Genomic DNA, 44,461 nt, shown 5'->3' on the forward strand with positions numbered 1-44,461 from the left:
GAGGCCGCAGGAAGGCAGCCAGCTCGGCGACCTGCGCGGGTTCCAGGAGCCGGGAGTGGAAATGCTCCGACGTGATGACGAACAGGTCCGCCGTGCAGCCGGCGACCTCGGCAGCGAAGGCCTCGAGGAAGTCCCGCCGCCAGCGGGCGCGCGCTTCGGTATCGTCCAGCCCATGAAGCCGCGTATAGTCATCGCTCTCGTCCGGGGCCATGAAGGCCGCAGCAAGGGCCCGGTTGTTGCCTCTCCCCGCGCTGGCGCAGCAGTGCACCCCCGACGCGGCCAGTTCCCGGGCCCCGCGCGACAGGTAGGCCTGCAGGGAGCTGGAACCGGTCTTCTCGGTGCCGATGTGGATGACGGCGCGCACGGCTCAGGCTCCCGGGCCACCGGGGAGCCCGGTTTCAGGCAAAGGTTTCACGGGCGTAGTATCCCTTGTCGAACACCCACCGGTACTTGCGGTAGACGAGGGGCTCGAGTTCGGGCGTAAAGTAGTCGCGGTAGTCGTGACGCTGCGTGGTGTTGACCGCCTCGGCGCGGAAGGGTGCTGAAAAGCAGTCCGCGCAGCCAAGCGCGATGGCGCTGCCCAGCGCTTCCTGGCGGGCGACCAGGAGGTTATCCGGGACGAAGCCGTCGACCGTGTAGTAGTCCCGGAAATCGAACCACCACCGCGATTCCGCCACGAAGGCCGGGAAGTCGCCAGCGAGCGCGAGCTCCTGGGCGCGGCCACGGTCCCAGGGGTGCCCGTTGCGCAGGTAGTGGTAGCGGGAGACCTCCATGGCGTAGGGGTTGCGCACCATGACCAGCACCCGGCGGAAGCGGTCGACCCGGTGCGGCAGGCCCTGCCCGGCGAACCAGGCGTCCACCGTAGCGAGGTTCTGGTGCCGGCGCCCGGTGACCACGCGGACGCCCTCCCGCCCGGCGAGGTCACCCTCGTGCCCCGCCTGTACGGCGTAGTAGACGGGCGCGCGCAGGCTGCGCGTTAGCGCCTCGCTGACCGCCATGCCCGCCGTTTTCGGGACATGAAGAAACAGCAGTTCGTCGTTGAAAACCACGTCGCGGGAACCCCGGGAATCGTTGAGCAGCGCCCGGCTGACAGCTGCCGAGCGTGCCGCGCAGTGTACCACCGGCGCGGAAAGAGCGGCCAGCAGTGGGGACAGTGGCGCGGCGGCCCGCTACACTGCGGACATGATCGATCACGCCACCATCGCCGAGGCCATTACCGGTTTCACCACGGACACCGGGCGGTGGCGGGCGGTCCCGGCAGCGGAGTTCGCGGCCAATGGCATCATCGTGGAGGGCGCCCCGGAGCGGGTGGCGCTGTATCTTCGGGACGGCATTCGCGATGCCCGCGTAACGCTGGTCCCGCCCGCTGAAGGCCAGGCCCGGGTGTTCATCGGCAACAACCTGCGCGGCACGCTGCGCGCCGCGCTGCGCGGTGCCGGCAGCACGCTCTACGTCGGGGATAACTGCAGCTTCAACGACCTCACGATCCGCTCCCGGCAGCCCGGCGACCTGGTCGCCTGCGGCAGCGACGTGGCGGTGACCGGGCCGGGAACCTGGATCTCCGGCCTGGAGGCGTCCCCGGGACGACCGGCACTGGTCGTCGGCGACTGCTGCCTGTTCGCTGCGGACGTCACGCTGCGCAACAGTGACGGGCACCCGGTACTGGACTGCGACAGCGGCGAGATCACCAACGCGCCGGCCCGGGGTATCCTGATCGAGCCGCACGCCTGGCTGGGCGAGCGCAGTGCCGTGCTCAAGGACGTAACCATCGGCGCCTTCGCGCGGGTCGGCTTCGGCAGCGTGGTCACGGGGAACCTGCCCCGCTGCGCCGTCGCCCGGGGTATACCGGCAACCTTCCGCGTGGACAGTACCCGCTACTGGGCCTGGGACGGGTCGGAGACGGGAAGGGCCCGGGCCGCCGCCTTCCTCGCGCGCTTTCCGCCAGGCGCAGAGCGGCAGCCGGACGGCCCGGGCTCAGGCGACTAACCCGCGCCGGCAGCAGTCTCGCGCAGCGGCGGCGGTAGGTCGCGACGCAGCATGGCTTCCGCCTGCCCGCGGCTGAAATGGGCCGCCAGCCAGTCACCGTAGCGCGCCATTCGCGTCGCCGGCTCCGCGCTGCCTTCGATGATCCCGACAATGGCCTCCGCAAGCGCCTGCGCGCTCTCCGCCACCCTCAGCACCTGGCACGCATCGGGAATGCCCTCGGCACCGACAGGGGTCGTGACCAGCGGCACATTGTGCTGTACGGCCTCGATGACCTTGCCCTTCACGCCCGCCCCGTAGCGCAGCGGCACGACGGCGAGCCCCACCTGGCGATAGAGCGCGGCGAGCTCCCCGTCACTCACGTAGCCGTGCACGGTCACCTGCGCTGAGGCCAGCGCCCGCACCTGCTCGCCCGGATTGGAGCCCACCAGGTGGACGTGTACGTCCCGGCAGGCCGCATTGACCAGGGGCAGGATCCCGGTCGCCAGCCAGCGCGCGGCATCGACATTCGGCGGGTGATTGAAGCCACCCACGAAGAGCACATGACGCGGCTGAGACGGCGCGTAGTCCGGGAGCAGGTGGTCCGGCAACGCATAGAGAGGCACGGTGCGCAGCGCCAGGCCCGGCCGTTCACGGGCGATTTCGTCGATCTCCACCGTGGAGAAGTAATAGATCCGGTCCACCTGCTCGAACACGGCGTACTCGCGCTTGCGCCAGCTTTCGGCTTCCCTCGCAAGCGCGGGGGCGTCGAGGACGGCGGCCTCGCGCCGCATGCGTAGGTAATGCAGGTCGTGGCCGAAGAAGCTCACGGGCGGGCGCGGGGAAAGCTTCGCGAGGTGGGGCAGGAACTGCTCCGCCACGTGCGGCCGGTGCAGGAAGATCTCGTCGATGTAGGGGGCGTGCTCGCTGAACCAGCCGTCGAGATCCCGGGCGACGGACTCTCCCACCAGCACTTCCACCCCCAGCTGCTGCAGCGCCCGCGTATAGGGCTGGTGGGGGAAAAAATTGGCGCCCATGAACTGCACCCGGTAGCCCAGGGCCAGCAGGAGCTGCAGGTAAAGAAAGGTGGAGCGCGAGCCCGCGTCCTTGTCGTAGTGGGGTACATAGTGGTCGATGACCAGCACGCAGCGACGCCCGCGCGAGCGATCCCGGGCCCAGACGACATGCTCGGCGTTCTCGAAGTGCTCGGCGTCCAGCACGGCCTGCCACTTGCCGGCGAAGACGGCCTGGTTATGCACCTGGTGCTTCTTGACCCCTGCGTTCAGGTCCGTGCCGTTGCTCACGCCCTCGAAATGAAAGACCCGCGAGGCGGGCTGGTAGACCACGCGGTAGCCGGCGGCGCGGACCGCGAAGCACAGGTCCGCGTCCTCGTAGTAGGCGGGCGCGAAGCGCTCGTCGAAGCCACCGAGTTCGTCCCAGAGCGAGCGGCGCACCATCAGGCAGGCGCCGGAGACGTAGTCGACGTCCTTGCGATAGCCGTAGGCCGGCTTCTCCGGGTCATCCCCGCGCCCGAAATTCCAGCCCGAGGCGTCACGCCAGAGAATCCCGCCGGCTTCCTGCAGCTTGCCGTCACCGAACAGCAGCATGGGGCCGGCCGCCCCGACGGCGGCATCCTCGAACACCGCCAGCAGCGGTTCCAGCCAGCCGGCCGTGACCGCCGTGTCGTTGTTGAGCAGGAGCACGAAGTCGCCGCGGGCTTCGCGGGCCGCGCGGTTGCAGTTGCGCAGGAAACCGGCATTCTCGCCGCGCACCACCTTCACCCCCTGCATGCGCTTTCCGAGGCTGGTGGTGAGATCGGTGGAGCCGTCGTCCGCGACGATGATTTCCACCGGCGTGTCACCCAGGTGCTCGTGCAGGGCCTTCAGGCAGTGCGCGGTCACCCGGTAGTCGTTATAGACAGGCACGATGATCGAGACGCGGGGCCGGTCGCAGGCCGGGAAGGCGAGCGTCAGTGTATCCAGGTCCGGGTCCAGGGCCTTCGGGTCGAAGACGAGCCGCTCGCCGGCCTGGTCCGGGAAGCGCGCCCGGATCCAGACGCGCAGATCCTCCGGTGAACTGCGGAAGAAGACGCTCGCGGCGCGCTTCAGCCGCGGCCAGCTCAGGCTGCGGGCGGAGCCGGCCGGGTTGCGCGCGACGTAGCGCAGCACATCGGCGGCCATCGCCAGGCGGTTCGGCCGCACCTCCGGGCCGGGCAGGTCGAAATCCTGCGCGTGTCCCCGGGCGGCGATGATCAAACTGTCGTAACTGGTGGCCGTTCCGTGACGGCCGGTCAGCAGCTTGTAGGCGCGCGACACCTGCCGCTGGATCCGCCCCAGCGGCGATGCCTCGAAAGCCTGCAGGTTGCCGTAGGCCTCGCTCAGCGTGTGGAACAGGTAATCGGCCTTCTGCTGGAGCGCGTCGTGCGCCGCCTGGAGTTCCGATCGCTGCTGCTCCAGGGCCCGGTGGTCTTCGGCAAGGGTCTCATAGGCCCCCAGCTGCCTGCGATGTGCCTCTGCCAGGGCCTCGTGCTCGGCCTCCAGGGTCTCGTGCACGGCCTGCAGCCGGGCATGAGCGCCCCGCTCCGTGTCGTGGGCAGCCACCAGCCCGGCATAATCCGTCTCGGTTGCGCGAAGGCGCTCCAGGGCGCGGTCCCGCTCACCGGTGCGCTCCTTGACCAGCGACTCGGCTTCGCGGCGCGCGTTGCCCGTCTCGACGACTTCCGCCAGCGGCGCCAGGGCCGCAGCGAAGTCCCGGAGCCGCGGCAACAGCGACGGCGAGGCCGGGGGCAGCGCGGCCCGGGGCCCGCCGGCACAGAGGTTCTCGCAGTAGCCGGCGAGCAGGGTCTGCTCGAAGGTCTGCAGCGCCCGCTCCCGCTCGGCGAACTGGTCGGCCGCGGCCGCATGCCTTAACGCGGGCTGAAAGAGGTCCCCGGGCGCGGGCGCGGCCAGGGGCAGGCCGAGCCCGGCAAGGTGCTCGAGGAGGCGCTCGAGTTCCGCCGGGTCGGCGGCAATGGCGTCGTAGGATACGCAGACGTGGGGCCGCCCCGCGAGGGCCTCGAGGGCGCAGCGGTTGTAGTGTTCCCACAGGGCCAGCCCATAGGCCAGGGGAAACCCATTGCGGCGCCGCAGCGAATCCGCCACCGCGAGCGGGTTGCGGTAGACGTACAGGATCACGGTTCCCTGTTCCGTCCACGCAGGCCAGGTCAGGCAGAGACGCGGGTCCTTGAGAAAGGTACCGGCCTCTGCGGGCACGCCCTCGGCGAGCGCACGCTGTACCGTCGCCACGGCGGGCACATCGCCACGCAGCGGGTCCGCCGGCGGATCGAACCAGCTCGCCTCCCTTTCCGCAAGCAGTGCGTCGTTCGCGGCTACCAGGTCGCGCCGCTCGAAAAAGCCGAGGGGATTGTCAGCCTGCGCGGCGAGCATGTCGCCGGGCAGGCCCGCGTAGAGACCTGCTTCGGCCAGGACCCGGGCAACCAGCGAAGTCCCCGAGCGGTGCATGCCCAGCACCAGGACGGGCGCGGCCATCAGCGTTTCCTGCGTCTGCCGGGACAACGCCCTCCCCTAGTCCTTGTAGGGGGCGAAAAGCTCTTCCATGGCCTCGCCGTCGATAAAGGCATCGTCTGTGAGGTTGAAGCGCGCACGCACTTCCTTCGCAGCGAGGGTGCGGAACTCCGCGCGCAGATCCTTGATGATGCGGGCACGCACCCGCTCATAAGGGAGGTAGCCGGACTCGCGGATCCCGTCGAGGCGGATGATGTGGAGGCCGAACTGCGAATCGGTTACCTCGGAGTAACCGCCCACTTCGTCGATCTCGAAGAGCGCACCGGAGTAAGGCGGCGTGATATCGGGGTCGCCCAGGCGGATCCAGCGGTTCAGGGAACCGCCCCGCTGCCGGGAACCGGGGTCCTCGGAGTATTCTTCGACATAGGCCTCGAAGTCCGCCCCATCGCGCAGTTCGGCCAGCACCTGCGCCGCCTTTTCGCGCAGCTCGGTGCGGTCCTGCCCCGGCGGCGAGCGGAACAGGATATGGCTCGACGCGCGCGTTTCCGGGTAGCGCGCGTACTTCTCCTTCTCGGTCTTGTAACGCTCCTTCGCGAGCGGCTCGAAATCGGGCTCCTGGCGTTCGTCGACCAGGCGCTGGAACATGAACTGCTCCCGGGCCTGCAGGAGCTTGAAGCGGAGCTCCCAGTAGCCGGGGTCGTCCGGGGTGAGGTCGTCGGCGGTTGCCGCCAGCTTGCGGGTGGCGAGCAGCTGGGTAATGAGCTCGAAGCGATCCCCCAGGTCATTGGCCGCGCGCCGTTTGATCTTCTCCGGGGAGGTCTCGAGCACCACCTCGAATTCCTCGCGGGTCATCTCGATGCCCTCGTCGGCGACCACGACCTCGGCGCGGGCAAGGGTCGGTGCCAGGGCAAGGAAAAACAGGATGGAAAGGGTACGTAGCAGCATGGACCACCTGAAAGTGTCTGGACTGTCAAAAAAAAGGCCGGCGCCCGAAGGCGCCGGCCCGATCAGACCTGGCTACACGAGATAGCCAGCCAGCTTACAACCTTAGTTGAAGCTGTGACCTACGATGCGGCCGTAGGAAGCGTCCGGGTTGGCGGCAACCTGACGTGCCCAGGCAGCAAAGCCGATCATCGGCACACTGCCGCTGACGGAGCTGCAGGTCATGTCGAGGGCCGCACCGGCGGCAGCGCTGTAGCCGCTGTCGACGTCACCCGCCGTGTCCCAGTCGCAGACCGCAGTCGCACCGTTCAGGTAGGACTGCGCGGAGTCAACGGCCAGTGCCAGCCAGCCGTAGGGCTGACCCAGGTCGGCCGATACGTCGACGTCGGACACGCCCAGCACGCTGTTGCCGCCGAAGCTGATGACGTTGGTCTCCTTCGGCAGGGTCAGGCGCGCTACCTCACCCGGAGGTGCCGGGGAAACGACCAGGTCGCCTTCCGGATCGGTCAGCGTGGCTTCTTCGCGGTTGAACGGCACGATGGAGGCCTCGACCGGGATGTCGCGGTTGTCGCAGGCGATTTCGCCGTCGGCAGTGCCGCGGAGGCAGTCCTCGTCTTCGTCATCCAGCGATGCGACGTACTGCGGCAGGTCCAGCATGGTGTACTGGCCGGGCATGGTGACCACCCAGTCCAGGGCCGCGCCGTTGGCGGAGTTGGCCGTCCACTCGTTGATCAGCGAGCTCACGCCGAGAACAGTACCATCGCGCAGATCCTCGAAGCGGCCACGCTCTGCAGCGGGACCGGCCGTCGGCACACCGCCGTCGAGGTCCGGGAAGTCGAAGCCGTCGAGATCACCGGAGAGCCAGCCGTACTGCTGGTTGGAGATCTGCGCGTTGGCCAGGAAGCCCTGGATGTGAACGGCGTTGTCGCCGAACTCAACGCCGGAGGCGTTGTCGCGGATGAAGTAGGAGACCTTCAGGACGTCGCCGGTGCTTTCGTAGGTGACGTCGCCGTCGAGGTCGTCGTCGGCGCTGTCCTGGTAGGTCGCCGCGTTGCTGACCACACCGCGGGTGCTGCCGGCCGCGCCGTCGGCGAAGAAGTTGGAGCGGACAGCTGCGCAGTCGGTCGGCGTGCCGGACACGTGCTTGGCCGCCTGGGACAGGACGCTGTTGTCAGCGGAGGTAACCGTGTCCAGCGTCGGCGAACCCATGCCGATGATCTCGACGTAGCCGGAGTCGGCGCCCTCAGCGTAGATGGACGGCATGGTGAGCTTGCCGCCGGTCGCTGCCGGAACCGTGCAGGTGGTGTCGTCGGCCTGCCAGGAGATGACGCCGTTCTCGTCGTCGGACAGGTAGCCCGCGTAGACGTCGTAGGGCGACATGACGATGTTGAAGTCGAGGGCGTCCAGCGAGTCCGTGGCGCGACGGAAACGGAACTTGACGACCTGCGTGCGCGGGCTGGTGTTGACGATGTGGATACCCGTCAGCCAGTCACCGTTGACCGTGTAGTACGGAACCAGCGCGAGGTCACCCAGCGCGTTGTTGGCTACCGTCTGGGCGGAGGCCACATTTGCGTATCCCGCAGATGCAACGGCTACCGCAGCGGCAATGCCCAAGGGCTTAAAGTTGCTTTTCATTCGGAGACTCCTAATGTTTGAACACACAACCAAATGGTTAATGCTAGCGCTATTATTGCTAGCTGCAGCCAGCTGTCAACCCGCTGCCAAAGCTACAACGTGGCGCTGAACCACCACTCTCCATCGACATAGACCCACTGCTCGACAAAGCGTGTTGGCACAGCACCGATTGCTGCCGAAGCTGCCGAGGTATGTTTGACGGGTTCGGACATGACCCTTGCCGCCACACTCGCCACAGCTGCACCGGCATCATAGGTAACGAATTCGACGCCTGTCAACTGCCACTCCACCATGTAGGAAAACTTCTGCCGGTACAGCGGCTTGGGAAAAACTTCTCTGTAGGCAGGTGAAGTAAAGGTCCAGGCCGTGTCGAAGTCGCGCTGCTCGAGCGCGTGCCAGCGCGCCTCGGCCCGCGACAGCAGGCGGGTGCGCAGCTCGTCGTTCATGCGCGGCCCGCCGGCGCAGCCGGCGAGCAGCGCCAGTGCGAGGCACACCAGAAACGTCCGTGAACGCCTCATGCCAAACTCTAACATACTAATTTCCCTGGGTTTTTAGTGATCGCGAAGTATACATGAGCGTCTGCCCGGCGGAAACGCCGTGGTCACCGCGGCGCTGCCCGGGCGGCGCCGGGCGCCAGCGGCGCGCGCCGGCCTGCCGCTGCCACCGCCGCGCCGTGGCCCGCCAGGCCGTGTTTCCGCGGCCGGAACGGCCTGCCAGACGGCTTTCGGGCGGTTTTCGGACGGCTTGCGGGCGTGCGAGGCCCGCTTTTATTCCATGGGGCACGCTGTAAAAAATACCAGCATTTACCGCGGCTATTTGCCGGCCGGCCCGGCCCCTTTCCCGGGCGGATTGTCGATCAGTTCCATGAAGCGGACCCGGGAGCGCATTTCCTCGCTCACCTGGCGTAGGGCGTCCTCGGTGTACAGCGCCCGGGGCGTGATGATGACCAGCAGTTCCGTTCGCCGGTTCTCCGTGGTCGTCGACCCGAAAAGGGCGCCGACGCCGGGAATCTTGCGCAGCAGCGGAACCCCCGTTTCCCCGGCACTGGCGTTCTCGCGGATGAGGCCGCCGAGGACCACCGATTCGGAAGAACGCACCGCCACCCGGCTGCGGATCGAGCGCTCGAGGAAGGAGCGCTGGCCGGTGGCGGAGTCGACGCTGCCGACATCCGTAACCGACTGCTCCACGTCCATGGTGACCAGGCCGCCGGCGTTCACCGACGGCGTCACGATCAGGCTGACGCCCGTATCGCGGAAGTTGATATTCTGCACCGAGTTGCCGCCATTGGTGATCGTTGTACCCTGGAGCACGGGCACCTGGTCGCCCACCTGGATCTCCGCCGTGTGGTTGTCGAGCACCATCACGGAGGGCGTGGAGATCACGTTGATGAGCGAATCCTCGCTGAGGGCGTTCAGGACCGCCGTGATATCGCGCACGCTGTTGGTCACCGTGTAGGAGAAGCCCGGGGCGACCGCGCTCGGACTGCCGGAATCCCCCACGAGCTGCCCGAAGCCCTCGTAGGCACCGTCCAGCCCCTTGCGGAAGGACCACTCGAGACCATAGCGGAGCTCGTCAGTAAGGGTGACCTCGAGGATGCTCGCCTCGATGATGACCTGGGTCGCGACGACATCGAGCTGCTCCAGGGCCTCTTCAATGATTTCGTACTGCCTGCCCGTGGCGTAGATCATGAGGGCGTTGTTCTCCTCGTCGGCCACCACCCGGACGTTGGCGAGCACGTCGCCCTCGCTGTCATCGCCGAGCGCCGCGGCCACGAGGGCGGCCGCGCGACCGCCCCCGGTGCCACTGCCCGTGAAGCCCGCCCCGATGCCGGCGCCGTCATCGCCCCCGGCACTGCGGCCGCCACTGCTGCTCCCGATGCTCTCCGGCGTCATGCCGGGCGCCACACCACGCTCCGCGCCCTGGCCACCGCCGGCCGTGCCCCGGGAACTGGTGCCGCGACCGTCCCCGGCATAGATGCCGTTCAGGAGCTGCGCCAGGCGCTGCGCGGTCGTGTTCTGCACCGGGTAGACATGAAGCCGACGTTCGTAGCGCTCGTTCGGGTTGACGTCGAGGCGCTCGATCCAGGTGCCGACGCGGTCGAGGTAATGGGACCGGGGCGTGACCACGAGAATGCTGTTCAGGCGTTCCACGGGCATGATGCGCACCAGGCCGGCCAGGTCACCGCCCTCGCCGCCGGCGGCGCCGATGAGGTTGTTCAGCGCCTCCGCGGTTTCGACGACGCCGCCGTGTTCCAGGGGAAAGATACCGACGGACATGCCGGCCAGCATGTCGACGTCGAAGGTGGAGACGATGTCCAGCCAGCCCGTGAGCTGCGCTCGCGTCCCCGCGAGCATGAGCAGGTTGCGGGCATTGTCGATGCGCACGAAGGCCGACTCCTCGGCGACCGGGCGGAGGATGTCGGCCATCGCCGAGGCGCTGATGTACTGCAGCGGCACGATGATCGTGCTGTAGCCCGCGAAATCATCCTGGGCGCTGGTCAGCTGCGGCGACAGGCGCATCGCCTGCTGCGAGCCGGTGACCAGGTAGCGGCCGTCCTTGCCGCGAAGGAGCAGCGCGTTGTGCGCCTTCAGCAGCGACTCGAGCACGCCGAGAAGCTGGTCGCGGGGGATCGGCGTGCGCGTGCGCAGCGTGACCTTGCCCTGCACCGGATGATCGACGATGTAGTCGAGCGCCAGGATGTCACCCATGACGGCCTGCACCACCTCGGAGAGGGGTGCCTGCTCGAAGTTGAGGCTCACATCCTCGCCGACGAAGCGTACCGGGTCCGCCGCTGCCGGCAGCTTGACCTGCCGGTCGGTGCCCCGGTAGAGGGTCGGCTCGGTGCGACCGGACTGCTGCTTTTCCTCGGCCAGGTCCCGGGCGCTGGCCGACAGGGTGCGCGGTGGCTCCCCGCTGCCCTCCCCGGCAGCGCTCGCCGCCGGCTCCGGCGTGCCGCCGGCAGTTGCGCAGCCTACGAGGGCCGCACCGAATAACACGACCGTGATCGTCTTCCACATGTTCCTGCCCCAATGGTTTCCCGGCATGGTGCCGTTATCGTTGTCTGTCGTCACGAGCGCCACCTCAGCGGCCCCCGCCCAGGGTGAGGCGCGGCTCTTCCTGCTCCGCCTTGCTGCCACCGGCCTTGCCGCCGCCCTCCCCGGGGCGTTCCCTGCCGGAGCCGGACGCCGCGGGCGCACCCCCTCCGCCCCCCGCATCGGCTGCCGCCGCCGACGGGGCCTCGACCACCTGCGGCAGGAGTTCGCGCTCATCGCGCACGCCCGCGCTGATGAACACGGCACGGTCGCCGGTCACCCGCTCCAGGCGCCAGCCATCCACCGCCTCACCGACGGCGACCCGGAGCTGGCGGTCCTTCACGGAAAGAATGACACCGCCGGTCTCGCCGGAACCGTAAATGCCGCGGACCGTCACGCCCTTCATGCGCGGCGCCGGCTTGCCGGGCTGTTCCGCCTCGGCGACCGCGACCGGTTCTTCCGGCAGTTCCTCCGGTCTCCGCCCCGCCCAGAACAGCGGCCGCGCCAGCATTGCCTCCCGCTCGGCCACCGGCAGCTCCCCCGCCCCTGCAAGCGTCGCCACGCGGACGCTGTCCGGTGCCGGTGCGACCGGCTCGATATCGGTGGCCATGGCAACCCGCAGCAGCAGGTAGAAAGCCAGCAGAACGAGGAGCACAACAGAGACCAGCAGCGCGAGTTCCACCCGGCGCTCCGAGCGCAGTGGATCCGCCTGTGCCCGATAGCGGGCGCTCAAAGCGGTCACGGCAGCCTCCGCAGGGCGAGGACCTCGATGACCGCCGTGACCTGCTGCGGCAGCCGATCCTCGCGGCGCACCCGGCCGCGCGAGGGAAAGACGTCGAGGGACTCGATCAGCAGCATGGGCCGGAAAGCCTCGAGGTTCACCAGGGCCGCATCCAGGGCCGGCAGCGTCCCGGTCGCCGTCACCTTGACGCCCACCAGGTCGAAGTTGTCCTGGTTGCGCGTCGGCAGGACCTGGCTGTTCGAGACCGCGAGACCGGCCCGGGCCAGCAACTGCCGGACCTCCGCCTGCAGCGACGCCGCCACCGCCGTCGCATCCTGCGCCGGTGCATAGCCCAGCGCCTCGAGGCGCTCGCCGACCTCGCCGGCCGCGGCGCGCAGTGCCGCCTCGTTGTCGATCAACCCCTGCAGGCGGGCGATACGAGGGCGCAGGTCGTCGATCCGCTCGGCATCCCCGGCGCCCAGGGCAAGGAGCTTCACCAGCGCCGCGAGGTAAAGATAAAGCGGTACGAGCAGCGTGAGCCCGATGATCAGCGCGCTACGACGATGCGTGGCCAGCCAGTTCACGGCGCGGCGCCCTCGCCGACGCGAAGGTCCAGGTAGAACTGCTCCTCCCCGCTGTTGCCGACGCGGCTGATAGGCTGCGGGGCGGTCACCTCCGCGTAGGCGGGATCGGAGGACAGCGTCTGCATGACCGCAGCAGCGTCGGCGGCCCGCCCGCGGATACGCAGGTCACCGCCATCGGCGGAGAAGTGCGCGACCCAGGCATCATCGCCCAGGAGTTGCGTAAGGCGCGCGAGTTCCCGGTGCGGACTCGGATAACGCGCCACGATCTCCCGCGCCGAGAGAAGCTGGCGGTTGGCATCGGCGATCGCCTCGCGCAGTTCCGTCACGTCGCCGGCCGCACGCGAGCGCTCCTCGGCCAGGGCCGCCACGCGCGCCAGTTCCAGGTGCTTGCCGCCGGCATAGACACCGGCCAGGGCGAGCAGGACAAGCAGACAGGCCGCAGCCATGATGCCCACACGACCCAGCCTGCGCCGGTAGAGTGCCTCTCGCCGCCCCTCCCCGAAACCCGCAAGCACCGCCATGCCGTCCGGCACCGCGGCCCAGACCTCCTGCGCGGCGGCATCGTGGCTGTCGTATTCGCGGCCGAGAAAGGCCATGGCCGCGCTGCGGGCGGTGATGGCGAGGTCAATGGCCAGGGACTGTTCACCGCGCCCGGCGAGACGCCAGCCCCAGGCCGTGTCGTCCGGCGTGAAGGGGCTGCTGGCCGCCACTTCGATGGCGAGCGCCGTGGGCAGATCGCTCTCTGCGGCCCGCGGCAGCGTGAGCCGCTTGTGCAGGACGATATCCGCCGGCAGGCAGACCCCGCGGCACGAGCTGTCCGGGGCCTCGCCGGCGGGCAGGGGCTCGCCGGACTGGTACGCTCGAAGTTCGCCGGCCTGCTCCAGCAGCACCACCTCGTCGAAGTGCCGGCGCAGCGGCGAATCGAGACCGCGGAACAGGTCGCGCCAGGCCGCCAGCCAGTGACGGCCCAGCTGGCGCATATCGTAGCCGAACAGGTACCACTGCTGGTCGCTGCTCACGCACCGCCTCCGATCACCCGCGCCGGCTCCACCCGGCGCGTGGCCCAGGGCAGGCTCGAACCCCAGCCGGCACCGAGCTCGACCCAGCGGCGCCGGAGCCAGTAGCGGTCACCGGCTTCCACCAGCGCATCGACCCGATAGGAAGAGGCACCGCTGACCGGCTGCGCCTGCCGCCGCGACGGCGCGCCTTCGGGCAAGCCGGCACGGACCACGGCAGCGGGGGACCGGGCGGCCACCCAGGCGAGGCGAGGCGCCCCCCCGGAGGCCGCACCACCGCTGGCCGTGACCATGTGCCGGATGTCGTCGAGTCGTGTTCTCGTCATCCCCTCTACCTGCAGCAGGTCTTCAACGACGTCGAAGCGCGCGGGCCGTGGCGGTTGCTGCCCGCCGGACCGGCGCCACTCTACCACACTGGCGGCAAGAGCCCGGGCCTCGTCTCCCGCCGCGGTGTCGTATTCCCGGAACAGGCGCGCCAGCTGTGGCAGCGGTGCCGTGTTCACGTCGACGAGCGCCGCCGTCGGCATCGCCAGTACCCGTACCGTGAATGCGCCGAGGCGGTAGCTGGCTGCGGGGACGTCTCCGCTGGAGGCAAAACGCCCCTCGAGCACGTCGGCCATCAGCAGGTTGATGGCGCCGTCTCCCGCCGCCTCGGCCTGGGCGCGGAACAGGTGCGCCTGGGCCAGCTGCGTATCGACGGTCGCCCGGGACACGATCCCCGCGACCAGCAGCGACATGCCGGCAATGAACCAGACCACCACGGCGAGGGCTACCCCCGCCTCGCGGCCGTGGCGCGCGGGCCTCATCGCGCCACCGCCATGACCAGGTCAGGCCAGAAACGGCCATCGACCCGGAGCCGCAAGCGCACCCACCCCGGCTGGCCGCCCCGGTCCCACTCGCTTGTCCACGGCTCGTCGGCGCCACGGCGGTAGGCAACCTCGAAGCTGTCGACGCCTGACACTAACGTACGCCCCGGCGCTTTATTCCAGCCCTGCAGCGGCGAGCCCGCGCCCGGCTTGCGCCAGCGCAGGACCAGGTCTTCCTTTCTTCGCCCGAGGCGGACGAGGTAGTTGCCACCGTAGTTCTCGCCGAAGAGCACCACCGCCTTCCAGATCACGTCACCCTGCTCGGTCAGTTCAAAGACCGTGCGTTCCGCCCCGGAGCCGCCGAGAGACAGGCCCCCGGTGTTGCTGCCGGTGACTGCGGCACTGAAGCTGTCGCGCAGAAAGCTGCTCACCGCCCGCAGCTCGCTCACGCGGTCGACCCGGCGGTCCACGGTCGCCTGCGTATTGCCGAGGGTCCGCAGCCCGGACACCGTGGCGAGCATGATCAGGGAGAGGACCGCGAGGGCGACGACCGCCTCCACGAGCGTGAAGCCACCGCCCCGCCGCCGTGCCGTCACCGCGGACTCCCGCGAAGCCGCTGCCCTTCCACCACGGAGTGCAGGCGGACGCGCCGGCGCTTGCCGCCATCGACCCAGCTCACTTCGACCGCAAGGTCCTGCAGCATCCCCGGCGCCAGGCGGGAATCCCGTGGCCGGGGCAGCGGCTGCGCCTGTACTTCCCACTGGAAACCGCTCCCGGTCTCGCCCTGCCGGCGCACCCCCTCCGCGGGCACGATCGCACTGTCGGCGGCCAGGGAGCGCGCCAGCTCCACGGCGTAGGCGTAGCGCTCGTCGATGCGGACATTACGGGTGGCGGCGGTGCTCGCCTGGTAGAGAGCGCCGAGGGCAAGGCCGAGAATCGCCATGGCGACAACCATTTCCAGCAGGGAAAAACCGCGCTGCCCCCGGTGCTCAGGAGCGCCCATGGACCACCTGGGTCACGCGGCCGGTCAGCCAGTCGACGCCGATGGCCACGGTGCCGGACCCCGGGTTGGTGATGTCGATGCCGCCGCCGCTCGTGCCGCCTTCGGGATAGAAGCGGATCACGCCGGCACGTTCGCGGTTGACTTCCCTGGCGCCGTGCACGGTGACCCGCAGGCCGCGGGGCAGGTAACGCTCGGTGTCGCCGAGGACGATGCGCCGCTCCTCGGGCCAGACCAGTACGTCCCGGGGTTCCCCGCTGGTAATGGCGCGCTGCCGCGCGGCCGCGAACAGCGTGACCACGTCGCGCACCGCCTCGCGGGTCCGCATGCCGTCGTAGAAGCGGAACCCGGCAGGTACCGCCACGGCGAGCACGAGCCCGGCAATGGCCAGGGCCACCAGCAGCTCGACCAGGGTGAAGCCCCGAACGCGCGGGGCGCGTACCCTACTGCCAGTTGCCGACGTCCGCATCCTCGCCGTCACCGCCGGGGGCACCGTTCTGGCCATAGGTGAAAATATCCACCTCGCCGCGCTCACCCGGGTACTTGTAGTGATAATCCTGCCGCCAGGGGTCCTGGGGCACATCGGACTTGAGATACGGCCCGTTCCAGCCGGCGGCGTTCGCCGGCTTCTCGACCAGCGCGGCCAGGCCCTCCCGCGTACTGGGGTAATGGCCGACATCGAGCTTGTACATCTCGAGCGCCTGCTCGAGATCACGGATCTGGATGCGCGCGGTCTTGGTCTTCGCCCCGCCGAGCTGGTTCAGTACCTGCGGCCCCACGAGACTGATGAGCAGGCCGAGGATGGCCAGCACGACCAGCAGTTCCATCAGGGTGAAGCCGCGGCTGCGGCGGCGGCCGCCACGGCGGCGAAAGGCTCGGTTCATAGCGTGTTCCTTCCTGGCAAAGAGAGCAAAGGGCATGGCGTTCCCGGTCGCCTAGAGCGCGAGATTGTTGACTGACAGGATGCCCATGAGGATGGCAATAATGATAACCGCAATCACGAACCCCATGAACAGGATGAGTACCGGCTCGAGCAGCGTGAGCGCCCGCTTGACGCTGGCCTCCACGTGGTCGTCGAAGACCCGGGCCAGCTCGAGCATCATGGCGTCGAGGCGGCCGGACTCCTCACCGACCCGCGCCATCTGGATCACCAGCGGCGTGAACAGCGCGCTCTCCTCAAGCGAGGCGGAGACCCGCTTGCCCGACTTCACCGCCGGCGGCAGGGCGCGCAGAGCGTCGCGGACGACCCGGTTGTCGACCGTGTCGATGGCGATCCCCAAGCTCTGCAGCAGCGGCACCCCGCTGCCGAGCAGCGTACCCAGGGTGCGCGCGAACTTGGCCACCTCGAACTCGAACACGATGCCGCCGAAGAGCGGCAGGCCGAGCAGCCGGCGGTGCAGGGCCTCCTCGCCCTCCGCGGTCTTCAGCCAGCGCCAGGCGGCGAAGCCGCCGGCGCCGAGGACGAGCAGGAGCAGCCAGCCCCAGGCGGCGACAAAATCCGCGAGGCCGAGCACGCCCCGGGTCAGCGCGGGCAGCGCTTCGCCCATGTCCTCGAAGAGGGTCTCGAACTGCGGCACGACGAACACCAGCATCACGGCGATGGAGAGCGTGGCCACCACCAGCAGGATCGCCGGGTAGATGAGCGCGGAGACGACACTGTCGCGATTGCGGCGGGCGTTTTCCAGGGTCTCCACCAGCCGGTCCAGTACCAGGGACAGCTCGCCACTCGCCTCGCCGGAGCGCACCATGTTGATGTAGAAGTTGCCGAAGACATCGGCGTGCGGTGCCAGCGCCGCGGAGAGGGACTTGCCGCCCTTCACATCCTTGAGCAGCTGCGCCAGCAGGCCGCGCACGCCCGCCGTGGAGGCCATCTCCAGCAGCACCTTCAGTGCCCGGTCCAGGGGCAGGCCGGCACGCAGCAGCGTCGCCAGCTCGCTGGTCATCGCCAGCACCTCCTTTCGCCCCGGGGGTTTACCGGCACGCTCGCTGCCGGGCGCGGCGGCGCCGGGTTCGAGCTTCAGGAGCGTGAGACCGCGCTCGCGCAGCTGCCGCGTGGCGAGTTCCGGCGCATCGGCCTCGATCGTGCCCTCTGCCGCCCGGCCGTCGCGCCCGAGAGCCCTGTAATAGAACTGCGCCACGGATCGCTCAGGCGGTCGCGGACTGTTGCAGCGCCGCCGGCCCCGGCTCGGCCATGCTGTCGCTGCTCTGGTCCTGGGTCACCCGCATCACTTCCTCCAGCGAGGTCTGCCCCGCGACCACCTTGCGCAGGCCGTCCTCGTAAAGCGTGATCATGCCCTGGCGCCGGGCGGCCCCATGCAGGGTCGTGGCATCGGCACCCCCCATGATCACGTCGTGCAGCCGCTCGTCGAGGAGAAAGAGCTCGTGGATCGCCGTGCGGCCGATGTAGCCCGTGTCCCGGCAGTGCTCGCAGCCCCGGGCCTGGTAGACCGTGCGCTGGCTGTCGGGCAGAAAACGGCGCAGGCCGTAGCGCTCGATCGCCGCGTCGCCCAGTTCCAACGGCACCCGGCAACTCGAGCACAGGGTGCGCACGAGGCGCTGGGCCAGAACCCCGTTCACCGAGGAGGTGATGAGGTAGCGCTCGACGCCCATGTCTTCCAGCCGGGTAATGGCGCCGGCAGCGGTGTTGGTGTGCAGCGTGGAGAGCACGAGATGGCCGGTCAGCGCCGATTGCACGCCGATCTGCGCCGTTTCCGTATCGCGCATCTCGCCGATCATGATGATGTCCGGGTCCTGGCGGAGAATCGAGCGCAGCGCCCGGGCGAAGGTGAGTTCGATCTGTGACTGCACCTGGATCTGGTTGATGCTGTCGAGCTGGTACTCGACCGGGTCCTCCACGGTGATGATCTTCAGCCGCTCGGCGTCCAGGGAGGCCAGGGAGGCATAGAGCGTGGTGGTCTTGCCCGAGCCGGTGGGGCCGGTGACCAGCAGCACACCGTGGGGCCGGGCGAGGAGCGACTGGTAGCGCTCCAGCGTATCCTCGGAGAAACCCATGTCGGGCAGGCTCAGGCGGATGCTCTCGCGGTCGAGGACCCGCATGACGATGCTCTCCCCGTGCACCGTGGGAATGGTCGATACGCGCAGGTCCAGCTCGTGGCCCTTGACCCGCTTCATGATGCGGCCGTCCTGGGGCAGCCGGCGCTCGGCAATGTTCATGTGCGCCATCAGCTTGATGCGCGAGGCGATGGCCGGGGCGAGGCTGGCCGGCGGCGGATCCGCTATGTCCTGGAGGACACCATCGACCCGGTAACGGAGGTGCAGGCCGTCCTCGAAAGGCTCGATATGGATATCGGAGGCGCCGAGGTCCAGGGCCCGGTGCATCAGCTGATCCACGAGGCGGATCACCGGCGCTTCGCTGGCCAGGTCCCGCAGGTGCTCGATGAACTCGTCGTCGCTCTGCCCCGCGAAGCTGTCCAGGCCCCCGGCCTCCTCCTCGTCGGGCTCGTCGCCCCGCAGGTAACGCTCCAGGGCCCGGGAGACGTCGGATTCCAGCCCCAGCGAAAGCCGCACCGGCGCATCCAGGGCCATGGCCAGGGCCCGGGTGATGAACGGGTCCTGCGGTACCGCCGCGGCAAAGTGCACGCTGCCGCCCTCGCGCGCGATGGGCACGACCCCGTTGCTGGCCAGGAAGTCGGCGGACAGGGCATCGATACGCAGGGGCTCTTCCGGGTAGTCGCCCGCCGTCAGCAGGGGCACGTCGAGTTGCTCGGCGAGCGCCTGGGCACAGTCGAGCTCTGACACGAGACCGAGCTTGACCAGCACGCGGCCGAGCAGGTCGCCCATCTCGGCCTGGGCGAGCAGCGCGCGCTCGATATCGCGTTCCGATACCTTGCCGCGCTCGATGAGCATGTCGCCGATCTTCTTCATCGCACCCACGTGACGCTGACCGTGGCGCTCGCCAGCGGGCGGAGCGCCTCCTCCCTGCCATGGCGGGTGCCAACGGGTGAATTGGCCGCTGTACCCTTCCTGCTGTCTATCCCAGCCGTCTATCCCTGCCGTCTATCGTTGACGGGTGAGGCGGGTAAAACGTTCCCGCGAGTCTAGCACAGGGCCTGCCCCGGCCCCGCGGGGCCGGGCGCCTGGAGCGCCCTCAGCCGGGGAACTCGTAGTCCTTGAAGCGGTCCCGAAGGTCCACCTTCTGGATCTTGCCGGTGGCACCGTGCGGCAGTTCGTCCACGAACTCCACGGCGTCCGGGATCCACCATTTGGCAATGCGGCCCTCAAACCAGCCGAGCATCTCCTCGGCCGTGAGATCCTCGCCCCCGGCCGCCTTGACCACGATAAGCAGCGGGCGCTCGCTCCACTTCGGATGGTAGCGCCCGATCACGGCCGCCTCCGCGACCTTGGGGTGGTCCGTGGCCACGTTCTCGACATCGATGGAGGAAATCCACTCCCCGCCGGACTTGATCACGTCCTTGGTGCGGTCCGTGATCGCCATGTAGCCCTCGGGGTCGATGGTGGCCACATCGCCGGTCTCGAACCAGCCGGCCTCGGCATGGGCATCGGTCCCTTCCAGCTTGAAGTAGCTCGAGCAGATCCAGGGACCGCGCACCTTGAGGGAGCCATAGGCCTCGCCGTCCCAGGGCAGCTCCTTGCCATCATCATCGACGATCTTCATCTCGACACCGAAGATCGGCCGCCCCGCCTTCTGCCGCAGCTTCGCAAAGGTCTCCGGGTCGTAGCGGTCGCGCGCCGCCCAGGAGGCGTTGGCACTGCCCAGGGGGCTCATCTCGGTCATGCCCCAGCCGACCCGGGTCTCGACGCCATGGCGCTCGAAGGCCTCCATGATCGAGAGCGGGCAGGCCGCACCTCCGACAATCACCTGCTCGAGGGACGCCACGGTCTTGCCGCTCTCGCGGAGGTAGGCGAGGAGGTTGAGCCACACCGTGGGCACCCCCGCGGAGCGGGTCACCTGCTCTTCGTTCATGAGCGCGGTCAGCGTCTCGCCGTCCCCCATCCTGCTGCCCGGGAACACGATCTTCGCGCCCACCATGGGGGCCGCGTAGGGCAGGCCCCAGGCGTTGACGTGGAACATGGGGACGATGGGCAGCACCGCGTCGTTGCGGGAAATGCCCAGCGCGTCGGGCATGAGCGTTGCGTAGGCATGGAGCAGCGTCGAGCGGTGCGAGTAGAGCACGCCCTTCGGATTGCCGGTGGTGCCGGAGGTGTAGCAGAGCGCACAGGCCTGCTGCTCGTCGAGCTCGGGCCAGTCGAAGCGGTCCGAGTGGCCGTGCACCAGGCGCTCATAGCAGATGGCGCCGGGCAGCGACGTTTCCGGCATGTGCGCCTCGTCCGTGAGCACCACCCAGTGCTCGACGCCCGGGCACTTGTCAGCGACCGCCTCGACCAGCGGCAGGAAGTCGGGATCGACGAAAACGGCCCGGTCCTCGGCATGGTTGACGATGTAGACGATCTGTTCCGGGAACAGGCGGGGGTTGATCGTATGGCAGACGTAGCCGCTGCAGGCGGCGGCGTAGTAGGTCTCGAAATGCCGGTAGTCGTTCCAGGCCAGGGTGGCCACCCGGTCGCCGCTGGCCAGGCCCCAGCCGGCGATGGCGTTGGCGAGCTGGCGGGTGCGGCGGAAGGCGTCGCGGTAGCGATAGCGGTGCCGGGGATTGTCGCGGGTCACCGAGACGATCTCGCTGTCGCCATTGACCCGGTCGGCATGCTGCATGATCGCCGTGATGGTGAGCGGCACGTCCATCATCAGTCCGTTCATTGTTGTCTCCTTAAAAACGGCTAGGTGAAATCACGGTTGCCCTGCCTCACCGGCCGGCAAGAGCCGCCAGCGATCGGCATCGTCCGCGCGGGCCGCGCGTCCCTCCTGTTCCAGTTTTATCAGGTGCGCGGCCATCGACAGCTTGGCCCAGCGGTGCAGCGCGGGGTCGACGTCATCATAGACCACGCGCACGAGCGCATCCGGGTCCGCCTCGCCGAGGCGCTCGAGGCCGCCGACGACCTTCGCCTCGCGCAGCAGCCGGTGGCGCACCAGCCGGTCCACCTCGCGACGGCTGTCTTCGATGAGGGCGCCGTGGCCCGGCGCGATCAGCTTCACCGGGTACTCGAGGAGCAGCTTGAGCGAGCGGATGTAGGCCGCCATGTCGCCCCCCGGTGGAATGATGACCACCGTGGAACCCTCCATGATGTGGTCGCCGGCGAAGAGCATGCCCTCTTCTTCCAGGAGCAGGCAGAAATGGTTGCTCACGTGCCCCGGCGTATGCAACGCCAGCAGGGAGAGCTCGTCGGTAAGCAGCCGCTGCTCGTGGGCGAGTTCGACGTCGGGCCGGAAAGTCTCGTCCTGGTGATCGTCGCCGTAGGGCAGCGCACCGCGCACCTCCGCCCCGGTCGCCTCGGCCAGCGCCCGCCAGGCCGGCGAATGGTCCGGGTGCGTGTGCGTGCAGACGATGTGGCGGATCGGTCCCTCGGCCGCGGCGAGAATCGCGTCCACATGCGCCGGCAGCGCCGGCCCCGGGTCGACGACCACCACGGCCTCCCGCCCGAGCAGGTAGGTGTTTGTGCCCGGGCCCGTCATCGGGCCCGGGTTCGGCGCGACAAGCCGGGTGACGAGGGGGGAAAGGCGCTCCGGCTGTCCAGGCACCAGCGTCATGTCAGGGCTCCAGCAGCCCGGGGATCGGCTGCACCGGGTCGACCTCCGCGGCGTAATCCACGCCGGGCACCTCGAAGCCGAAGAGCCGCAGGAACTCCTGCCGGTAGCCGGCAAAGTCGGACAGCTCGTCCAGGGTGTCGCTGTCGATACGCTCCCAGAGGGCCGCCACCTCGGCCTGCACGGCCGGATCGAGTTCCAGCCGGTCGGCCCGCAACCGGCCCTCGTCGTCCATGAACGGCGTTTCACCATAGAGCGACTCGCTGAACAGGCGGTAGACCTGCTCAATGCAGCCCTCGTGGGTGCCGCGGGCCTTCATCACGCGGAACAGGATCGCCAGGTAGATGGGCATGGCCGGGATGGCCGCGCTGGCCTGGGTGACCACCGCCTTCAACACGGAAACGCGGGCATCGCCGCCGCGGGGCGCGAGGCGCTCGCGCAGGGCCAGCACCCGGCGGTCCAGGTCCTTCTTGGCGGCGCCGATGGTGCCGTGCCAGTAGATGTCCCAGGTGATCTGCTCGCCGATATAGGTATAGGCCGTGGTCTTGCAGCCGTCGGCCAGCACGCCGGCCTCATCGAGCGCCTCGATCCAGAACTGCCAGTCCTCGCCGCCCATGACCGCCACGGTGTTGTCGATCTCTTCCTGCGTGGCGGCCTCCAGGTGAAAGTCCTGGATCTCGCCCTTGTCGGTATTGATGCCTTTCTGGGTGGTGTCCTTGCCGATGGGCTTCAGCGTTGACGCATGCAGTTCACCGGTGACCGGATGCGTGCGCCGCGGCGCGGCGAGGCTGTAGACCACGAGGTCGACGCTGCCCAGGTGCTCGCGGACCGCGGCGATGGCCCGGTCCTTGAGCTCGCTGGAGAAGGCGTCGCCATTGATGCTCCAGGCACCCAGGCCCGCGGCCTCCGCCTCGGCGTGAAAGGCCGCCGAGTTGTACCAGCCCGCGGTGCCCGGCTTGCGCTCCGTGCCCGGCTTCTCGAAAAAGATGCCGAGCGTTGCCGCACCGGACCCGAAGGCGGCCGTGACGCGGGAGGCGAGGCCGTAGCCGGTCGAGGCGCCGATGACCAGGACCCGCTTCGGTCCGTTCTCCAGCCCGCCCTGTGCTTTGACGTACTCGACCTGGCCACGCACCTTGGCGGCGCAGCCGGCCGGGTGGGTGGTAGTGCAGAGAAAGCCCCGGACCTTCGGCTTGATGATCATGCTGTACTCCCGGATTGTGGCAAGAAGTGGCGCAACCGTGCCGTGCTGAAAACGGCGAGAGTCTAGCACGCCGGATGCTAGCGGTGGTCGGGCAGGTTGGTGATCCAGACCGTCTGGTAGGGGGCGAGCACCAGCTGCTCCACGCGGGACTGGAAGAGCCGGCCCGAGAGGAGGTCCTGCCAGACGTCGGTGTCAATGAGATTGATGTCGGCAAGGTTGAGGGTCTGCTCCAGGGCGCTCACGTTGCTGATACAGAAAATGCTCTGCCGCCGGTCCGCGCTCTGGCGCCAGAAGCCGAACAGCCGGGCACCCAGGTGGAGCGTGAACTGGGTGGCGTTCGGGTGGAAGGCCGCCTGGCGCTGGCGGATCTCCAGCAGTTCCATCAATGCGCGGTACACCACGCCGTGCTCGCTCGCCGGATCCGCGAGCGCCTCCTCCAGCTCAGCGAGGTTCCACTGGTGCCGGTTGATGGAACGTGGATGCCCGGTCTCCTCGACCCGCTCGTGGTCGTTGTGCGTGGCGAGCAGGCTGTGGATGTAGATGCCGGGGATGCCCTCGAGGCCAAACATGATGGCGTGGGCGCAGACAAAGCGCGGGATATTGTACTCATCGGGCCCCTCCACGGTGCCCTGCAGCGCGTCGAAGAGCGCAATGTTGATCTCGTAGGGCTTGCTCTCGCCATCGGCCAGCCGGCGGTAGGACACGTGGCCGCCGAAGCGGCGCATGGTCCCGATAAGCGCCTGCAGTTCATCCTCGGACAGCAGCCCCTCGGCGGGCCGCAGGCCGATCCCGTCGTGAGAGGCGATGAAATTGAAATAGGCCGTGCCGTGCTGCGGCGGCGGCATGCTCATCATCCACTGCTTGAGGTAGGTGCAGTCCCCGGTGACCAGCGTGTTCAGCAACAGCGGTGGCAGGGAGAAGTTGTAGACGCAATGCGCCTCGTTGCCGTTGCCGAAGTAGGACAGGTTTTCCTGGTTCGGGATGTTGGTCTCGGTGATCAGCATCGCGTCCGGGCGCGCATGGGACACGAGCGTGCGCAGAAGACGCACGACCTCGTGAGTCTCGTCGAGATTGAGGCAGCTCGTACCCGGCACTTTCCAGAGGAAGGCAATGGCATCCAGGCGGAAGATGCGCACGCCGTTGTCGAGATAGTGGCGGATGATGCGCACCATCTCGGCCAGGACCCGGGGGTTGCGGAAGTCCAGGTCCACCTGGTCGGGGCTGAAGGTGCACCAGACGTGCCGGGGACCGTCCACGGCCTCCACTTCCCGCAGCAGCGGGGTCGTCCGCGGGCGCACCACCGCGCTGAGGTCCGTATCGGGGTCCGCGGTGGCGAAGAACCCCCGGCCCGGGTCGCGATTTTCGAGGAAGTTGCGGAACCACTCCCCCTCCGCCGAGCAGTGGTTGATGACCAGGTCCGCCATGAGGTCATACTTGTCGGCGATGGCCTGGATGTCCTCCCAGTCACCCAGTTCCCCGTTCACGCTCAGGTAGTCGAGTACCGCGAAGCCGTCGTCGGAGCTGTAGGGGTAGAAGGGCAGGATGTGGACGCCGGACACGCGCCCCTGCAGGTAGCGGTCGAGGAAGTGCTTGAGCGTGCGCAGCGGCGCCTCGTCGGGAGCGAGAATGGAGCCGCCATAGCTCAGCACGAGCGCATCACCCTGGTCCCACTGGTTGACGTGCGCCGGGGGCGCAGGGATGTCGGCGTCCAGGCGCATGATGGCGAGCAGTTCCTGCGCGAGGGCCTGGCAGTCGGGAGCCGGCTCGACCTCCCGGTAGATGAAGGCGAGGTGCTGGGCGACGCGCTCGCTCAGCGCCAGCGCGGGGTCGCTGCTTCCCGACCGCATGTCAATGGCCGGCCACCTCCCGGTGATCGAGTTCCACGGCCTCGCTCAGGCGGTCGAGGATGTCGGGCATGGCGCTGGTCACACGGGACCAGCTCGGAATGAAAGGCCTTTCCTTGGGCCGGGCGAGGAAGGCCTCGCCGGCCTTCATGATGTTGTCGGCGAACAGCTCCACCGCTTTTTCTTCCTGGTGGATATCGAAGTCGAGGCCGTTCATGAGCGCGTCGGTGTTGTAGGTCTCAACGAAGTCGAGGGCGATGCGGTAGTAGGTAGCCTTGACGGATCGGAAGGTCTCCGGGCTGAGGATAACGCCCCGGGTGGCCAGCTTGCGGAACAGCGCCTTGCAGATATCGATGGACATGCGCGAGAGACCATCGCGGTCATTGTTCGCGGACAGCGACTGGTGCTTGTGATCGTAGCTGTCGGCGATATCGACCTGGCAGAGGCGGTTGTTGGCATAGTTGCGGTACATCTCGGACAGCACCCCGATCTCCAGACCCCAGTCGCTGGGAATGCGCAGGTCCCGGAGCACGTCCCGACGGAAGGAAAACTCGCCGGCGAGCGGATAGCGGAAGCTGTCCATGTACTCGAGGTACTCGACCTCGCCCACGGTCTTCTTGAGCGCGCGCAGCAGCGGCGTGACGAGGAGCCGGCTGACACGGCCGTTGATGCGGCCGCCGGCGACCCGGGCGTAGAAGCCCTTGCAGAACTCGTAGTTGAACTGGGGGTGCGCCACCGGGTAGATGAGCCGTGCGAGCAGGTCGCGGTCGTAGGTGGTGATATCGCAGTCGTGCAGGGCGATGGACTCGGCCCTGCCCGTGGCAAGGATATAGCCCATGCAATACCAGACGTTGCGCCCCTTGCCCATCTCCCGGGGGGCGAGATCGAGCGCGCGGAGCTCCTCGTCCAGGGCCATGAGCCGTGGGCCATCGTGCCAGAGGATCCGGTGCTCCTGCGGCAGGCAGGCAAAGAACCGGTGCGCGTGGCGGAACTGCTCCGCATCGGCACGGTCCAGGCCGATCACCACCTGGTTCAGGTAGGGCACGGCGGCGAGGTGCTCGACGATGCCCGGCAGCGCTTCCCCCTCCAGCTCCGAGAAAAGGGAAGGCAGGAGCAGGCCAAGGGGCCGCTTGCGCGAGAAGGCAAGAAGCTCCGCCTCCAGGTCCGTGACCGGGCGCCGGGAAAGGTTATGCAGGGTGGTGATGATGCCGTTCTGGTAGAAGTCGCCCATCGTGTCGCTAGCTGTCCTGTGTTACCAAACCGTTCTCACACAGCCACTGCGTGACGCCTTCCGCCCAGCCGGCGGGACCCACCGCATCGCTGCACAGGACGCCGTCGTCGCGCTGAACCGGGGGCAGCTCCCGGTCCGGTGCGCGCACCAGCAGTGCTGTACCGGCGCTCTCCAGCATCGGCACATCATTGGCACCGTCGCCGGCGGCCAGATCCTTAATATGTCCGATGCCGCGGACCAAGGCAAATTGCGCCCGGAGCCACCGCAGGGCCTCGCCCTTGTCCGCCTCGCCACCGAGGCTGTAGAAACGGCCGCCGCGGCTCACCCGGGCGCCGCCGGCGGCACAGGCCGCGAGGAAGGCCTCGAGCCCGTGCGCATCACCGCGCCACTGGACCGGCTCGCTGTATTCGCGCGCGTTGGCGAGCGCCGCCTGCGCCGGTGGCAGCCCGGTCATGGCGGCGATGCCCGCCTCGCCGGCGCGGGCGAAGTACTCGAACTGGCCAGGAAAGTCATTCTCGAGGTCCTCGAGGAGCGCGATCCAGCGCGCCCGGGGCGCGGCCAGTTCGCGGACCCAGTAACCGTCGCGCGCGACCGTGTCCGGTGGCTGCGCCGGAAAGTAGCCCTCCGGGATGAACACCGCCGCACCGTTTTCCACCACGAAGGGGTGCGTATTGCCAAGGCGGCGGCGCAGGGCAACCATCTCGGCGCGCGTCTTGCTGGACACCAGCACCAGCGGGATGTCCAGCGCCTCGAGGAGGTCGATGGCGGGCTGCGCGGCGGCGTGGCTGTAGCTGTGGTGGTCCAGGAGCGTGCCATCGAGGTCCGAGAAGACCAGGTACGCAGGGCTGGTGGAGTCGCCGTCCCCGGGACTGTCGGGGTCGCGGTAGCGGACGTTGCTCATGGCAGGTTACAGGCCCTCGACGCTGATAATGCGCCGGTTATTATCGAGGGAGAAGATGACATCCATGTGTTCCGGCAGCTCGGCAAGGCAATGGCGGGTCAGGCGCTCGAAGTACTGCACGAAACGGGCCACCTCGTCATCGCTCATGACGGCTGTTCCGGTTCCCGCCCGGGCGCGGAGCTTGTGTTCCTGCTCCAGGCGCCAGCGAAACACGCAGTCGAAGGACGGGGCGCGCAGCATCACCCAGCGGTCAACGTCTGCGTAGAGCGGAAGAAAAAGCTCGCGCAGCGCCTCGTTGACGTAGCCGCGCCAGCGACCGTCTCGGTCCTCCGTCGCCTCCAGCGCATTCACCGGCGCTGCCAGTGCGTCCGGGGGCTGGGGCCGGGCACCGAGGCACCAGCCCTCGAGCAGAATCACGGCGACCGGCGCCTCCGCGCGGTCCCAGCGCGCGACCGGCGCGCGGTCGTCGCTCGCCTTGTCGAAGCGGGGCACGGGAACCACCGTGCTGCCGCCCCGGCCCATCAGGTTGCCGACGGTCCTGCGGAGGAGCTCGATGTCGTGGGTGCCGGGCACGCCGCGCGTGGCGAGCAGCGGGTGGACCGTCGCCGCAAGGACGCCCCGCTCGGCGCGGGTGAGATAGAAGTCGTCGAGGGACAGGGCGAGGGCGGAAAGGCCGTGTTCCTCGCGCAGCGCCTGCACCAGCCAGCCGCAGCAGGTGCTCTTCCCCGACCCCTGGCTGCCGTTGACGCCGACGAGTAGCGGTCGGCCACACTCGCGGTGCAGGGCGGCCAGCCGGCCGGCGAGGGGCGCGAAATAGCGCCTCGCCAGGCCCGCATAGGCGGGCGGCAGGCGCTCTGCCTCGAGCCATGCGTGCTCCCAGCCCGCGTCCGGTCGATCAATGGCCTTCACGGCTGTCCTTCCCCTGCCTGCACCCTGCCTGCACCCTGCCTGCACCCTGCCTGCACCCTGCCAATGCTAGCGCGTCTTTGCGGCGGGCGCGCCCCGCAGGCGCCGCGACGGAGCTAGAGCAGGAGGCGCCGGATATCGCCCAGCAGCCCGAGCAGTGTCTCCATGAAACGGCCGGCGTCACCGCCGTTGATCACGCGGTGGTCGTAGGACAGGCCGAGGGGCAGCAGCGTGCGCGGCTGGAAGGCGCTGCCGTCCCAGACGGGCTGCACACCCGCGCGGCCGACGCCCAGGATGCCGACCTCCGGCGTGTTGATGATCGGGGTGAAGCCGCGGCCGCCGATACTGCCGAGGCTCGAGACGGTAAAGCAGCCGCCCTGCATGTCCGCGGGCTTGAGCTTCCGGTCGCGGGCCGCGCCGGCCAGGGCGATAACCTCTTCGGCCAGTTCCCAGAGCGACTTGCGATCGACATCCCGGATCACCGGCACCATCAGCCCCGCCGGGGTATCGACGGCCATGCCGATGTGCACGTAATCCTTGAAAGTCAGTGCGTTGCCGCCGTCCGAAAGCGAGGCATTGAATGTCGGGTGGGCACGGAGTGCGGCCGCGCAGGCCTTGAGGAGGAACGGCAGGGGCGTGAGCCGCGTACCCCGCTCTGCAGCCTCCGCCTTCAGCGACCGGCGGAAGGCTTCGAGCTCGGTGATGTCCGCATCGTCGAACTGGGTCACATGCGGCACGTTCAACCAGCTGCGCTGCATGTTCGCCGCAGTGAGCTTGTCGAGCTTGCTGCGCTGCTCGACCGTGACCGGGCCGAAGGCGGCGAAGTCCACCTCGGGCACGGGCGGCACGCCCGCGCCCGCCGCGGGGGCCGGGCTCTCCTTGAGGGCCTTCTGTACGTACCCCTGGAGGTCTTCCTTGAGGATGCGGCCCCGCGGGCCGCTGCCGGTCACCTGGCCGAGCTCGACGCCGAATTCCCGGGCGAGCTTGCGCACGGCCGGACCGGCGTAGACATCCCGCTCCCGTGGTGCCACGGTGGCGGCGGGCGCCGCCGCGGGCGACGGTGTCGGCGCGGCCGGCTCCGGGGTGGCGGGCCCGCTGTCCTCGACCTCGGAAGTCGCCGCGGGCGCGCTCTTTTCCGGCGCCTGCTCTCGCGGCTGCTCCTGCGGCTGCGCGCCGGCTCCCGCCCCCTCCGCCGCAGGGGCGGGCGCGGCGGCCTGCCCGGCGCTGCGCAGCCGCAGAAGCAGGTCACCCTCGCTGACCGTCCCGCCGGCCTCCACGAGGATTTCCACCACCTCGCCGGCGGCGGGTGCCGGCACTTCCATGGAGGCCTTGTCGGACTCGAGGACCACGAGGCTGTCGCCCTCCTCGACCGTGTCGCCCACCGCCACGGACAGCTCGACCAGGTCGACCGGGTCCTGCGTACCGATATCCGGGACGGGCACGTCCATGACCCTCCCGCTTCCTGCTTCCGCGGCCGGCGCCCCGGTGGACGCGGCATCCGCACCGGGTGCCGTGCTCTCGCCCGTGGCGTTTTCCTCGCCCGCCCCGGTGCCGGCACCGCCATCATCATCGGCCGGCGCCGCTGCGCTGCTCCCGCGGTCCCCGGTGCGGTCGCCGGCCCTGTCCCCGTCGCTATCCCCGTCGCTATCCCCGTCGCTATCGCCATCGGCGCCGCTGCCGGTCTCGACCCAGGCGATCGGGTCGCCCTCCGCGAGCTGGTCGCCTTCCTTGACCAGCAACTCCGCGAGCGTGCCCGCAACCGTCGACGGAATCTCCATGGAAGCCTTGTCCGACTCCAGGACGATGAGCCCCTGCTCGACCTCGATGCTGTCACCGGGCCCTACCAGCAGTTCCACGACCTCCGCGGCCTCGGCGCCGCCGATATCGGGTACAAGTACCTGTTCTTTCGCCACCTGACGCTCCTGGTTCTGGCTGACCTTCAGGCCAGCATGGGGTCGATCTTGTCCGGGTCGATGCCGAGGTCACGGCGCGCCTCGGCGACCTTCGCGGGCTCGATGGCGCCTTCCGCGGCCAGCGCGCCGAGAGCCGTGAAGGCGATGTATTCCCGGCTCACCTCGAAGAATTGCCGCAGCTTCGCCCGCGTATCGCTGCGGCCGAAGCCGTCGGTGCCGAGAACGGTATACGGGCCGGGCATGTAGGCACGCAGCTGCTCGCCATAAGGCGTGATGTAGTCCGTCGCCAGGATTGCCGGCCCGTCCGCGTCCTCGAGGAGCTGCGTGAGGTAAGGCACGCGTGGCGCCTCTTCGGGGTTGAGGCGGTTCCAGCGGCGGCAAGCGCGCCCGTCGCGGGCCAGCTCGTTGAGGCTGGTCACGCTCCAGGTATCGGCGGATACACCGTAATCGCTGGCCAGAAGCTCGGCCGCCGCCTCGACTTCCCGGAGGATCGCACCGGCTCCCAGGAGCTGTACGCGGGGACCGTCCTCCCGGGGGGACCGCCGCAGGCGGTACATGCCGCGGATGATCCCCTCTTCCGCCCCGGCCGGCATCTCCGGGTGCGGGTAGTTCTCGTTCATCGTGGTGATGTAGTAGAAGCGGTTCTCCCGCTCGAGGTACATGCGCCGCAGGCCATCCTGGATGATCACGGCAAGCTCGTAGCTGTAGGTCGGGTCGTAGCTGACACAATTGGGGATGGTCTGTGCCAGCAGGTGGCTGTGGCCGTCCTGGTGCTGCAGGCCCTCGCCGTTGAGCGTCGTACGGCCCGAGGTGGCCCCGATAAGGAAACCCCGCGCCTGGCTGTCGCCAGCGGCCCAGGCGAGGTCGCCGATGCGCTGGAAGCCGAACATGGAGTAGAAGACGTAGAACGGCACCATCGGGTAGTCGCTGGTGCTGTAGGACGTCGCCGCCGCGAGCCAGGATGAGAAAGCGCCGGCCTCATTGATGCCCTCTTCGAGGATCTGGCCCTTGATGTCCTCCTTGTAGAACATGATCTGGCCGGCATCGTGGGGCGTGTAGCGCTGGCCCACCGACGAGTAGATACCGAGCTGCCGGAACATGCCCTCCATACCGAAGGTGCGCGCCTCGTCCGGCACGATCGGCACCACGCGCTCGCCGAGGGCCTTGTCCTTGGCCAGGGAGGAGAGAATGCGCACGAAGGCCATGGTGGTGGAGATTTTTCGCTCGCCGCTGCCCTTGAGCTGCGACTTGAAGGCGTCGAGGTCCGGCACGTCGAGGGACCGCTCACCCCGCCGGCGCGCCGGCACGAAGCCGCCGAGCGCCTCGCGGCGCTCCAGCATGTAGCGCATCTCCGGGCTGTCCGGCGCCGGGCGGTAGTAGGGCACATTGGCCAGCTCACTGTCGCTGATGGGGATGCCGAAGCGGTCCCGGAATGCCTTCAGGCCCTCCATGTCCAGCTTCTTCAGGGAGTGGGTCTCGTTGTTTGCCTCGCCGGCCTCGCCGGTGCCGTAGCCCTTGACCGTCATGGCCAGGATAACCGTCGGTTTCTCCTGCTGGGCCACGGCGTGGGCGTAGGCCGCGTAGATCTTGTACGGATCGTGGCCACCCCGGTTGAGATACATGATGTCCTCGTCGGAGAGATCCTTGACCAGTTCCAGCAGCTCCGGGTACTTGCCGAAGAAGTGCTCCCGGGTATAGGCACCGCCGTTGTACTTGTAATTCTGCAGCTCGCCGTCGCAGACCTCGTCCATGCGCTTCTGCAGGAGGCCCGTCTCGTCGCGCTCCAGCAGCGGGTCCCACTTCCGGCCCCAGACCACCTTCACCACATCCCAGCCCGCGCCGCGGAACACGCCCTCGAGTTCCTGGATGATCTTGCCGTTACCGCGGACCGGGCCGTCGAGACGCTGCAGGTTGCAGTTGACGACAAAAATGAGGTTGCCGAGGCGCTCTCGCCCCGCCAGGGAAATGGAGCCCAGGGACTCGGGTTCATCGCACTCGCCGTCGCCCAGATAGCACCAGACGTTGCGGTCACCGTGGTCCAGGAGACCGCGATCTTGCTGGTACTTGAGCAGCCGCGCCTGGTAGATGGCCTGGATCGGCCCGAGCCCCATGGACACGGTGGGGAACTGCCAGTAATCGGGCATGAGCCAGGGATGGGGATAGGAGGACAGGCCCTGGCCGTCCACCTCCCGGCGGAAGTTGTCCAACTGCTCTTCGGTGAGCCTTCCCTCGAGATAGGAACGGGCGTACATGCCCGGGGCACTGTGCCCCTGGTAGAACACCAGGTCGCCCGGGTGATCGCCATCGGCGCCGCGAAAGAAATGGTTGCAGCCCACATCGTAAAGCGTGGCGCTGGATGAAAAACTGGAGATGTGGCCTCCGAGGCCCTCGTCGTTGTCGTTGGCCCGCATGACCATCGCCAGGGCATTCCAGCGCACGAGGGAACGGATCCGGCGCTCCATGAACAGGTCCCCGGGCATCTGCTTCTGGTCCGCCGGGGCAATCGTGTTGCGAAACGGCGTGGTGATGGCCGTCGGCAACGGGATGCCGTCCGTCATGGCCCGCTTCGACAGCTCGTTCATGAGGTAGGTGGCGCGCTCCTCCCCCCGGTACTTCACCACCTCGTCGAAAGAATCTATCCACTCGCGGGTTTCGACGGGATCAATGTCATCGATCATGGCTGGGGAGGCTCCTGGCGTTGCAGTGACATCAGGTTCTTTAATAGAACGATCGAGCGCGCGGGAACACACCCACGCACGCCGAAGGCATTACCCATCCTACAGGAAAGCGGCAATCGAGGGAAATAACAATTCCCAATTAGAACTAAAGCCGGTCCACGACCCAGGTGCTGTGGCCCGCCTTGATCGCGCCTGCGCTGTCGAACCGCTGACCGCCACTGTCGGGTACGGTGCCGCGGGCACCCGGCGCGACGACCTGGAGCGAACGCGGCTGCTCCCGGAAGGTCTCGCGGAAATAGGTGGCCCACTCTTCCATGGCGAAGTCATTGACCGCCGCGGCCAACTGCCTCCGGCCGTCGAAGGCATACTGGCGCCTGGCGATGGACTGCCAGTAGAACTCCGCCCGCTCCAAGAGGTTCTTGTCCGGCTGCTCGATCTCCGCCACCAGCGCTTCCCGGTGGCGCCGGAAGCGCGCGCTGTCCAGGGACGGCAGCACGTCGTCGAGAAATGCCTCCATGGCGTCCGTCACCTGCGTGGCGTCATGGCCCGGCGACTGCACCAGCAGTACCAGCCCGGGGATGTCGAACTGCGGCCAGGAGAAGGCGCTGACCACGTAGCCGAGCTGCTGCTCGGTCCGCAGCTCCTGGAAGAACCCGGATTTCATCACCTGCGCGGCCAGGGCCGTACCCGCCCGGTCGCGCCAGCGATCGCCACCACCCTGCAGGTACCAGGCAACGACCGAGTCCGCGTGCGGCACGTCGGTGACGAACTGCAGGGATTCGCCCGCGGCAAGACGCAGCACCTCCAGCGGCGGCAGCGTGGGGGCATCTCCGGCCGGCAGCAGTTCATCAAGGGCTGCGGCGAGGTCGGCCACGGCCGACCGCGGGTAGTTGCCGTAGAGCAGCCCCTCCGCGCTCGCGCTGGCCCAGAAAGCGCCCGCATAAGCCTCGATGGCCGCGAGGTCGAACCCCTCGAGCGCCTCGATCAACGCGGCTTCGCCATGGTCGCCGTAGCGCAGCGCCTCGCGCAGATCGTCGATGACCTGCGTGGCCGGGCGCCTGGCGACGGCATTCTCGAGGCTGCGGACCAGGTCCGCCCGGATGTTTTCGAAGCGGGCCGGATCGAAGGCCGACTCCTGCAGGGTGTCGAGCAGCCGCTCGAGCAGGATCTGCTGCTTGTCGTTGTAGCCGCTGATGCGAAGGCTCACGCCGCGGGCGTGCTTGTAGAGACTGAAGTCCAGCCCGGCGAGCCGGGCCGGATAGGTGAAGGGGTTGACCGCGTCCGTGAGGAGGTTGGTGTAGAGAAGGGCGGCCGCCACATCGCGCGCGCTGCCCACCGCGCGCGGGGAGCGGAAGTTCACATACATGGCCCCGCGCGGCACGCGGAAAGCCTCCGCCTGGCGGAACCAGATACGTGTACGTGGCGCGTCGTGGACAATCGTCGGCGTCTCCGGGTTGTCCGCCGCCAGCGGCACCAGCGACAGATCTTCGGCAATGAAGGCGTTCGGCGCGGGCAGCTGCAGGCTGTCCGCCGCCGCGGGCGCCCAGCGGGCTGCGAGTGCCGGGCCCTGCTCTACGCCGTAGGGCACCTCGTAAAAGGGAGACTCGCGATCCGTGGGTACGCCGGGCGCCGTCAGCACGACCTGCGCCAGCGCGGGCCGCATGCTGTCCAGGGCATCCGCGATGAGTTCCGGGGCGAAGCGCTCCATGAGGTAGGGCCCCTGGAGGACATCCTCCGGGGCGTAATAATGCATGCCGCCGGCCAGGGCGCTGACATAGCCGATCGGCTCGCCGTGCTCCCGGAACCGGAAGTCAATGGCCGCCAGTTCCGATTGCTCTTCGTAGAGCCGGCGCCGGGGCCCCTCCTCGCGAAGCATAGCGAGGTAGCCGAACAGCAGGGCGAGTACGCGTTCGTGCTCCTCGACACCACGCTCGGTGAGGGAAACGGTGACACTGAACAGCGCACCGCCGCGCCAGGACAGCCCCTCTCCAGCAGAAAGGCCTTCCGCCAGGCCCTCGCGCTTGAGGGCCAGGAGAAGGCTGCCCTCCCCTTCGTGGCCGATGAGGTTGCCGAGGTAGGCCATGGGCTTGGCCCGGTACTCGGAACGGTAATCGGGTACCTGGAAATTGACCTGCAGTTGCCGGAGCGTCGCCTGGGGCTGCACGGTCACCTTCATGGGCAGGGTCGCGGGGTCAAAGAGCGGCGCCTCCAGCGGCTCCGGCTCGTAGTCGTGGTTGGGTACCCGGACAAACAGGGGCGCCACCAGTTCCTCGAGTTCGTCGAGGGGTTCCGCGCCGAGCACCACGAGGCGCATGGCGTTGGCGGAGTAGTGCTTGCGGTAGAAAGCCAGCAGGTCGTCCCGCACCGGCGCGTCGGGCCGGTCGGCGAGCGTCTCCAGGCTGCCGACGGAGAACTGGCTGTAGGGGTGCGCCGGGTTCATGACCGCCTGCAGCACGTCGAGGCCGCGCCGCGGGTCGCTCTTGAGGCCCATCTGGTACTCCGCCTGCACCGCGTTCTTCTCCCGGTCCACGTAGACCGCATCGAGACGCGGTGCGATGAAGAACTGGGCGAAGCGATCCAGTCCCTCCTCGAGGTACGGGGCGTTGATGTCGAAGAAATAGTTCGTGTGCTCGAAGCTCGTGTAGGCGTTGCGGGACCCGCCGTGCTCCGTGATGTACCGCTCGTACTCGGCGGCATCGGGGTACTTGTCGGTGCCTAGAAAAAGCATGTGTTCAAGGAAATGGGCAAGCCCACCGCGCCCCGGCGGATTGTCGCCACTGCCCACCATCACGTCCAGCGATGCCGCGGCCTTCGGCGTGTCCGGGTCGGAAATGAGCAGTGCCTGCAGTCCGTTTTCCAGCGTGACCAGCCGGTAGGCATAGTCATCCGCCGGGCTCCGGGCGGGCTCCACCCGCTCGCGGACAGGGCTTGCGGCGCAGGCCGCGAACATGAGGCACAACAGCGGGACGAGAAGCGCCCGCAGATGCGGCGCAGGTCGCAGGGGCATGAATCAGTCTCCTTGTATGGCTTCCGGTTCCACTTCCCGGGTGGGCCAGGCGTTGATGACCGCCTTGATCAGCGTGGCCAGGGGGATGGCGAAGAAGACACCCCACAGGCCCCAGATACCGCCAAAGAACAGCACGGCGATGATGATGGCCACGGGGTGCAGATTGACCGCCTCGGAGAAGAGCAGCGGGACCAGCACATTGCCATCGAGAATCTGGATGACGATATAGACCGCCATCACGACATAGAATTCCCCGCTGATCCCCCACTGGAAGAAGGCGACCATGAGGATAGGGATAGTGATGAGGAAGGCGCCGATGTAGGGAATGATCACGGACAGCCCCACCAGCAGCGCGAGCAGGGCCGCGTAGTTGAGCCCGAGCCAGGTGAAGGCGACATAGCTTGCGGCGCCGACGATGATGATCTCCACCATCTTGCCCCGGGCATAGTTCGAGAACTGGACGTTCATCTCCGCCCAGATCCGGGTAAGCAGGGGCCGCCGGCGGGGCAGGAAGCTGGTCAGCCAATCGGTGATCTGCTGCCGGTCCTTGAGGAGGAAAAAGACCATGATCGGGATAAGCACCAGGTAGACCGTCACCGTCAGGAAGCCGGGAATGCCGGCCAGCGTCCGGGTTACGAGCCGCTGGCCGAAGCCGGCGACTTCCACCTGCGCCGCCGCCACCACCTGGTTGAGCTGCTCCTGGCTGAACAGCTCCGGGTACTGGGCGGGCAGGACCGCCAGCAGCTGGCGCCCCTGCTCCAGCATGCGCGGCACCTCGCCGGCGAGCGCCACGAGCTGGCGCCAGACCAGCGGCAGCAGGCCCAGAATCACGCCGAAAAACGCGCCGATGAAGATAATGAAGGCCAGGGTGAAGCCCAGCCACTGGGGCAGGCCGGAGCGCTGCAGCACGTTGGCCACGCCCTGGACGAGATAGGCGAGGACGATGGCGGCGAGCACCGGCGCGAGAATATCGCCGATGGTGACGAGCAGCACCGTGCCGAGGAGCAGCAGCAGGAGCAGCAGGATGGATTCCTCCTCCTGCAGGTAGCGCCGGTACCACTTCTTGAAGACTTCCATCATGGAAAAGTCGACTCCCTCAGCACGCCGCGGGGCGGTCCCGCCCGAGCCGTTTATCATGCCCGAGCCCGCGGTGGGATGTATACGCCGCTGGCATCGTTCAGGTCAGCGCGCGCTGAAAGGCCTCACCAAGCAGCTCGCGTACCGGGCCCGGGTGGGGCGCGCGTCACCGCTTGCGCAGGAGGTAACGGTAGACGCCGTCCCGCTCCTCGCCGAGGAGGAGCTCGTGACCACTCTGCTCGCAGAAGACGGCGAAGTCCCGCATCGAACCGCTGTCCGTCGCCAGCACCGCGAGCGTCTGCCCCGGAGCCAGCGCATTCAGAGCGCGCTTGGCCTTCAGGAGCGGCATCGGGCAGCGCAGCCCGCGGGCGTCAACCTCGCTGTCAGCGGTCTCCAGCATGGGGTGATGTCCTCCGGGGCGCGGTGAACTTTTAGCCACCGCAACCGCCTAACTTTGCGCATCGGTGCGATCGTCGATACGGATCGCCGCCGGTCGCGTAGAATACGTCAAGCCGCCCTGGCAGACCACGGGCGCCCCGGATACCAGGTTGACCTTCATGCCCCGCCGCTACCGACAAGCAATGCCCGCAGCCCTGCTCGCGCTGGTGCTCGCGGCTGCGCCCGTGGCGGCCATGGAGGACCTCAAGCTGCCCAACCTGGGCGAGTCGAGCACCAGCCTCTTCTCGGCGGAGTACGAATACCAGCTGGGGCGCGCCTGGCTGCGGATCTTTCGCGGCCAGGTACCGACGGTGAACGACCCGCTCCTCTTCGACTACCTCGAGGGGCTGGTATTCCGCCTGGTCAACCACAGCCAGCTCAAGGACAGGCGGGTCGACCTCGTTATCGTGGACAACCCCACGATCAACGCCTTTGCGGTGCCCGGCGGGGTCATCGGCGTGCATAACGGTCTCCTCCTCTACGCCCAGAGTGAAGACGAACTGGCCACGGTCCTCGCCCACGAGATCGCCCACCTGAGCCAGCGGCACTTCTCCCGCCGCGTGGAGTTCGCGAAGAAGCAGCAGCCGCTGACCCTCGCAACCATGCTCGCCAGCTTCGTACTGATGGCCGCGGCCGGGGGCGATGCGGGGATCGCCGCGCTCAGCGCCGCCCAGGCCGCGGCGCAGGACTCCGCGCTGCGCTACAGCCGGGGGAACGAGGCCGAGGCGGACCGGGTAGGCATGCAGACTCTCGTTGCCGCCGGCATGGACCCGCATGCGGCTCCGGCGATGTTCGAGCGCATGCTGCAGGCCTCCCGCTACGCGACCGGCAACCGGATTCCCGAGTTCCTGCGCACGCACCCGCTGTCGGAAAGCCGCATCGCAGACACGCGAAACCGCGCCCGTCAGTACCCGAAGCAGATCCGCACCACGGATCTCACCTATCAGCTCATGCGGGCGCGGGTAGTCAACCAGCTGGCGGAGACACCGGAGGAGGCGATCCGAAAATTCCGCAGCGAGCTGGATGGTTCACCGCGCTCGCAGGCCGCCGCGCGCTACGGCCTGGTGCTCGCCCTGACCGAGGCCGGACGCACCGATGAGGCCGCCCTTGAACTCGATACGATCTGGGCCGCGGACCGGGAAAGGCTGGAGTACCTCCTGGCCGACGCGGAAATCGATCTCGCCCGCAACCAGCCGGAAAAGGCGGTAAAGAAACTGTCAGACCGGCTGCTGCTATCGCCGGGCAACCACCCGCTGGCCATGGCCTACGCCCGCGCCCTGCTCAAGAACGAGCAGCCCCATATCGCGGAGCAGGTACTGACGGAGCAGAGCAAGCGACGACCCGATGACCCCCACCTGTGGTACCTGCTGGCGGAAGTGCAGGGGCTCGCGGGTAACATCGTCGGGCTGCACCAGTCCCGGGCCGAGTACTTCATCCTCAACGGGGTGCTCGACGAGGCCGAGAAGCAGCTGCGCTACGCTCTGCGCAGTGTGAAATCCGACTACACTACCAGCGCTCGCATCAACGAGCGCCTGAAGGATGTGGTGGAGATGCGGGACCAGCTGGAGTCCTAGGAACCCGGCGCGTCGGCCTGCTAGTCCCCGGAACGGCGGAGTGCCGCGGAAAAATCCAGCATCCGCCTGAGGGGGCGCATGGCACGCTCGCCGATTGCCGGGTCCACGTGAATCTCGTTGTCGTCGCGCTCGAAGACCGTGGCGAGGTTGGAGAGCTCGTTCATGGCCATCCATGGACAATGGGCACAGCTGCGGCAGGTGGCTCCCTTGCCGGCCGTCGGGGCAATGATGAACTCTTTCTCCGGGGCCTGCTGCTGCAGTTTGTAGAAGATGCCCTGATCCGTCGCCACGATGAAGCGCTCGTTGGGCATTTCCCTCGCGGCGTTGATGATCTGGGTGGTGGAGCCGACCCTGTCCGCCAGCTCCACGACGGCCGCAGGCGATTCCGGATGTACCAGCACCGCAGCGTCCGGATAGACCCTCTTGAGATCTGCAAGGCCCCGCGCCTTGAACTCCTCGTGCACGATGCAGGCGCCATCCCACATCAGGATGTCGGCACCAGTCTCCCGGCGCACGTAGTCCCCGAGATGCTTGTCCGGCGCCCAGAGAATCTTCTTGCCCTCGTCGGCAAGGTGCTCGGCGACGTTGAGCGCGATGCTGGAGGTGACGACCCAGTCGGCCCTGGCCTTCACCGCAGCGGAGGTATTCGCATAGACAACCACCTCGCGATCGGGGTGGGCATCACAGAAGGCCGAGAACTCGTCCGCCGGGCAGCCGAGGTCGAGGGAGCAGGTCGCCTCCAGCGTGGGCATGAGCACCCGCTTGTCCGGAGTGAGAATCTTGGCCGTTTCGCCCATGAACCGGACGCCGCAGACCACGAGCGTGCTGGCGGGGTGGTCGTGGCCGAAGCGCGCCATCTCCAGCGAGTCTGACACGCAGCCACCGGTTTCCTCGGCCAAAGCCTGGATCTTCGGCGAGGTGTAATAATGCGCAACGATTACCGCATTGTGACGTGCCAGGTCAGCCTTGATGCGGTCGATGAGGCCGGCCTCCTCCTCGGGGCTCAGCTCCTGGGCCTCGGCGCGGTCGAGATGTTGCTGAACCTGGAGGCGGATAGCCTCCAGTTTTTCGGATGCAAGGCTCATGGGGGGCATGCCAGTCGTTCAATATCTTACTTGTATTTTACCACAGCCGGCCCGCCCTTCCCCACGGACCCTCCGGCCTGCGCTAGGCAAGGGCCGCCATCGGTGTTAGCCTCTTCTGACCGTCGGTCACACGCGCACGACATGACCTCGCAGCCGCAAGCGAAAGTGAGCCCGGCCACGACACAGCCAAAGGCCAAGATTCTTGTCAGCGATGACGACATGAATGTGCGCCTGCTCACCCGCCAGTGTCTCGAGGCGGAGGGCATGACGGTCGTTGAGGCCGCCGACGGGCAGCAGGCGCTCGAAGCCTTCCTCCGCGAACGCCCCGACCTGATCTTTCTCGATGTCGAGATGCCGGGACTCTCGGGCCTGGAAGTATGCCGTCGGATCCGCGAGATGCCCCAGGGGGAAAGCATCCCCATCATGATCGTCACCGGCTCCGATGACCGGAAGTCCATCGATGAGGGCTTCGAGGCGGGTGCCACTCAGTACAAGACGAAGCCGGTCAACTGGTCGCTCCTCGGCCGCGACGTCCAGTACATGCTGCGGGCGAGCAATGCTTTCAACAGCCTCAAGCGCCAGGAAGACCGGCTGCGCTACCTCGCCTACTACGATCCGCTCACGAACCTGCCCAACCGGCGCAGTTTCAACGAGCAGTTGACGCGGATCCTGAAGCGCGCGCAACGGCTCGGTCACAGCGCCGCGCTCCTGTTCATTGACCTCGACAATTTCAAGCGCATCAACGACTCCATCGGCCACGGTCGCGGAGACCGGCTGCTTGTCGAAATCGCCAAGCGGCTCGCCGGGGAACTGCGCGAAGACGACGCCATCAACTATCTCTCCGACGACAACGCGGAGGAACTTGACCCGGGCGACCGCAACACCGAAATAGCCCGCCTGGGGGGCGACGAGTTCACCGTGGTCCTCTCGGACGTGCGCGACGTCCGCGATGTCGAGGGTGTGGCCCAGCGGGTTATCCGGACCCTGTCGGAGCCGATTGCCCTGCATTCCCACAACCCGGTAGTGACACCGAGCATCGGCATCGCCATGTATCCCCAGGATGGGCTGGACGCGGACAGCCTGGTGCGCAACGCGGATACCGCCATGTACGCGGCAAAGGCCGACGGCCGCGCCTGCTTCCGCTTCTATAACGAAGACATGAATGCGCGGTCCGTCGAGCAGCTGAAGCTCGAGGAAGACCTGCGCGAGGCCATGCGCGAGGGGCAGCTGGAGCTGCGCTACCAGCCCCAGGTGGACACCCGCACCGGGCGGGTAGTGAGCCTCGAGGCCCTGGTGCGCTGGAAGCACCCCGTCCGGGGACTGATTTCGCCCGGCGACTTCATCCCGGTTGCGGAACGAACGGGGCAGATCATCGAACTGGGTGAATGGGTGCTGGCCGAGGTGGCGCGGCACTGTACCTACTGGGAGACACTGGGCCTGAGCGATTTCCGGGTGTGCGTGAACATCTCGCCGCTCCAGTTCAACCAGCCGGACCTGGTGGAACGGGTGCGTTTCTTCCTGGACCACTCGGGGCTCGATGCGGCCCGGCTTGAACTGGAGCTGACCGAAAGCGCCATCATGACGGACGCCAAGACGAACATCGACAAACTGCGCCAGCTGAACGAGCTCGGGCTCGACCTTGCGGTGGATGATTTCGGCACCGGCTACTCATCGCTCAGCTACCTCAAGCGCTTCCCCATCAACACGCTGAAAATCGACCAGAGCTTTGTCGCCGACCTGTCGAGCCAGGACGGCGTGGCCATCGTTGATGCCATCATCATTCTCGCCAAGACTCTCAACCTGCGCTCCATTGCCGAGGGTATTGAGACCCGGGACCAGCTTCGGCACCTCGCGGCACAGCAATGTGACATGCTGCAGGGATTCTTCTTTGCACGCCCGCTCTACCCCGAGGACGTACCCGACGCCCTGCGAAACGATTACGCCCGGGATATCGCAGACGCGCTGAGAGACTGATCGACACCCATGGGAGGTAGTACCAAGGGGTTGCTGCGGGCGATCGTTGTCCCCTCGCTGAGCATCCTTGCCGCGACGGCAGACGCCGCCGCGGTATCTGTCATGCTACAGGGCGGGTCGGCGGCAGCACTTCGGGAGCGTGTCGAGTCCGTCGGGGGCGAAGTGACTCACTTCCTGCCGATCATCGACGCCGTCGGCGCACGGCTGACGCCTGCCCAGGTGGACCGGTTGCGTGACCTGCCCGGGGTCCACCGCATCATCGATGACCTCGACCGACAGGAGCCCGAGGCAGCGCCCCCCGCCTGCCAGCTCGGCGGTGCCCTGGAATTAGGCATCGACGGAACCAGGGTGGAGTGGACCCTGTATAACAAGGGCGAAGACGAGGCCAGGCTGGAAAGTGTGAGGGCCTCCTGGCCCACCGAACTGGGCAGGCTGGAAACGGCGAGCTTTGCCGGCCACGCGATGGTGACGCCCGTAGAAGACAGGGCAGGTGTCTCAACGATCCGCCCGGCTGCAAAGACTGCCTTGCCCGGCGGCGCCGCGGGTACGCTGGCGCTCGAATTCTCCCAGCCCTGGCCAACCGGGGAAGTGTTCCAGCGCGACCTGCAGCTGACTGCGAGTTATGCCGGTGACTGTGAAGTGGAGTTGATACCGGGCTACGACGACAACGACGGCGACAGTTACTACAGTACCGTTGCCGGCGCCGACCTGCTCCACCGGCACGGCATCACCGGCGCTGGCGTTACCGTAGCCGTGCTGGATTCCGGACTCTGGGATGATCCGCGCCTTACCCACGACACCCGCGGCGAGCTCCGCGTCCTCGCCAGCTACGACGCCATTGCCGGCGAAGAGGTCGATAACGCCTTTGATGAGAGTGGCCATGGCAGCCACATGACCAGCATCCTCGCGCAAAGCCGCGCCATAACCAGGCCGGGCACCGAGCCCGGCGCCTGGCGCGGCGTGGCCCCTGATGCGCGGCTCGTGGTGGTCAAGGCCTTCAGCCGGGAAGGCCAGGGAGACCTGCTGGATATCGTTCGCGGCGTGCAATGGATCGTGGACCACCGGGAAAGTTACGGCATTCGTGTCATCAACCTCTCCTTCGCCGCCAAACCCCGCTGGCCGTACTGGCAGGACCCCATCAACCAGGCGCTCATGCGCGCCTGGGATGCCGGCATCGTAGCGGTCGCCGCGGCGGGCAACGAAGGACCGGAGGCCATGACCATAGGCTCCCCGGGCAACCTGCCCTACCTGATCACCGTAGGCGCCATCACTGACAGCTGGACCTTCGATGACCCCAACGACGACTACCTGCCCGACTTCTCCTCGCGAGGCCCCACACCGAGCGCCCACATCAAGCCGGACCTCGTCGCTCCGGGAGGGCATATGGCGGGCCTCACGAGACCGGGATCGACACTGACAGAGGAATTTCCCGAATATCAGCTTCTGAACGGGGACTTCGTGATGACCGGCACTTCTCAGGCTGCCGCGCTCGTCTCGGGCCTGGTGGCCCTGCTGCTCCAGGTAGAGCCGGAGCTGACCGCGGATGACGTAAAGTGCAAGTTCCTGTCTTCCGCGGACCCGGCTATCAACGCCGATGGAAGGCTCAGCTACTCACCCTTTGCACAGGGGGCCGGCGCCATCAGCATTCAGCGTGCCCTCACGCTCGGGGATACCGGTTGCGGTAACCGGGGGCTGGACCTCAAGGCCGACATCGCAGGCGACAACCACTTCGAGGGGCCCGCAATCCTTGCCGCGGACGGCACGCCCACGCTGCCCGGGCTTGCGACGATGGTCGGCTCCGAGCCACCCGAAAAGGGACACAGCAATAATCGCCGCTGGGGTATCAAGGCCCACATAGAGCGGCCCCGGCTTACTGCCGAAGAGGCAGAATCCTCCCCCGACCCACAAATGCCCTTCGACTGGCACGGCCTCTACCTCGAGGAAAAAGAGAGAGTGGAACAACTCTCACGCGTACAAAAATAGCGAACCGCAACCACGACGGACACCCCGCACCCACCGTCAGCCGCGAAGCAGCGACAGGCTCGAAATCACCTTGTCTACAACACCCGCGCAGGACAACGCGCCTGCAGCTGCCCCTACCCCAAAGGGGGTACCTCCCCACCTTCATCAAAACAGCCCTCGCCACTAAGGTCATCGTGAACTTGGAAAAACCGATCCCCAAAGGATCAGTTCAAGCACCAGCAGCGCGGCAGAGCCGCCACTGGCAACGCGAAACTTGACGACGAAGGTGGGCGTGGGACTATGAATCGTGTGAGATGGATCAGGAGTGTTGGACTCGCTACTGCAGCAAGCGCAGTACTAATCAACAGCGCGATCGCAGACTCCTCGGACAACCCGGCCGGAACTGTCCGAGCCGCAATCGCATCCAGCCAGAACTATGCCGCGGGAGATCACAAGGCTTATAAGTGGAACCGGCTTAAAACTGAATCGCGTGCTACCGGTAGCACAAACGAAGCAGCCGGCACCGGCGGCTTCGCATGGTCTGATGACGTCAAGCCAGAAGCAGACATGCGCAGCTCCAAGGCCGTAGCTAGCTACACAGGCACAGCACAAGCATCAGCTAGTTCCACCGGGTACCGGTGGGGCATTCGCGGCTACGTTAACCAAGCGGGGTATCGCTGGGGTATCCGTAGCGACGCCGACCAGGCGGGTTATCGCTGGGGTATCCGTAGCGATGCAGACCAGGCAGGCTACCGCTGGGGCATCCGCAGCGATGCAGACCAGGCAGGCTACCGCTGGGGCATCCGCAGCGATGCAGACCAGGCAGGCTACCGCTGGGGCATCCGCA

The 44,461-nt window shown here is 67.7% G+C and carries 34 protein-coding genes and 1 pseudogene (1 of these 35 only partly in view); 5 read left to right on the top strand and 30 right to left on the bottom strand.

The window, feature by feature from the left end:
* Both ACX93N_RS07135 and ACX93N_RS07140 read right to left on the bottom strand, forming a co-directional pair.
* Positions 1-364, bottom strand: the 5' end (the start) of a protein-coding gene (locus ACX93N_RS07135; protein WP_459427713.1) for a hypothetical protein. Its footprint begins 674 nt before the window's first position; 364 of the gene's 1,038 nt are visible here — the first part of the coding sequence; the start codon lies at positions 362-364; its stop codon lies beyond the left edge, outside the window.
* A 34-nt stretch (positions 365-398) separates the two neighbouring features.
* Positions 399-1,049 carry a hypothetical protein gene (locus tag ACX93N_RS07140; RefSeq protein WP_459427714.1) on the bottom strand — a complete coding sequence of 217 codons (651 nt, stop codon included), beginning with the start codon at positions 1,047-1,049 and terminating at the stop codon, positions 399-401.
* On the opposite strand from ACX93N_RS07140, the gene ACX93N_RS07145 reads away from it, so the two are divergent.
* A complete protein-coding gene (locus ACX93N_RS07145) occupies positions 1,039-1,986 on the top strand; it encodes an acyltransferase (protein ID WP_459427715.1) in 948 nt (315 codons plus the stop codon). The genes ACX93N_RS07140 and ACX93N_RS07145 overlap by 11 nt on opposite strands.
* Here ACX93N_RS07145 and ACX93N_RS07150 read toward each other — a convergent pair.
* The 27 genes from ACX93N_RS07150 to ACX93N_RS07280 form a co-directional block, all read right to left on the bottom strand.
* Positions 1,983-5,489 (bottom strand): glycosyltransferase, encoded by a 3,507-nt coding sequence (locus tag ACX93N_RS07150; protein WP_459427716.1) that lies wholly within the window; start codon positions 5,487-5,489, stop codon positions 1,983-1,985. The two genes, ACX93N_RS07145 and ACX93N_RS07150, sit on opposite strands and share 4 nt — an antisense overlap.
* A 36-nt stretch (positions 5,490-5,525) precedes the next feature.
* Complete coding sequence (locus ACX93N_RS07155; protein ID WP_459427717.1) at positions 5,526-6,410, bottom strand: peptidylprolyl isomerase; 885 nt, start codon at positions 6,408-6,410, stop codon at positions 5,526-5,528.
* Between the two features lie 102 nt (positions 6,411-6,512).
* The gene (locus tag ACX93N_RS07160) at positions 6,513-7,973 is read right to left on the bottom strand and encodes a hypothetical protein (RefSeq protein ID WP_459427718.1); all 1,461 of its coding nucleotides are present in this window, start codon (positions 7,971-7,973) and stop codon (positions 6,513-6,515) included.
* Positions 7,974-8,134: 161 nt separating this feature from the next.
* A complete protein-coding gene (locus ACX93N_RS07165; RefSeq protein WP_459427719.1) occupies positions 8,135-8,488 on the bottom strand; it encodes a hypothetical protein in 354 nt (117 codons plus the stop codon).
* A gap of 366 nt (positions 8,489-8,854) precedes the next feature.
* Positions 8,855-11,113, bottom strand: coding sequence for a type II secretion system secretin GspD (gene gspD / locus ACX93N_RS07170; protein WP_459427720.1), 2,259 nt, complete (start codon positions 11,111-11,113; stop codon positions 8,855-8,857).
* Between the two features lie 10 nt (positions 11,114-11,123).
* The gene (locus tag ACX93N_RS07175) at positions 11,124-11,816 is read right to left on the bottom strand and encodes a hypothetical protein (RefSeq protein WP_459427721.1); all 693 of its coding nucleotides are present in this window, start codon (positions 11,814-11,816) and stop codon (positions 11,124-11,126) included.
* Positions 11,813-12,379: a type II secretion system protein GspM gene (gene gspM / locus ACX93N_RS07180; RefSeq protein WP_459427722.1), complete on the bottom strand. Its 567-nt coding sequence runs from the start codon at positions 12,377-12,379 to the stop codon at positions 11,813-11,815. The genes ACX93N_RS07175 and gspM overlap by 4 nt, the downstream gene beginning before the upstream one ends.
* Positions 12,376-13,398: a PilN domain-containing protein gene (locus ACX93N_RS07185; RefSeq protein ID WP_459427723.1), complete on the bottom strand. Its 1,023-nt coding sequence runs from the start codon at positions 13,396-13,398 to the stop codon at positions 12,376-12,378. Before ACX93N_RS07185 ends, gspM begins: the two co-directional genes overlap by 4 nt.
* A complete protein-coding gene (locus ACX93N_RS07190; protein ID WP_459427724.1) occupies positions 13,395-14,201 on the bottom strand; it encodes a hypothetical protein in 807 nt (268 codons plus the stop codon). Before ACX93N_RS07190 ends, ACX93N_RS07185 begins: the two co-directional genes overlap by 4 nt.
* Positions 14,198-14,797, bottom strand: coding sequence for a PulJ/GspJ family protein (locus ACX93N_RS07195; protein WP_459427725.1), 600 nt, complete (start codon positions 14,795-14,797; stop codon positions 14,198-14,200). Before ACX93N_RS07195 ends, ACX93N_RS07190 begins: the two co-directional genes overlap by 4 nt.
* Entirely contained in the window at positions 14,794-15,204 is a 411-nt protein-coding gene (locus ACX93N_RS07200; RefSeq protein ID WP_459427726.1) for a type IV pilus modification PilV family protein, read from the bottom strand. The genes ACX93N_RS07195 and ACX93N_RS07200 overlap by 4 nt, the downstream gene beginning before the upstream one ends.
* Positions 15,191-15,670: a prepilin-type N-terminal cleavage/methylation domain-containing protein gene (locus tag ACX93N_RS07205; protein WP_459427727.1), complete on the bottom strand. Its 480-nt coding sequence runs from the start codon at positions 15,668-15,670 to the stop codon at positions 15,191-15,193. The genes ACX93N_RS07200 and ACX93N_RS07205 overlap by 14 nt, the downstream gene beginning before the upstream one ends.
* Entirely contained in the window at positions 15,645-16,085 is a 441-nt protein-coding gene (gene gspG, locus ACX93N_RS07210) for a type II secretion system major pseudopilin GspG (RefSeq protein WP_459427728.1), read from the bottom strand. The genes ACX93N_RS07205 and gspG overlap by 26 nt, the downstream gene beginning before the upstream one ends.
* A gap of 51 nt (positions 16,086-16,136) precedes the next feature.
* Positions 16,137-17,339 carry a type II secretion system F family protein gene (locus ACX93N_RS07215; RefSeq protein WP_459427729.1) on the bottom strand — a complete coding sequence of 401 codons (1,203 nt, stop codon included), beginning with the start codon at positions 17,337-17,339 and terminating at the stop codon, positions 16,137-16,139.
* Between the two features lie 7 nt (positions 17,340-17,346).
* Positions 17,347-19,086, bottom strand: coding sequence for a GspE/PulE family protein (locus ACX93N_RS07220; RefSeq protein WP_459427730.1), 1,740 nt, complete (start codon positions 19,084-19,086; stop codon positions 17,347-17,349).
* Between the two features lie 223 nt (positions 19,087-19,309).
* Positions 19,310-20,938, bottom strand: a complete 1,629-nt coding sequence (locus tag ACX93N_RS07225) for a 3-(methylthio)propionyl-CoA ligase (RefSeq protein WP_459427731.1) — start codon at positions 20,936-20,938, stop codon at positions 19,310-19,312.
* Positions 20,939-20,968: 30 nt separating this feature from the next.
* The gene (locus ACX93N_RS07230) at positions 20,969-21,826 is read right to left on the bottom strand and encodes an MBL fold metallo-hydrolase (protein WP_459427732.1); all 858 of its coding nucleotides are present in this window, start codon (positions 21,824-21,826) and stop codon (positions 20,969-20,971) included.
* 1 nt (position 21,827) lies between these two features.
* Positions 21,828-23,024, bottom strand: a complete 1,197-nt coding sequence (gene fabV / locus ACX93N_RS07235) for an enoyl-ACP reductase FabV (RefSeq protein ID WP_459427733.1) — start codon at positions 23,022-23,024, stop codon at positions 21,828-21,830.
* A gap of 77 nt (positions 23,025-23,101) precedes the next feature.
* On the bottom strand, positions 23,102-24,871 hold the full coding sequence (locus ACX93N_RS07240; RefSeq protein ID WP_459427734.1) for a sugar phosphorylase: 1,770 nt from the start codon (positions 24,869-24,871) through the stop codon (positions 23,102-23,104).
* 1 nt (position 24,872) lies between these two features.
* Positions 24,873-26,099, bottom strand: coding sequence for a glycosyltransferase family protein (locus ACX93N_RS07245; RefSeq protein WP_459427735.1), 1,227 nt, complete (start codon positions 26,097-26,099; stop codon positions 24,873-24,875).
* Between the two features lie 7 nt (positions 26,100-26,106).
* Positions 26,107-27,000 carry an HAD-IIB family hydrolase gene (locus tag ACX93N_RS07250; RefSeq protein WP_459427736.1) on the bottom strand — a complete coding sequence of 298 codons (894 nt, stop codon included), beginning with the start codon at positions 26,998-27,000 and terminating at the stop codon, positions 26,107-26,109.
* 6 nt (positions 27,001-27,006) lie between these two features.
* Positions 27,007-27,909 carry a hypothetical protein gene (locus tag ACX93N_RS07255; RefSeq protein ID WP_459427737.1) on the bottom strand — a complete coding sequence of 301 codons (903 nt, stop codon included), beginning with the start codon at positions 27,907-27,909 and terminating at the stop codon, positions 27,007-27,009.
* A gap of 113 nt (positions 27,910-28,022) precedes the next feature.
* Positions 28,023-29,819 carry a dihydrolipoyllysine-residue acetyltransferase gene (gene aceF / locus ACX93N_RS07260; protein WP_459427738.1) on the bottom strand — a complete coding sequence of 599 codons (1,797 nt, stop codon included), beginning with the start codon at positions 29,817-29,819 and terminating at the stop codon, positions 28,023-28,025.
* 26 nt (positions 29,820-29,845) lie between these two features.
* Complete coding sequence (gene aceE / locus ACX93N_RS07265) at positions 29,846-32,497, bottom strand: pyruvate dehydrogenase (acetyl-transferring), homodimeric type (protein ID WP_459427739.1); 2,652 nt, start codon at positions 32,495-32,497, stop codon at positions 29,846-29,848.
* 145 nt (positions 32,498-32,642) lie between these two features.
* On the bottom strand, positions 32,643-35,504 hold the full coding sequence (locus tag ACX93N_RS07270; protein ID WP_459427740.1) for an insulinase family protein: 2,862 nt from the start codon (positions 35,502-35,504) through the stop codon (positions 32,643-32,645).
* Between the two features lie 3 nt (positions 35,505-35,507).
* Complete coding sequence (locus tag ACX93N_RS07275; RefSeq protein ID WP_459427741.1) at positions 35,508-36,584, bottom strand: AI-2E family transporter; 1,077 nt, start codon at positions 36,582-36,584, stop codon at positions 35,508-35,510.
* A 163-nt stretch (positions 36,585-36,747) separates the two neighbouring features.
* On the bottom strand, positions 36,748-36,981 hold the full coding sequence (locus ACX93N_RS07280) for a sulfurtransferase TusA family protein (protein ID WP_459427742.1): 234 nt from the start codon (positions 36,979-36,981) through the stop codon (positions 36,748-36,750).
* A gap of 181 nt (positions 36,982-37,162) precedes the next feature.
* Here ACX93N_RS07280 and ACX93N_RS07285 point away from each other — a divergent pair, with 181 nt between their 5' ends.
* A complete protein-coding gene (locus ACX93N_RS07285; protein WP_459427743.1) occupies positions 37,163-38,593 on the top strand; it encodes a M48 family metalloprotease in 1,431 nt (476 codons plus the stop codon).
* Between the two features lie 20 nt (positions 38,594-38,613).
* Here ACX93N_RS07285 and nadA read toward each other — a convergent pair whose 3' ends face one another.
* Positions 38,614-39,678 carry a quinolinate synthase NadA gene (gene nadA / locus ACX93N_RS07290; RefSeq protein WP_459427744.1) on the bottom strand — a complete coding sequence of 355 codons (1,065 nt, stop codon included), beginning with the start codon at positions 39,676-39,678 and terminating at the stop codon, positions 38,614-38,616.
* 165 nt (positions 39,679-39,843) lie between these two features.
* On the opposite strand from nadA, the gene ACX93N_RS07295 reads away from it, so the two are divergent.
* The 3 genes and pseudogenes from ACX93N_RS07295 to ACX93N_RS07305 form a co-directional block, all read left to right on the top strand.
* A complete protein-coding gene (locus tag ACX93N_RS07295) occupies positions 39,844-41,652 on the top strand; it encodes a putative bifunctional diguanylate cyclase/phosphodiesterase (RefSeq protein WP_459427745.1) in 1,809 nt (602 codons plus the stop codon).
* 102 nt (positions 41,653-41,754) lie between these two features.
* Entirely contained in the window at positions 41,755-43,635 is a 1,881-nt protein-coding gene (locus ACX93N_RS07300) for a S8 family peptidase (RefSeq protein ID WP_459427746.1), read from the top strand.
* 546 nt (positions 43,636-44,181) lie between these two features.
* Positions 44,182-44,461: pseudogene (locus tag ACX93N_RS07305) on the top strand (hypothetical protein); the annotation flags it as partial.

The organism is Pseudohaliea sp. (genome assembly GCF_054552115.1).

Coding starts and splice junctions, on each gene's coding strand:
- ACX93N_RS07150 (WP_459427716.1), bottom strand. CDS start 5,489: ATGGCCGCGCCCGTCCTGGTGCTGGGCATGCACCGCTCGGGGACTTCG.
- ACX93N_RS07155 (WP_459427717.1), bottom strand. CDS start 6,410: ATGCTGCTACGTACCCTTTCCATCCTGTTTTTCCTTGCCCTGGCACCG.
- ACX93N_RS07165 (WP_459427719.1), bottom strand. CDS start 8,488: ATGAACGACGAGCTGCGCACCCGCCTGCTGTCGCGGGCCGAGGCGCGC.
- ACX93N_RS07190 (WP_459427724.1), bottom strand. CDS start 14,201: ATGAGGCCCGCGCGCCACGGCCGCGAGGCGGGGGTAGCCCTCGCCGTG.
- ACX93N_RS07200 (WP_459427726.1), bottom strand. CDS start 15,204: ATGGGCGCTCCTGAGCACCGGGGGCAGCGCGGTTTTTCCCTGCTGGAA.
- ACX93N_RS07205 (WP_459427727.1), bottom strand. CDS start 15,670: ATGCGGACGTCGGCAACTGGCAGTAGGGTACGCGCCCCGCGCGTTCGG.
- gspG (WP_459427728.1), bottom strand. CDS start 16,085: ATGAACCGAGCCTTTCGCCGCCGTGGCGGCCGCCGCCGCAGCCGCGGC.
- ACX93N_RS07220 (WP_459427730.1), bottom strand. CDS start 19,086: ATGAAGAAGATCGGCGACATGCTCATCGAGCGCGGCAAGGTATCGGAA.
- ACX93N_RS07225 (WP_459427731.1), bottom strand. CDS start 20,938: ATGAACGGACTGATGATGGACGTGCCGCTCACCATCACGGCGATCATG.
- ACX93N_RS07230 (WP_459427732.1), bottom strand. CDS start 21,826: ATGACGCTGGTGCCTGGACAGCCGGAGCGCCTTTCCCCCCTCGTCACC.
- fabV (WP_459427733.1), bottom strand. CDS start 23,024: ATGATCATCAAGCCGAAGGTCCGGGGCTTTCTCTGCACTACCACCCAC.
- ACX93N_RS07240 (WP_459427734.1), bottom strand. CDS start 24,871: ATGCGGTCGGGAAGCAGCGACCCCGCGCTGGCGCTGAGCGAGCGCGTC.
- ACX93N_RS07245 (WP_459427735.1), bottom strand. CDS start 26,099: ATGGGCGACTTCTACCAGAACGGCATCATCACCACCCTGCATAACCTT.
- ACX93N_RS07250 (WP_459427736.1), bottom strand. CDS start 27,000: ATGAGCAACGTCCGCTACCGCGACCCCGACAGTCCCGGGGACGGCGAC.
- aceE (WP_459427739.1), bottom strand. CDS start 32,497: ATGATCGATGACATTGATCCCGTCGAAACCCGCGAGTGGATAGATTCT.
- ACX93N_RS07270 (WP_459427740.1), bottom strand. CDS start 35,504: ATGCCCCTGCGACCTGCGCCGCATCTGCGGGCGCTTCTCGTCCCGCTG.
- ACX93N_RS07275 (WP_459427741.1), bottom strand. CDS start 36,584: ATGATGGAAGTCTTCAAGAAGTGGTACCGGCGCTACCTGCAGGAGGAG.
- ACX93N_RS07280 (WP_459427742.1), bottom strand. CDS start 36,981: ATGCTGGAGACCGCTGACAGCGAGGTTGACGCCCGCGGGCTGCGCTGC.
- ACX93N_RS07285 (WP_459427743.1), top strand. CDS start 37,163: ATGCCCGCAGCCCTGCTCGCGCTGGTGCTCGCGGCTGCGCCCGTGGCG.
- nadA (WP_459427744.1), bottom strand. CDS start 39,678: ATGAGCCTTGCATCCGAAAAACTGGAGGCTATCCGCCTCCAGGTTCAG.
- ACX93N_RS07300 (WP_459427746.1), top strand. CDS start 41,755: ATGCTACAGGGCGGGTCGGCGGCAGCACTTCGGGAGCGTGTCGAGTCC.